Raw genomic sequence first — 57,671 nt, forward strand, 5'->3', positions numbered from 1 at the left:
CGGCAACATTCACCGGAGGTTCACCCGGCGCCTTCCAAGGTTCGTTCTCGTACTTGCTGCAAGACGAAGACGGCCAGACCATCGAATCCCATTCGATCTCAGCGGGTTTAGATTACCCGGGCGTGGGCCCGGAACACGCGTGGCTCAAAGAGACCGGGCGTGTTGACTACCAGCCGATCACCGACTCCGAGGCGATGGAAGCGTTCGGCCTGCTGTGTCGTGCCGAAGGCATCATCCCCGCCATCGAATCCGCACATGCGGTGGCCGGAGCCCTCAAGCTGGGTGTCGAATTGGGGAGGGGCGCCATCATTGTGGTGAACTTGTCGGGTCGCGGTGACAAGGACGTCGAGACGGCCGCCAAGTGGTTCGGCCTGCTGAAGTCCGATTCGGATGATCGATGATGACCGTGGAACAGAGCGAAGCGAGCAAGCTGGCACCGGTTTTCGATTCGTGTCGGGCGGACCATCGCGCCGCGCTGATTGGTTATCTACCCACGGGTTACCCCGACGTGCGCACGTCCGTGGAAGCGATGCTGGTGTTGGTCGAATCCGGTTGCGACATAGTCGAAGTCGGCGTCCCGTATTCCGACCCAGGAATGGACGGTCCCACCATCCAGAGGGCTACCGAGGCTGCACTGAGCGGGGGAGTCCGGGTGCGGGATACGTTGGCCGCAGTCGAGTCGATCAGTCTGGCTGGCGGTCGTGCCGTGGTGATGACGTACTGGAATCCGGTGCTGCGTTATGGAATTGATGCGTTCGCGCGGGACTTGGCAGCGGCTGGCGGACACGGCTTGATTACCCCCGATCTCATTCCTGAAGAAGCGCAACAATGGCTGGCGGCTGCCGAGGAGCATCGACTAGATCGCATCTTTCTGGTGGCGCCGTCGTCGACACCCGAACGTTTGGTGACCACCGTCGAGGCGTCGCGCGGATTCGTTTACGCGGCGTCGACAATGGGGGTTACCGGGGCACGTGATGCGGTGTCGCAGGCCGCACCCGAGTTGGTGGCCAGGGTGAAGGCAGTTTCTGATATAGCCGTTGGCGTAGGCCTGGGTGTGCGGTCGGGAGAGCAGGCCGCGCAGATCGGTAGCTATGCCGACGGCGTCATCGTCGGTTCCGCGTTGGTATCAGCGTTGGGCGACGGTTTACCTAGGTTGCGCGCACTCACCGAGGAGCTTGCTGCCGGCGTGCGCCGGAGGATGTCTTTATGACGACGACTTGGCTTGCGTATTTTCCCAGCCCGCCCCGGGGGGTCTGGCACCTCGGGCCGCTGCCCATTCGCGCCTATGCGTTTTTCATCATCACCGGCATCGTGGTTGCTCTGCTGATCGGTGATCGACGCTTTGCCGCCCGAGGCGGTGAGCGGGGAGTGACCTATGACATTGCGTTGTGGGCGGTGCCGTTCGGTTTGGTCGGTGGCAGGCTCTATCACCTGGCCACCGATTGGCCCACCTATTTCGGCCAGGGTGGCGCCGGGTTGGGCGCCGCCCTGCGAATCTGGGACGGGGGCTTGGGTATCTGGGGCGCGGTAGCCCTCGGAGTCGTCGGAGCGTGGATCGCCTGCCGACGACGCGACATCCCGCTACCGGCCTTTCTGGATGCGATGGCGCCTGGGATCGTGTTGGCACAGGCTATCGGCCGGCTCGGAAACTACTTCAACCAGGAGCTTTACGGCCGGGAGACCACGCTGCCGTGGGGCCTGGAAATCTTCTACCGGCGAGATCCCGCGGGATTCGTCGACGTGCATTCGCTTGACGGCGTCTCCACGGGGCAGGTCGCGCTCGTCGTGCAGCCGACATTCCTCTACGAATTGCTGTGGAATGTCCTGGTATTCGCCGCATTGCTCTACATCGATCGCCGCTTCACGATCGGTCACGGCAGGCTGTTCGGGCTCTACGTGGCCCTCTACTGCGTCGGCCGATTCTGTGTCGAGTTGCTACGTGACGACACCGCAACACACATCGCCGGCATCCGGATCAACTCGTTCACATCGACTTTCGTGTTCATCGGCGCCGTGGTCTATGTCATCTTGGCGCCGAAGGGCCGCGAGGACCCGGCAACCGTGCGCGGTCGTGTTGGTGTTGTCGTCGAATCGGCGGAGCCCGAGCCGACGCCAGAACTCGCAGATGTTGCGACGGCTTCCGCCGCGACCGCCGCGGCGCCCGTTATCCCGGGCGAAGACGGCGAATCAGTCGATTCGGCTGAGACCGTGCAAGCGGCCGAAGTGGCCGAGGCCGAAACCGCCAAGGCCGAAGTTACCGAGCCTGAAGCCGAGTCGGAGGCCGAGGAGGCCGAGGAGCCCGAAGTCACCGAGCCTGAAGCCGAGTCGGAGCCCGAGGAGGCTGAGGAGCCCGAGGAGCCCGAAGTCACCGAGCCTGAAGCCGAGTCGGAGCCCGAGGAGCCCGAGGAGCCCGAGGAGGCCGAGGAGGCCGAGGAGCCCGAGGAGGCCGAGGAGCCCGAAGTCACCGAGCCTGAAGCCGAGTCGGAGCCCGAGGAGGCTGAGGAGCCCGAGGAGGCCGAGGAGCCCGAGGAGCCCGAGGTCGAAGTTGAGGAGGCCGCGGACGAGCCCGAAACGGAAGAGCCCGAAGCGGAAGAGCCTGACGCGCTAGACACGGACGTCGTCGAGGAAGCTGAGCTAGAGCCCGAGGCAGATACCGAGCAGGCCGCGGCAGCCCCTGACGACACCAAGCCGACGTCGAGCGCGCCTGCGGAGGAGCCTGCTGGCTCAACGCGACAGGGTTGGAGAGCCCGGCTGAGGAACTTCAGGCAGCGGTCGGGCAGGTAGCGGCTTCGGCGGTTGCCCGGCAAATCTGGCATGCTGAAATCGTGACTGACCAGCCGTGGGGCAATGCTGCAGATTCCGGCTCGCCATCACCGCCGCCATTTCCCCCGCAGTATCCGTCATATCCGCAATATGCGGCGCCCGGCAATTACTTCGACCCGTCGGCACCGTTTGGTCGCCATCCCGTCACCGGCCAACCGTATTCGGACAAATCCAAGATCATCGCCGGCCTCTTGCAGCTGCTCGGTCTGATTGGCATCGTCGGCATCGGCCGCATCTACACTGGGCACACCGGACTGGGCATCGCGCAATTGCTCGTGGGCTGGCTAACGTGCGGAGTGGGTGCCGTCATCTGGGGCATCATCGACGCGCTGCTGATACTGACCGACCGGGTGAGCGACCCGTGGGGCCGCCCGTTGCGCGATGGAACCTAAGCGGGCTTCCCGGATGTCGGGGGATTGTGGTCGCGACGGCCATCGTCACGCTCGGTACGTCACCGCTGGGTCGGCCGTGCTGCTGGCCGGCGGGCTCGGCTACGTCGGCCTCGTCGATCCCCATGACACGAGTTCGATTTATCCGCAATGTCCGTTCAGGTTGCTCACCGGCTGGAACTGCCCCGCTTGCGGTGGCCTAAGGATGATGCACGATCTGCTGCACGGCGACCTAGCGGCCAGCATCAATGACAATGTCTTCTTGCTCGTCGGCATCCCCGTGCTGGCCGCCTGGGTTTTGCTGCGCCGCCACCGCGGCCAACCCGTGCTGCGGATGCCGGCAATTATCACGGTCGCGGTGTCGATGGTCGCCTGGACGGTGCTGCGTAACCTGCCCGGATTCCCGTTGGTACCGACCGTTCTGACCGGGTAGCCGCTCCAAGCTCAGTTGCCGAAGCCCCCGAGCGGAGACGGCGCCGGGCCTGGCCCCCGCGGAGTTCCACCCAGGCTGTTGGCGGCAAAAGCTGCGCCTTGGTCGATCATCGCCCCGTCGTCTGCGTACGCGTTGTGCGCGGCAAAATTCATCCCTTGAGAGCACACCGGGTCCTCGGCGGCACACACCTTGATGGTCTTCGCCTGATACATGGGACCAATAGCGACTGGCGGCTGGCCGAGGAATTCCATCGCCCGGACATTGGGCATTCCGAAAAGAACGACCGAGGACACGTGTTCAGCCACCTCGGGCGCCAGCGGTTTGGGTACGGTCGCGGGATCGACCCCGTCCGGAACGGCAGCGGAAGTGACGAAGCCCATGACGGCCGCACCCTGCGAATAGCCGCCGAGCACCATCTGCGTCTTGGGACAACTGCCGGCCATGGAAACCACGTGAGCGCCCGCGTCCCTAATACCGTCGACGCCAGTGGCCCACTCCTCGCTGGCTGGGTAGTTGACCGGATACACCCCCAACGACCTTGCACCAATGCGCGGGCGCAGGGAGTCGATGAATGCCTGCCCGGTCGGGCCAACGCCAGGAGGCTCACCCGTCCCGCGGGCAAACACCACCTCCACATCGGGGCACGGCTCGGCGGATGCGGACGGGATTGCGGGGACCGGAAGAACCGAAGCGCTGAGGCCCCACGCTGCGGCTGCTGCAGGACCAAATAAGGGAGCAAGCTGACGTGCGATCATGTCGCACTATGTAACCATGCAAGTGCTGGCCCAAACCAGGAGATTTGCACATCTGCTGTGGTTTGCGTCGCATGGAGGCTCTCGTTGGTGGAACCGAGCACGTCCATACGGGGCATATTCCCGGATGCGTTCGCAGCGCAAGCTTTTCGTCGATCTTGAGTTCGTGTACACGAACGCTAATTGCGCCGGTACGGGCGAGGCGCACCGCAGGCAGATAAGCCCGACTATGCTTTGTCGTCGTGACTAGACGCGGAAAGATCGTCTGCACTCTCGGGCCGGCCACCCGAAAGGATGACCTGGTCAGGGCGCTCGTCGAAGCCGGAATGGACGTCGCCCGAATGAACTTCAGCCACGGCAACTACGAGGACCACAAGGCCGCCTACGAGCGCGTCCGCACAGCATCAGATGCCACCGGGCGCGCGGTCGGTGTGCTCGCCGATTTGCAGGGCCCGAAAATCAGGCTGGGCCGCTTCGCCACCGGGCCTACCTATTGGGCTGACGGTGAAACGGTTCGAATCACCGTTTGCGACTGCCCAGGCAGCCACGACCGCGTGTCCACCACCTATAAGAGGCTAGCCAGCGACGCGGTTGCCGGTGACCGAGTTCTGGTCGACGACGGAAAGATCGGATTGGTGGTCGACGCCGTCGACGGCGACGACGTGGTGTGCACCGTCGTAGAAGGGGGCCCGGTCAGTGACAATAAGGGCATTTCGTTGCCGGGGATGAACGTCACTGCCCCGGCCTTGTCGGACAAGGATGTTGAGGACCTCACGTTCGCGCTGAACCTTGGTGTCGACATGGTGGCGCTTTCGTTCGTGCGCTCGCCGTCGGATGTCGAGCTGGTTCACGAGGTGATGGATCGGATCGGGCGACGGGTACCGGTGATTGCCAAGCTGGAGAAGCCGGAAGCCATCGACAACCTCGAAGCCATCGTGCTGGCGTTTGACGCCGTCATGGTGGCTCGCGGCGACCTGGGTGTTGAACTGCCGCTGGAAGAGGTTCCTCTGGTGCAGAAGCGAGCCATCCAGATGGCCCGGGAAAACGCCAAGCCGGTCATCGTGGCGACCCAGATGCTCGACTCGATGATCGAAAACTCGCGGCCGACCCGGGCCGAAGCCTCCGACGTTGCCAACGCCGTGCTCGACGGCGCCGACGCGCTGATGTTGTCGGGCGAAACCTCGGTGGGCAAATACCCGCTGTTGGCGGTAAAGACAATGTCGCGGATCGTGTGCGCGGTTGAGGAGAATTCGACGGCCGCTCCGCCGTTGACACACGTGCCGCGCACCAAGCGGGGCGTGATCTCCTATGCCGCGCGTGACATCGGCGAGCGGCTCGACGCCAAGGCTCTGGTCGCGTTCACGCAATCCGGCGATACGGTGCGGCGCCTAGCCCGCCTGCATACTCCGCTACCGCTGCTCGCATTCACCGATCTGCCTGAAGTGCGCAGTCAGCTTGCCATGACGTGGGGAACGGAAACCTTCATCGTCCCGCACATGAATACCACCGACGGCATGATCCGCCAGGTCGACAAGTCGCTGCTCGAGCTCGGCCGCTACAAGCGCGGTGACCTGGTGGTAATCGTGGCGGGTGCCCCACCGGGCACAGTGGGCTCGACCAACCTGATCCACGTGCACCGGATCGGGGAGGACGACGTCTAGTTGTCCGATTTTGACGAACTGCTCAAGGTACTAGACCTCAGCCGCGTCGCCGACGATCGGTTTATCGGTTCCCATCCCAGCAAGAACCCGATGCGGACGTTCGGCGGACTGCTCATAGCGCAATCGTTCGTTGCGAGCAGTCGCACGCTGACTCGCCAGGAGCTGCCTCCCAGCGCACTGTCGGTGCATTTCATCAACGGCGGAGATACCGCAAAGGACATCGAGTTCCACGTGGTGCGGCTGCGCGATGAGCGGCGCTTCGCCAATCGGCGCGTCGACGCGATGCAAGACGGCACGCTGTTGTCCTCAGCGATGATCTCGTACATGTCCGGGGGGCCCGGTCTCGAGCATGCTGTCGATCCGCCGGAGGTGGCCGAGCCGCACACCCTGCCGCCGATTGGCGAGTTGTTGCGCGGCTACGAGCAGACCGTCCCGCATTTCGTCAACGCGCTGCAGCCCATCGAATGGCGCTACACCAATGACCCATCGTGGGTAATGCGGGACAAGGGCGATCGGCTTGTCTACAACCGGGTCTGGCTCAAGGCTTTGGGCGCGATGCCCGACGATCCGGTGCTGCATACCGCGACGATGTTGTACTCCTCGGATACCACCGTGCTGGACTCGGTGATCACCACCCACGGGCTTTCGTGGGGCTTCGACCGCATCTTTGCGGCGTCGGCCAACCACTCGGTGTGGTTTCACCGGCAGGTCAATTTCGACGACTGGGTGCTGTATTCGACGTCGTCGCCGGCGGCAGCGGATTCACGCGGACTGGGCACCGGGCACTTCTTCGATCGGTGCGGGCAACTCATCGCCACGGTTGTGCAAGAAGGCGTGCTGAAATATTTCCCTGCGTCTTCCCGATAGAAACCGCGGGACCGTCTTATTTCGGCTCAGCACAGCTGTGATTAGGCGTACCGTTTTTGGGTAGTGGCAAGCTCATCGGGAGGTGAGTGTGAAACAGCCATCGGTCGGCGTCGCGCGAAAGCTTCGCCCGGTTCGTGCGCGCGAACGCGTTGTGGTTCATGTGGATTCGCTCCGTGCGCGCTGCATCGGTGCGCTCGCTGTGTTCTGCGCGGCGTGCTGGCTCATCGTGCTGTTCACCCGCGACTACCGGCATGGTGATTGGCAGGCCGACGGCCGATTAGGTTGGTCGCTCACGGTTTTGGCGGCGGTCGCTTTGATCGCACGCGGCATCTTCCTTGGCCGGCCGGTAACGGCGATGCATGCGACGACGGCCGGCGCATTCCTCATTGTGGGTTTGGGTGCGCACGTGCTGTTCTTCGATTTGCTTGGTGAGGTTCTGATTGCGGGCTCGGGACTGGTGTTGATGTGGCCGACGGCTGCGCATCCGCGGCCCGAAGATCTGCCCCGAGTGTGGGCGTTGATCAACGCCACCAAGGCGGATCCGTTAGCGCCGTTCGCTATGCAAGCGGGCAAGTGCTACCACTTCAGCGCGGACGGCGGCGCTGCCCTGGCGTACCGAACCCGGATGGGGTTCGCGGTGGTCGGTGGGGACCCGATCGGTGCGGAGGCGCAGTTTCGTGAGCTGGTCGCCGACTTCGCCGGCCTGTGCCACATCCACGGCTGGCGCATGGTGGTGGTGGGCTGCAGTGAACGCCGGCTTGGGTTGTGGCTCGACCCGGCGATCGTCGGCCAATCGTTACGAGCGATCCCCATCGGCCGCGACGTCGTTGTTGACGTGGGCAGTTTTGAATTGGTGGGGCGTAAGTTTCGCAATCTGCGTCAGGCAGTGAAGCGTACTCACAACTTCGGCATCACCACCGAGATCGTGGCCGAGCAGGAACTTGACGCTCAGCAGCGGGCGGAGCTGAAAGCAGTGCTGTTGGCATCACCCAAAGGGGCCCGTACCGATCGCGGCTTTTGTATGAACCTGGACGGTGTGCTGGAGGGCCGATATCCCGGGGTGCAGCTGATTATCGCCAGGGATGCATCGGGGCGGGTACAGGGCTTCGACCGATTCACTACGGCAGGCGGCGGCAGCGACTTCTCCCTTGATGTGCCGTGGCGTCGTCGCGGGGCTCCCAACGGGATCGACGAACGGCTCAGCGTCGACATGATCGCTGCGGCTAGAGACCAGGGAGCACAACGGGTATCGCTAGCGTTCGCGGCGTTTCCCGAAATCTTCGACGGAAACCAGCGTGGCCGGCTGCAGCGCGTGTGCTACGTATTGATCCATGTCCTCGACCCGTTGATCGCCCTCGAGTCGTTGTACCGATATGTGCGCAAGTTTCACGCGATGGATGCACGCCGTTACGCGTTGGTTTCGTTGACCCAGGTCGTTCCGTTGGTGTTCGTGTTGCTGTCGCTGGAGTTCATGCCGCGCCGCCGACATCTGTGATCTTTAGTTCGGCGCAGCGAATGTCTTTGGGCAAGTGGTGGGTAGCTACCACCACCGTTTTGGCGGCGGGTATCAAACCGGAATTCTCGGCCAACAGATGACGGAGCACGATGTCGGCGTCGGACGCGTCGAGGTGTTCGGTTGGTTCGTCAAGCAGCAGGATCTGGGCAGGTGAAAGCACCGCCCGCACCAGCAACAATCGCCTGCGCTGGCCGGCCGAGACCGCCTCGGCGCCACCGGTCAACACCGTCGATAGACCTTCGGACAGACTGGCCAGCCATTCGCCGAGGCCGACGGCGTCCAGGGCGGCCGTGAGCTCGTCATCTGCGCAATCGCCGCGGGCGACGAGCAAGTTGTCCCTGACGGTGGTAGCGAAAATATGGGCGTCCTCAGCGAAAAAGGTTACGGCGTTCCGCAATTCAGCTTCGTCGAAGTCGGTCAGGTCGGTTCCGTCCAGCGCCAGCTGCCCGTGTACCGGCGGTAACAAGCCGGCCAGCGTCATCAGCAGCGTTGTCTTTCCGGAGCCGCTGGCGCCGGTGACGGCCAACCGCGCGCCCGGCGCTAGATCGATAGTTGCGCGGTGTGACTGTGATGCCGAGTGACCGAAGCACACATCGGCGGATAACCGGCCCGTGACTGCAGGCCCTGAGGGTCCTTTCGCGGTTTCCGCATTGGCGTCCGGAGGAGCCAACTCCAGCAGGCGCCGGGCAGCGATCCGTGATCGGGTCAGTTGGACGGCCGCCGCCGGCAGATTGCTCGTCGCCTCAAAGGCGGAGAGCGGCAACAACATCAGGACCGCCAGCGTCGTTGGCGCGACCGTGGGCGCCATGGCGACCCCGGCCACCACCGCGCCGAGCACGCTAATCCCGATGGCCGCGGTGGGAACGGCTGCGGCGATAGCCGCGGGTTTCGCCGCAGCATCGAGCGCTTCACCCCAGGCACGTTGTCGACGTTGCGATTCGGCGATGACCTCGGGGAGGCGCCCAGCGACACGAAGTTCGGGTGCGTGTTCGAGTGCGAGTATCGCCGCAGTGTCGCGCTCGGAATGATGTTGGCTGGCAAGCGCTTCCTGCTTCGCGGCGGCGGAGGCGGCAAGGTGGGGCGCGATAACCCCAGCTATGAGTAGACAAATCGCCAGTACCCCGGCGGCCGGCGGCGAGATGATCCCGACAACCGCTGTCGCTGTCGCCGCGAGCACGGCAGCGACACCAATCGGAACCACGGCGCGCACCAGCACGTCAGCCAATGCATCAACGTCGGCGCCGACTCGTGCCACCAAGTCACCGCTGTGGAATCGGACAGCGGTGGCTGCCGGCCCGGTTGCCAGCCGGTGATAGATCCGCGAGCGGGCCGTGCTGGCCGCGAGCAATGCCGTGTCGTGGGTGGCCAATCGCTCGCAGTAGTGCAGCACCCCACGCGAAATCGCGAAGGTCCGCACCGCCACGACCGCGACCGTCAGGTCGAGTACCGGTGGCATCTGCCAGGCGCGGGTGATCAGCCACGCCGAAATGCCGGCCAGGGCCAGGGCGCTGCCCAGCGACAGCACGCCAAGTGCCATGGCGGCCAGTACCCGGGACAGCCGGGGACGTAGTAGTTGCAGGGCCGCGAGGGCCGCGGCGCGTTGGCGGCGACCCGCTGCGCCCGGCTTCGCCGCGCTTGCAATCGCCGCGGCGGGATCAGACCGGCGCATAGCCCACCTGGCTCTCGGCGGTGACGTCGATGACCTTGTCACCGATACTGACGACTCGTTCGCGATGGGCGACGACCACCACGGTCGCGCCGGCGCGGGCGCGCTCCACGATGGCGCGCAGCACTCGGTCCTCGGTGTGGCTGTCTAGGTGGGCGGTGGGTTCGTCGAGCAACAGCACCGCCGCGCGGGACCCGAACGCTCGGGCCAGGCCGAGCCGTTGTCGTTGCCCCAGCGACAGGCCGGTGCCACCGCGGCCGACCCTGGTATCCAACCCGTCCGGCAGGTCGGCCAGTACGCTGTCGAATCCGGCTGCCGCACAGGCGTCCTCAAGATCGTCAAGATCGCCGAGCAGGCGCAAGTTGTCGCGGACGGTTCCCGGGACCAGCACCGGACGTTGCGACAGCCAGAACAGTTGCGGCCACCAATCGGCGGGTGCCAGCTTGTCGATGTCGACGCCGGCCACGGTGACCCGGCCGGACGATGGAATGGTGAGCCCGGCGATCACCTGCAAGGTGGTGCTCTTGCCTGCGCCGTTTCGCCCGGTCAACACGGTCACCTGACCGGGTTCGATCATCGCGTTTAGATCATCCGGTGCACGGCCGTCTCGGCTTGCGACGCTGAGGTTTTCGAGGCAGATCTGCTCGCCACGCGCCTTGACTGCCCGGTGACCGGCCGTGGCGGTTTTCGGCTCGCCGATGAGCGCGAAGGCCGCCTCAGCCGCGGTTCGACCGTCTTGGGCGGCATGGAATTCCATACCGATGCGGCGCAGTGGCCAGTACACGTCCGGGGCCAGCAGCAGCACGGTCAAGCCAACGGCCAGACTCATCTGGCCGAACACCAGGCGAAGACCGATGCTGACCGCGACCAGTGCCACGCCGAGTGTGGCCAGCAATTCGAGCACCAAGGCCGACAGGAAGGCGATTCGCAGCGTGGCCATCGCCGAGCGTCGATGAGCGGCGCCGAGTTCCGCGATGCGGTGTTCCGGGCCGGAGGCGCGGCCGAGCGCCCGCAGCGTGGGTATGCCGGCGATCAAATCCAGCAGCCGGGCCTGCAGAGTGGTCATCGTGGCCAGCGCGGCCGCCGATCGCTGTGCTGTCGCCAATCCGATCAACACCATGAAGATCGGTACCAGTGGCAGCGTAATCACCACGATGAGAGTCGATTTCACGTCGTAGACAGCGATCACGCCGACGGTGGTCGGGGTCAGGATCGCGGCCAGCAGCAACGTCGGCAGGTAACCGGAGAAGTAGGGGCGTAGGCCGTCGAGGCCCCGGGTGACCACCACCGCGGTGGCGTCGCGCTGCGCCGCGAGCTCGCTGGGTTGCCGGGCGGTCACCGCCGCGAGCACCTGCCCGCTGAGCTCAGCGATTATCGCGCTGGCACCGCGATGCCCCAAACGTGCCTGCAGCCAGTGCGCCAGCGTGCGGATTACCCACAGCGTCAACAGGATTGACAAGGGCCCGGCCCAGCAGCGCGCGCACCGTGCCGAGGGATCGCTCACGACGCGCACGACGATGCCGGCCAGGACGATCGCCGAGCAGATTGCGCAGCCGGAGATCACCACTCCGCAAGCGACCGCGGCTACCAGATAGCGGCGTAACGCGGGCGACGCCCGAAACAGCCGGGGGTCCAGCGGAGCCCGCCTTGTCGAGTCTGTGGCGCTCAGAACGGACGCCTCGTCAGGCCGATCGAGGCCGGTATTCGATCAGCCGAGATTCGTTGCCGGAAAACCCAATACGTCCAGGCCTGATAAACCACCGTCAGAGGGGCGAATAGCGCGGTGACCCAGGTCATGATCTTGAGGGTGTACGGGGTCGACGAGGCGTTGTAAATCGTCACGTTCCATTGGCTGTTCAGCGTCGAAGGCACCAGGTTCGGATACAGCGAGCCGAACAACAGGACCACGACGGCGGCCACCACCATTGCGGTGCACACAAATGCCCAGCCATCGGACGCGCGCCACCACACCAATAGCACCGCCGCCAACTGTGCCACGACTGCGACGCCCAGCACCGCCCAGGTCCATTGCTTGCCGTACACCAATTGCGTCCAAACTCCAAACCCCGCAACCAGTCCCGTCACCGGAAGCGACAGCCACCTGGCGAATCGGTATGCGTTGTCCCGGATTGGCCCGGCGGTTTTCAAGGCGATGAACACCACGCCGTAGAGCAAGAACAATCCGGCCGTGGCCAAACCGCCAAGCAAGGTATAGGCATTGAGCACGTCTCCGATCGACAGGTGTACGTGGCCATCGGCAGCTATCGGAAGCCCGCGCACCAAAATGGCGAACGCGACGCCCCACAGCACCGCGGGCAACCAGGACCCGGCCGCGATACCAAAGTCGGCCAACGCTCGCCAGTTCGAGTCGTCGATCTTGCCGCGCCATTCGATCGCCACGGCGCGCACGATCATCCCGAACAGGATCGCCAGGAGCGGCAGATACAGGGTGGAGAACACCGTGGCGTACCAGCCCGGAAACGCCGCGAACATCGCAGCACCACCGGTGATTAGCCAGACCTCGTTGCCGTCCCACACCGGGCCGATGGTGTTCAGCGCTGCGCGCCGGGTTGATTCCTTATCGCCCGTGCTAACCCGAGCGAGGGGCTCCATCAACATGCCCACGCCAAAGTCGAAGCCTTCGAGGACGAAGAAACCGAGGAACAGCGCCCCGATGACACCGAACCACAACTCTTGGAGTCCCATGGTCAGCTCCTTCCGGCTAGTAAGCGAACGACAGCGGCGCCACCTCGTCGTCGCTGGCTGCACGAGGCGCCGTGGGTTCGGCGTCGTGCTCCTGCGGTCCTTCGACGATGTAACGCTTGAGCAGCCAGAACCAAACGACCGCCAGCACCCCGTAGACCACCGTGAACGTCGCCAAGGAGGTGATGACCATGCCGGAGGCGTGGTGGGAGACGCCGGCCGCGACGGTGAGTCGAAGCTGTTGATCGCCGGTCGGGTTGGGGACCACCAGCCAGGGCTGGCGGCCCATTTCGGTGAACACCCAGCCGGCGCTGTTGGCCAGGAACGGAGTTGGAATGGTGAGTAGCGCAAACCAGGCGAACCAGCGCTGATTCGGGATCCGGCCGCCGCGGGTGAGCCATAGCGCAAGCAACGCGAACAGCACCGGAATGGCCAACAACCCGATCATCACGCGGAACGACCAATAGGTGACAAACAGGTTGGGCCGGTAGTCATTTGGCCCGAATCGCTGTTGATAATCCTGCTGGATGTTGCGTACGCCTTGCAGCGTGACGTCATTGATTCGGCTTTCAGCAAGGAATGGCAGGACGTAGGGCACCTCGATGACGCGGGTGAGGCTGTCGCAGTTGTTCTGCCTGCCGACGGTCAGGATGGAGAAGTCCGGATCGGTCTGGGTGTCGCACAACGATTCCGCCGATGCCATTTTCATCGGCTGCTGCCGGAACATCAGCTTGCCTTGCATGTCACCGGTGAAGAACAAGCCGACGGTGGCCGCCAGCGCGACCCAACAGCCCAGAACGGTCGCGGGGCGATACATGGCGCGGGTACCGGGGTCGACGGTGGAGGTCCTGGAACGGACCAGCCACCACGCGCTGACCGCCGCGACGAATGTTCCCGCCGTCAGCAACGATCCGGTGATCGCGTGCAAAAAGGCCCACTGCGCAGTGTTATTGGTGAGCAACGCCAGGATGCTGTCCAATTCGGCGCGTCCGGTCGCCGGGTTGTAGTGTGCCCCGACCGGGTGTTGCATGAACGAATTCGCCGCGATGATGAAGAACGCGGATACGTTGACCCCGATCGCGACTATCCAGATGCAGGCTAGGTGCACGGGTCGGGGCAGCCTGCTCCAGCCGAAGATCCACAGACCGATAAACGTGGATTCGAAGAAGAAGGCGGCCAGGCCTTCCATGGCTAGCGGGGCGCCGAACACGTCGCCTACGAAGCGGGAATACTCGCTCCAGTTCATGCCGAATTGAAATTCCTGCACGATCCCGGTTGCAACGCCAATGGCGAAGTTGATCAGGAACAACTTGCCGAAGAATTTGGTCAGGCGATACCAGGCGACGTTGTCGGTGACCACCCACGCCGTTTGCATAACGGCGAGCAGGGGAGCCAGGCCGATGGTGAGTGGCACGAAGATGAAGTGGTAGACGGTGGTGATACCGAACTGCCACCGCGATATGTCGACGACATTCATCTGTCATCTCCCGGGGCTGCGGGGGCCTTGTCAGATAGCTACGACGAAGTGTAGTAGACGGAGCTGTCCGAGGCTAGCGTTCCAGCGACCGCGAGGCCTTGCGGATGCCGAACGCTGAAACGATCTCGAACACGCCGATCACCACAAACCAGACGCCGACCACGATGGCCAGGGTGATGATCGACTCGAACGGCGATGCCATTACCACCATGCCAGCGACCAAACTGATCACGCCGATGAAGATTGACCAGCCCCGCCCGGGCAGTGTCGGATCGCTGATGGCCGAAACGGTGGTGGCGACGCCGCGGAAGATGAAGCCGATGCCGATCCAGATGGCCAGCAACAGAACTGCGTCACCGAAATGCCGAAAGGCCAGCACGGCCAAGATCAGCGAGGCGGCCCCGCTGATGAACAACAGGATCCGGCTACCCGCCGAAACGTGCAACGCGAACGCGAACGCAACCTGCGCGATACCGGTCAGCACCAGATAGAGGCCGAACGCGATGGCGGCGGCCAGGACCGATATTTGCGGCCAGGCCAGTATCAAGACACCGAGGATCACCGACAGAATCCCCGAGGCGCACGTGGATTTCCATAGATGGGGCAACAAACTCGGGATAGGCAGCGGGGCAGGGCTCGTTTCCATCGCACCAGTGTGACGCATGTGGCGTTTCTGGTATAGGGGCTTTTGGTTCAGACGTGAGCCGTGCGCGGTTCCCCGGTGGGCACGTCACCGGGCACTTCGACTGCCTTGCGGCCGATCAGGTACCAGGTGCGCATGATGCCTTTGCCCTTGACGTTGATGTGGCCGCGCTCATGCAGCACGAAGTCGTCCTTCAGACGCTCGTACACATCGTCCGGCACTTGGATCTGCCCTACCGAATCGGTGGATTCCATTCGCGACGCGACGTTGACCGCGTCGCCCCACACGTCATAGAAGAACCGCCGAGAACCCACGACACCGGCGACCACGGGCCCCGTGGCCAAGCCCACTCGCAGTGGGACCGAGCGGTCGTGCGGATCCTCCATCTCGGCGGCAACGGCGGCCATGTCGAGCGCACAGTCCGCCAGCGCGTGCACATGATCTGGTCGTGGCCGCGGAACCCCGCTGACCACCATGTAGGAATCGCCACTGACTTTGATTTTTTCCAGCTCATGCTTGTCCACCAGCGCGTCGAAAGCGCTGTAGAGGCGATTCAGGAAGCGCACCAGGTCAGCCGGTGCGGTGCTACTGGCACGCTCGGTGAAGCCGACAATGTCGGCGAATAGCACCGAGGCCTCGTCGTATCTGTCTGCGATGATGGTGCGCTCGGGCTCCTTGAGCCGGTCTGCGATGCTCGCCGGCAATATGTTCGCGAGCAGTGCCTCTGAGCGCTCGTATTGCGCTTCCATAGCCGACTCGGCGCGGGCGGTGTCACGCAGCGCAAACCACACGGTCACAACCACCACCACGCAGGCGGACACAGTGGTGATGACGAAGCCCATCGACTGAGCCCATACCGGCCGCAGCCCGGTGCTGCGTGGAATCAGGAACTCGGACGCGATGATCAGGCCCGCGGCGATGGCCGCCAGGCCGCTGGCCAATACAATGTGTTCAATGCCGAGCAACAGCACCACCAGGCAGGCCCCTACCAGAAAGAAGAGCTGAGCGCCTGAAGCTGTCCCCAAGGCCCAGCAGCTGGCGAAGATCGCGACATAGGCGGCGCCGATGAACGTCATTGCCGCTGCCAATTCTCCGAAGCGGTGCAGCATCGGGACGGCGGCGAAGACCAGCGCGGCCGCGGCGTCGATCGAGATGACCTGCCAGAACCACTCGTCGATAAACAATTGTGCGGCCACAAAGCTCACACTGACCGTCGCGGCCATCCATGCGGCAATATTGAGCACCCGAGTGCGGCGTGCCGCACTGGCTGCGTAGTGCTGAATGGGAGCGCGGATTTGAGCCCGCGCCGCCGCCACGCAGTCGGGGCGTTGTGTCGGGCCGTCCGCCGTTATCGGTGGGGCTTTGCTTTTCTTGGCCGCCACGAATCACAGCCTAACCGTTGAGCTCGGTGTTTACCGAGCGCTGCGACGATTTTCTGGCGGCTTTTGCTGGTGCCCTCGGTGAGATTCGAACTCACACTGTACGGGTTTTGAATCCGTTTCCTCTGCCAGTTGGGATACGAGGGCTTATCGCTAGTCGTGGTCCGAGTTTCTACCTTAGAGGAGCCCGATCCCGACTCACCGCCCCCCAAGGTTCCCAGTTGGAGACGCCCACGACACAATGTCCGTCATGACGGGTACCACCAGCGACACCGATGCCGCTAAGCCGCGCCGGGTTCTCATCGCTGAAGACGAAGCGCTCATCCGGATGGACCTCGCCGAAATGTTGCGAGAGGAGGGGTACGAGATCGTCGGGGAAGCCGGCGATGGCCAGGAAGCCGTGGAACTGGCCGAGCGTCATAAGCCCGATCTTGTGATCATGGATGTCAAGATGCCGCGTCGCGACGGGATTGACGCTGCGTCGGAGATCGCCAGTAAACGCATCGCGCCGATCGTCGTGCTGACCGCCTTCAGTCAGCGTGATCTGGTTGAACGCGCTCGTGATGCGGGGGCGATGGCCTACCTGGTCAAACCCTTCACCATCAGCGATCTCATCCCGGCGATTGAATTGGCGGTTAGCCGGTTCAGCGAGATCGCCGCGCTGGAACACGAAGTGGCGACCCTATCGGATCGGCTGGAAACCCGCAAACTCGTCGAACGCGCCAAGGGTCTGCTGCAGGTCAAGCAGGGGATGACAGAGCCCGAGGCGTTCAAGTGGATTCAGCGTGCCGCGATGGACCGGCGCACCACGATGAAACGGGTGGCTGAGGTGGTCCTGGAAACCCTCGACACGCCTAAGGACGCCGCCGAGTAGCTCGCGCGAGCAGACGCATAAGCCCCCGAAAACGGCCGTTTTCGGGGGCTTATGCGTCTGCTCGGCCGCCTTAACGCGCCACGAGCACCGACGAGCCGTGGCCGAACAGGCCCTGATTGGCGGTGACGCCGACGCGCGCGTTCTCCACCTGCCGGCCGGTGGCCTGACCGCGCAGTTGCCAGGTCAGCTCGCAAACCTGAGCGATCGCCTGGGCGGGGATGGCCTCGCCGAAGCACGCCAGCCCACCTGAGGGGTTGACCGGTACCTTGCCGCCGATCGTGGTCGCGCCGCTGCGCAGCAGCGCCTCCGCCTCGCCCTTGGCGCACAGCCCCAAGTGTTCGTACCAGTCGAGTTCCAGCGCCGTGGACAGGTCATACACCTCGGCGAGGCTCAGGTCTTGCGGCCCAATGCCGGCCTCCGCGTAAGCCGCATCGAGAATCTGATCCTTGAACACCCGATCCGGTGCCGGCACCGCCGCGGTGGAATCCGTTGCGATATCCGGCAATTCGGGCAAATGCTGCGGGTATCGCGGAGTAACGATGCTGATCGCCCGCACCGACGGCACGCCCGCCGCCGAGCCAAGGTGCTTCTCGGTGAAGGACTTGCTCGCCACGATTAAGGCGGCCGCACCGTCAGAGGTGGCGCAGATGTCAAGCAGCCGAAGCGGATCCGAGACCACCGGGCTCGCCAGCACGTCCTCGATCGAGCTCTCCTTGCGGTAGCGGGCATTCGGGTTGTTGAGGCCGTGCTTGGAGTTCTTGACCTTTACTTGAGCGAAATCCTCGAGCGTGGCCCCATACAGGTCCATTCGGCGCCGCGCCAGCAGCGCGAAATACACCGTGTTCGTCGCGCCGATCAGATGAAAGCGTTGCCAGTCAGGGTCGTTCTTCCGCTCTCCGCCGACTGGGGCGAAGAAGCCCTTCGGGGTGGTGTCGGCGCCAATGACCAGGGCCACGTCGCAAAAGCCGGCCAGAATCTGGGCCCGAGCACTCTGCAGCGCTTGGGAACCGCTGGCACACGCGGCGTAGCTCGAGCTAACCGGCACACCGTTCCAGCCGAGTTTCTGCGCGAACGTGGCGCCGGCGACGAAGCCCGGATAGCCGTTGCGGATGGTATCCGCGCCGGCCACCAACTGGACCTGCCGCCAGTCCAAGCCGGCGTCGCGTAGCGCGGCGCGGGCGGCGACCACGCCATACTCGGTGAAGTCGCGACCCCACTTACCCCACGGGTGCATCCCGGCGCCAAGGATGTAAACGGGTTCGGGCGTGCTCATGCTGAGATCCGCCACGCGTACACGATGCGCTCGATGCCCTCGTCGTCGGTGAGCAGCGGCATCGTCGTCAGCTCCATCTCCATGCCGACCTTCAAGTCGGCCGCCAGCGTGCCATCGACGACTTTGCCCAGCACGATCAGCCCCTCGTCGGCCAACTCCACCGCCGCGACGGCGAACGGCTCAAACGGGTCGGGCGCTGGGTACGGGGGCGGCGGGGCGTACCGGTTTTCGGTGTAACTCCAGAGCTTGCCGCGGCGCGACAGCGCGACGGACTCTAGTGTGTCGCCGTCGCAGGCCGGATTAGGGCAGTTGTTCTCGCGGGGCGGAAAGACGTAAGTGCCACACTGGGGACACTTGCTGCCGATCAGGTGCGGATTGCCGGTGTCGTCGGTGGCGAACCATCCGTCGATCGCCGGTTCTTGGCTGGTGAGCTGGGGCACCTGGCCAGCGTACCCAGCGCAAGCTCAGAACTGAAACGTGTTCCAGTTCTGGCCGCGCACGCTGCGTCAGACCGGGTGCCTAAAGTGTGAGCTGTGAGCGCTCCGCCTATTGAGGCCACCGAGGCCGCGCCCAAGCCGACGCTGATGTTGCTAGATGGCAATTCGCTGGCGTTTCGCGCGTTCTACGCGCTACCCGCGGAGAACTTCAAGACCCGGGGCGGGCTGACCACCAATGCGGTCTACGGGTTCACCGCCATGCTGATCAACCTGCTGCGCGACGAGGGCCCGACGCACATCGCGGCTGCGTTCGACGTGTCGCGGCAGACGTTCCGTTCCGAGCGCTATCCCGAGTACAAGGCCAACCGGTCGTCGACCCCCGACGAGTTTCACGGCCAAATCGACATCACCAAGGAAGTCCTTGGCGCACTGGGCATCACGGTGCTTTCCGAGCCGGGATTCGAAGCCGACGACCTCATCGCGACATTGGCCACGCAGGCCCGCGATGATGGCTATCGCGTGCTGGTGGTCACCGGCGACCGCGACTCGCTGCAGCTGGTCAGCGACGACGTGACCGTGCTCTACCCGCGAAAAGGCGTCAGTGAACTCACCCGTTTCACACCCGCGGCCGTCGTCGAGAAATACGGGCTGACCCCCGAGCAATACCCGGACTTTGCTGCGCTGCGCGGCGACCCGAGCGACAACTTGCCGGGCATTCCCGGGGTGGGGGAGAAGACGGCGGCGAAGTGGATCGTCGAGTACGGCTCGCTGCAATCGCTGGTCGACAACGTCGATTCGGTGCGCGGCAAGGTCGGCGATGCGTTGCGCGCGCACCTGGCCAGTGTGGTGCGCAACCGGGAGCTCACCGAACTGGTCCGCGATGTGCCGTTGGCGCAGACCCCGGACACATTGCGGCTGCAACCCTGGGATCGCGACCAGATCCACCGGCTTTTCGACGACCTGGAGTTCCGGGTGTTGCGCGACCGGCTGTTCGACACGTTGGCCGCCGTTGAGCCCGAGGTCGACGAGGGGTTCGACGTGCGCGGCGGCGCCCTGCAGCCCGGGACGGTAGGGCAGTGGTTGGCCGAGCACGCCGGCGACGGGCGCCGGTCGGGCCTGACCGTTGTCGGTACCCACCTGCCGCACGGCGGGGACGCCACCGCACTGGCGATCGCCGCCGCCGACGGGGAGGGCGCCTACGTCGACACCGCCACGTTGACTCCTGGCGACGACGCCGCCCTGGCGGCCTGGCTGTCCGATCCCGCCAAGCCCAAAGCCCTGCACGAGGCCAAGCTGGCCATCCACGATCTGGCCGGCCGCGGTTGGACGCTGAACGGCGTCACCTCCGACACAGCGCTGGCGGCCTACCTGGTGCGGCCGGGGCAGCGCAGTTTCACCCTCGACGACCTCTCGCTGCGCTACCTGCGTCGCGAGCTGCGCGCGGAAACGCCTGAGCAGCAACAGCTTTCGCTTCTCGATGACTTGGACGCGTCGGGCGGGGTGGACGAGCAGGCCGTGCAGACGACGATCCTGCGGGCCAGGGCCGTGATCGACCTCGCCGACGCATTGGACGCCGAGCTGGCCCGCATCGACTCCACCGCGCTGCTGGGTGAGATGGAGCTGCCGGTCCAGCACGTGCTGGCCAACATGGAGCGCGCCGGTATCGCCGTCGACATGGAAATGCTGACCGAGCTGCAAAGCCAGTTCGGCAACCAGATCCGCGACGCCGCCGAGGCCGCATACGCCGTGATCGGCAAACAAATCAATTTGGGCTCGCCCAAGCAGCTGCAGGTCGTGTTGTTCGACGAACTGGGCATGCCGAAGACCAAGCGGACCAAGACCGGCTACACCACCGACGCGGACGCCCTGCAGTCGCTGTTCGACAAGACCGGGCACCCGTTTCTGCAGCACCTGCTCACCCATCGCGACGTCACCCGGCTCAAGGTCACCGTCGACGGCTTGCTGAACTCGGTGGCCGCCGACGGCCGGATCCACACCACGTTCAACCAGACGATCGCAGCGACTGGCCGGCTCTCGTCGACCGAACCCAACTTGCAGAACATCCCGATCCGCACCGACGCCGGCAGGCAAATCCGGGACGCATTCGTCGTGGGGTCCGGTGATTACGCCGAGCTGATGACCGCCGACTACAGCCAGATCGAGATGCGCATCATGGCGCATCTGTCGGCCGATGATGGCCTCATCGAAGCGTTCAACACCGGAGAGGACCTGCACTCGTTCGTCGCGTCCCGGGCGTTCGGCGTGCCGATCGAGGAGGTCACCGCGGAGTTGCGCCGCCGGGTCAAGGCGATGTCGTACGGGCTGGCATACGGCTTGAGCGCCTACGGCCTGGCCGCCCAGCTGAAGATCTCCACCGAAGAGGCGAAGATCCAGATGGACCAATACTTCGCCCGATTCGGCGGGGTGCGCGACTACCTGATGGACGTCGTCGAGCAGGCCCGCAAGGACGGCTACACCTCGACCGTGCTGGGCCGCCGGCGCTATCTTCCCGAGCTGGACAGCAGCAATCGCCAGGTGCGGGAGGCCGCCGAGCGCGCTGCACTCAACGCGCCGATCCAGGGCAGCGCGGCCGACATCATCAAGGTGGCGATGATCGAGGTCGACAAGGCGCTGCGGGAGGCCGGGCTGGCGTCGCGCATGCTGCTGCAGGTCCACGACGAGCTGCTGTTTGAGATCGCCCCCGGAGAACGGGAACGGGTGGAGGCGCTGGTGCGCGACAAAATGGGCGGCGCCTACCCACTCGACGTCCCGCTGGAAGTCTCGGTGGGCTACGGACGCAGCTGGGACAGTGCGGCGCACTGACGGGGTGTCGCCCCGGTGTGGCGTGGCGTGGCTCGCGAGCGTAACGCTGCGGCGAAAAATCGGCGCAGAATTCGCCGCTGCGTTACGCTCGTGACGCTCGTGGCAGATGGTGCGGTTTGTCCAGCTTGTGCCCTGTCGAGTAGCCTCAACAGGTAAACCCCAATTTGTCCCTACGATGAACCCTGTCCGGAGCAACCCAACAATATGCCGAGTCCCACCGTCACCTCGCCGCAAGTAGCCGTCAACGACATAGGCTCCAGCGAGGACTTTCTCGCCGCAATAGACAAAACGATCAAGTACTTCAACGATGGCGACATCGTCGAAGGCACCATCGTCAAAGTGGACCGGGACGAGGTGCTCCTCGACATCGGCTACAAAACCGAAGGGGTCATCCCCGCCCGCGAGCTCTCCATCAAACACGATGTTGACCCCAACGAGGTCGTTTCGGTGGGCGATGAGGTCGAGGCCCTGGTGCTCACCAAGGAGGACAAAGAGGGCCGGCTGATCCTTTCCAAGAAGCGTGCGCAGTATGAGCGCGCGTGGGGCACCATCGAGGCGCTCAAGGAGAAGGACGAGGCCGTCAAGGGCACCGTCATCGAGGTGGTCAAGGGTGGCCTGATCCTCGACATCGGCTTGCGCGGCTTCCTGCCCGCCTCGCTGGTGGAGATGCGACGGGTGCGCGATCTGCAGCCGTACATCGGCAAGGAGATCGAGGCCAAGATCATCGAGCTGGACAAGAACCGCAACAACGTGGTGCTGAGCCGCCGCGCCTGGCTGGAGCAGACCCAGTCCGAGGTGCGCAGCGAGTTCCTCAACCAGCTGCAGAAGGGCACCATCCGCAAGGGTGTGGTCTCCTCGATCGTCAACTTCGGCGCGTTCGTCGATCTGGGCGGTGTTGACGGTCTGGTGCACGTGTCCGAGTTGTCCTGGAAGCACATCGACCACCCGTCCGAGGTGGTCCAGGTGGGCGACGAAGTCACCGTCGAGGTGCTCGACGTCGACATGGACCGCGAGCGGGTTTCGTTGTCGCTCAAGGCAACTCAGGAAGACCCCTGGCGGCACTTCGCCCGCACGCACGCCATCGGCCAGATCGTGCCGGGCAAGGTCACCAAACTGGTTCCGTTCGGTGCGTTCGTGCGCGTCGAGGAAGGCATCGAAGGCTTGGTGCACATCTCCGAGCTGGCCGAGCGCCACGTCGAGGTGCCCGACCAGGTGGTCGCCGTGGGCGACGACGCGATGGTCAAGGTCATCGACATCGACCTGGAGCGGCGCCGGATTTCGTTGTCGCTCAAGCAGGCCAACGAGGACTACACCGAGGAATTCGACCCGGCGAAGTACGGCATGGCCGACAGCTACGACGAGCAGGGCAATTACATCTTCCCGGAGGGCTTCGACCCTGAAACCAACGAGTGGCTCGAAGGATTCGACGCCCAGCGCGCCGAATGGGAAGCCCGCTACGCCGAGGCCGAACGCCGGCACAAGATGCACACCACGCAGATGGAGAAGTTTGCCGCGGCCGAGGCGGCCGGCCGCGCCGCCGGCGACCAAGCGCCGTCCAGCAGCGGGTCCTCGGAGAAGTCCGCGGGTGGATCGCTGGCCAGCGACGCCCAATTGGCCGCCTTGCGGGAAAAGCTCGCCGGCAACGCTTAACCTGTCAGCTGATCGCAATCGGGTAATGCTGCGCATCGGGTTGACCGGTGGCATCGGTGCCGGGAAATCTGCGCTGTCCACGGCCTTCTCGCGGTGCGGGGCCATCATCGTCGACGGGGATGTCCTGGCACGGGAGGTAGTCGAACCGGGCACCGAAGGGCTGGCTTCGCTGGTCGAAGCCTTTGGCCCTGACATCCTGCAACCAGACGGCTCCCTCGACCGGCCAGCGTTGGCTGCCAAAGCATTTCGGGACGACGAGACGCGTGGAAAACTCAACGGGATCGTTCACCCCCTGGTCGCCAAGCGCCGCGCGGAGATCCTTGCGGCGGTGACTGGGGATGCCGTTGTGGTGGAAGACATTCCGCTGCTGGTCGAATCCGGGATGGCGCCACTGTTCCCGTTGGTTGTCATCGTGCATGCCGACGTGGAACTGCGGGTGCGACGGTTGGTCGAGCAACGCGGCATGTCTGAAGACGACGCCCGCGCCAGGATCGCCGCCCAAGCCGACGACGAGCAACGCCGTGCCGTCGCCGATATCTGGCTCGACAACTCAGGCGAGCCAGGGGACTTGGTCGAGCGGGCTAATGACGTGTGGCACAACCGGATAGTGCCGTTCGCGCACAACCTGAGCAGCCGTCAGGTCGCCCGCGCACCCGCGCGCCTGATGCCGGCCGACCCGAGTTGGCCTGCGCAGGCACGCCGTATCATTGCCCGGCTGAAGACCGCATGCGGCCACCGGGCACTGCGAGTCGACCACATCGGATCAACGGCCGTACCGGATCTCGACGCCAAGGACGTGATCGACATCCAGGTCACCGTCGAATCATTAGAGGTGGCCGATGAACTCGTCGAGCCGTTACTGGCCGTGGGATACCCGCGCCTGGAGCACATCACCGAGGACACCGCCAAAGCCGACGCCCGCAGCACCGTGGATCACTACGACCACAGCGATGATCTATCGTTGTGGCACAAGCGAATTCACGCATCAGCCGACCCTGGCCGGCCGACGCATGTGCACATCCGGGTAGACGGTCGACCCAATCAGCAGTTCGCCCTGCTGTTTGTCGACTGGCTGGCAGCTAACCCCGGTGCGCGCGCCGACTACCTGAGAGTCAAGCGCAGAGCCGAAGCCAGCGGGAACGGAGATATGGCGCGCTACGTCACCGCCAAAGAACCGTGGTTCCTGGATGCCTACCGCCGGGCCTGGGAGTGGGCCGACACCACGGGCTGGCGGCCGTAGAACACCGCTCACTGTGGCTGGCGGCGACGTCAGCGTCGAACGTCGTAAGGCCGACCGGGGCAATGTCAGGAGGCGGTAGGTGGTCACGCTTCGCGTGGTCAAACGAACTGGTCATGGCGCCCTCCTCTGGCAAATATTTACTGCACTGCCGATGGCGGGGGCGGGCTTCAATCGGCTTGTTCAGCGTGGTTCGCTCCAGTTAGCTATTTGGTGGCGATTGCAGATTACTTTCGCAATCAGCGCGACGTTACAGGCCGTTGTCTGGACGTCGTCCGCGTTGAGTATGGAGGTTGTGGCAATGTCTGATCGATCAGTCGCCGGCACCACCGATCAAATCGCCGACGACACAGAGGATTGGATGCCGTTGCTCTCGATGCAGGCTCTGCCGGAGCCCCGGGTGATGGACGGTGAGATCTGGCAGGAGTTCGCCGACGCCGTGCGACGGATGAGCCACGTCGTGGACCGGGCGCCGAGTGATCCGTTGTCGCGTGCGGCGGGGTTCCGATATCTGGCCCGCTATATCGCCGCCGGTGTGCGGCTATGTATCGAGTACGGCGATCCCTACTATCCGGAGCTAGTGCGCATGGTCGACTGCACCATGCCGTGGGGGAACGACAACCCCGACTGCCTGTACCTGTACACCCAATTGCCCGGCGCAAACCCCGCGGGCGGCGGCCCCCGCTACCGCATCTCGGGTTACCTCGGCACCGCGACGGACTTCGATATCCAGATTGTTCGCGGGCACTACAGCGACGGCCGCCCACGCGGCTGGGAACTGGTGTCCGAGCTAAACACCGACAGCCTCAGCGTGGCCGCGAACGGCAACGTGGAGATCGTCATTTCGCCAGACGAGCAGCCCGGCAACTGGCTGCGCCTGGGCACCGGGCTGCAGTTCCTGCAGATCCGCCAGTACACCGGCGACTGGGAGCGCGAAAACCCGGCCGACCTGATTATCGAGCGCACCGACGCGCCCTACCCTCCACCAGCGACGGACTCCACAACCGTTGCTGACCAACTCGATCTGCTCAAGCAATGGATTTCAACTGGGCTGCGCCAATGGGAGACCATGGCCCGCAAGATCATGAACCTGCCCGCCAACACGACGATCCAACCCGCCGCACCGTCGGCAGGAGTGGGACACGTCGGCCAATCCTACGGCGACGGGCACTTCGTGTGTGAGCCGGAAAAGGCGGTGATCCTGGAAGTCCGCCCGCCGAAGTGCCGGTATTGGAGTGTCGTGCTGTGCGATCCGTTCTGGGAGAGCATCGATTTCGCCACTCGGCAGAGCTCGCTGAACCATACCCAGGCCCGTCCCGACACCGACGGCGTCGTCCGCATGATCCTCGCCCACGTCGACCCCGGTGTGCCGAACTGGCTCGACGTTGGCGGCCATCGCGAGGGCACCATCGCCGTGCGCTACTTCGCGGCTGAAAGCCGCCCGCCGGTCGAGGCCAAGGCCGTCAAACTGGCTGAGCTGCGCAACCACCTCCCGGCCGACACCCCAGAGGTGAGTCCGGCCGAGCGGGCCGAGCGGCTAGCCGCCCGCCGGCGTGCGGCGTGGCGACGCTATCGCCGCTAACAGACGGTAGCGCAAGCGGATTCACGCAATGGGGGACAGCGCCGTGCGAAACGTCGGCAAGTGAAACCCTTCCACGTCAGGCAGTTCAGGCACGTAGCTTCGCCAGGCGCTGCAGAGGTCCGGATAGCGAGCGAGCGTGCCGAGACATGTCTTCCCACGGATCACGTTGGCCGGCAAGCCGTTTGGGAATGTCGCGGATCGTGAAGCGATCGGCACGCAAATCCGGGCTGTCTAGTTCGTCCCATTCCAGCGGAGTTGCCACCGGAGCACCGGGACGGGCCCGGACCGAATATGGCGCTACCGCCGTCTGCGCGTACGCGTTTCGTGCGACGTCCAGATACACCCGGCCGCCCCGTTTGTCCTTGCGAACTTCCACGGTGCGGTGTGCCGCATCGTCCGCAGCGACCACCTCGGCGACCTCGCGGGCGAATCGCCGGGCGGCGTCGAACTCTGCGTCGCCGCGCAGCGGGACCACGACGTGCAGCCCGCGCGACCCGGTCGTCTGCACGTAGCACGCGAGTCCAAGGTCACCCAGCGCCCCGGCCACCGCGCGGGCGGTGCTTCGCAGCACCGCGAAGGTGCCGTCGGACGGGTCGAGGTCGAAGACCAGTCGATCGGGGCTGTCGAGCTGGCCCTGCCGACACTGCCACGCGTGCAGCGTTACGCAGTTCTGGTTGGCCAGCCAGGCCAGTGCCTCCCGCCGTTCGGCCAGCGGATGGACCACGGTGCCGCCTTCCTTGGCGACCTTGGCGCGGCTCATCCAGTCCGGCAGCGAGTCAGCGAAATCTTGTTGAAGAAAGCCTTGTTGGTCGATCCCGCGGGGAAACCGCTGCACTGTGAGCGGCCGGCCCTTGAGGTGCGACAGCATTGTGTCGGCCACTTCGCAGTAGTAGTCCACCAGGTCGCGCTTGCTGATTCTTTGTTGTGAGGACCGGCCGGGAAACAACACCCGGTCGGGGTGAGTCACTTCAACTTCAACACCGGACATCAACGGCTCTTCCTCACGATGTCTTTGGGGTCGTTGGGTTCGTTGTCGGTGCGCAGATCGGCGGGATCGGTCACGCCAAGTCGTCCAGCGTGCGACCCGACAGCACCGACTCGGGCTGACTGTGCACCGGTTTGCGCCGCGCGTCGGCATCGGCGTCCTTTCGCTTGATCAGCAGCCATGTCTCGTCATTCCCCTCGCGGATCCGGGTCAGCGCGTAACCGCCGCGCAGCTTTTCACCGTGTAAGCGAAACGAGAGGTGGCCGCGTTCCAGGCCCTCGGTCATTTCATGCTGGGTCGCGTTGGCGTAGGTGCCGTGGTCCCAAACGATGACGCCACCCGCGCCGTACTCCCCTTCGGGGATCACTCCCTCGAAGGTCGCGTACTCCAACGGGTGATCCTCGGTGCGACGGGCCATCCGTCTGTGCTTCGGGTTTATCGACGGTCCTCTGGGGATAGCCCAGGACACCAGCACGCCATCGATCTCGAGGCGAAAATCGTAGTGGTCGTTGCGTGCCGCGTGGTGCTGGACGACGAACCGTGGCTCTTCCTGGGTTTCCGGGTTCTTCCGCCGGTGTCGCCCCCGTGGCTCGGGACTGCGGCCGAATTGCCGTTTGCGGCGATATTCGCTCAAGGGCATACGACTGAGGTACCCGTCTGGCGGCACTGAAAACTGCTACGCCTCGCTCCAGGTCAACTCCATGCCCTTGGAAGCCAGCCAGCGCGTGAGGTCATAGTCGTTGCGGGCCAGGCCGTCGATTGCGTTGATGGCGCATCGCACGGCCCGCTCGGCGACCTCCGGGGTCAACAGGCCGTGGCGGACGGCGTCCAGCAGCTCGTCCACGTCAGCCACTGCGGCGTCACTGCCAGTGCGAACTTCGATGTCGAGGTAATGGTCTTCGGAGCGCCACACGGTCGGGCCAGGTGTGTATTCGCCAATGTCGAGGTAGTAGTCTTGGTTGCGTTCATGGCCCGGGTTGAAATGAAAGACCGTGGCGCGCAAGCCCAACGACGGTAGTAGCCACGACTCGAGGTAATGGAATTGCGCCCGCCCCGGGGTCGGACGGGCCAGATAAAGCCCCCACGGGCGCACCGCGTACTCATCGACGGCCCGCACCACGCCCTTCGGATCGGTGTTGGTGCGGGCCAGCAGATCGAATGTTTCGTGCTTGGGCGGATGGATGCTTTCACCTTAGCGACCCTAACGACGCAAACGGATCCTCCACCGCACAAAGCAGGCATAGAACACCGACAACGCGGCCAGCATCGCCATGTCGAACAACCAGATCTTGGACGTGTGCTGCCAGAACCGGTCCTCGGAGACCAGCGAACCAGGTACCAAGTGGCGGACATCGACCGTCGACGCGGCCGCCGCATAACCCCAACGCGCGGGCGTCGCAAACGAGAGCTGGTCGAGCACGATCCGGCCGGTCACCGGGACCATCCCGCCGCACAGCACCAGCTGCGCCATGATCGACACCACGAAGAGCGGCATGATCTGCTCACTGGAGCGGACCAGCGCCGAAATGGCCAGGCCGAGCAGCGCCGACGCCACACACGTCCCGGCGACGGCGACGAACAGCTCGGCGGTCGCCGCGACGTTGCCGTGCCCCAGTACCAGGCCGCCCCGGGTTGGCGCGCCCTTGCCGACCACCACGATCACGGTGGTGATCGCCGACTGCAGGATGGCGAACAAGCAGAACACACCGGTCTTGGCCAACAGATAGGCGGTTGTCGACAGACCGACGGCTTGTTCCCGTTGAAAGATCGCACGTTCGCCAACCAAGTCGCGGATCGTCAAAGCGGTACCCATGAAAGCTCCGGCGAGCACGAGCAGGTTCAGGATCTGCGCGGATTCGTCAGGCGTACCTCCGTGCTCGCCGACAATCCGGAATCCGCATGAGCCGGGAACCGTCAGCGACAGCGCGCCCAGAACGAACGGCAACAGGGCCAGGAATGCGAAGTAGGCGTGGTCGGCGACGACCAGGCGAACCTGCCGGCGAGCGACCGTCGAAATCTGGCGCCGCACGCTGGTATGCACCGGCTCGCCCAGTTCCGCGGGTTCGTCCGCTTGGGCCGGCGGCTTCGACGCCTGGTGTTGGGAGCGGAAGCGTCGATTGGCTTCTTCGGGGTCGGCGCCCACCTGGCCGAAGATCTTGGCCCAGTTGGTGGTTCCCATCGCGTCACCGATCCGGTCCGGCGGACCGCAATAGGCCGTCTTGCCACCCGGCGCCACCAACAGCAGCTGGTCGCAAGTGTCCAGGTAGGACAACATGTGCGTCACCAAGATCACCACGCGGCCGGCGTCGGCGAGCTGGCGCAGCATCGTCATCACCTGGTGGTCCAGTGCGGGGTCCAGCCCTGACGTCGGCTCATCGAGGATGAGCAGCGACGGGCCGGTCAACAACTCCAGCGCCACCGAGGCACGTTTGCGCTGGCCGCCCGACAGCTTGTCCACCCGGGTGTCAGCGTGCCTGGTCAGGTCGAGCTCCGCGAGGACCCGGGTGACCACTCTGGCACGGTCCGCCTTGCTGGTGTCGGGCGGCAGGCGCAACTCGGCGGCGTAACCCAACGCCTGGTTCACGGTGAGCTGGTGGTGCACCACATCGTCTTGCGGGACCATCCCGATTCTGCTTCGCAGCGAGGCATATTCGGCATGGATGTCGTGGCCCGCGAAGCTGACCGAGCCCGAACTGGGGCGTGCGTAGCCGGCAATCAGCCTGGCCAGTGTGCTCTTTCCCGCGCCCGATCCACCGATGACCGCGGTCAGCGTGCCGGGTCTGGCGACCAGCGAGATGTCATCCAGCAGTTGTTTGCCGTTGTCGACGACGTACTTGACGTTGCGCACCTTCAGACCACCGGTGCGCGTCGTGGCCTCGTCGCGGTGGATCAGGGCCCCGTCCTTGAATACCAGGTCAGCGTTGCCGATCGTGACAACGTCGCCTTCGGTCAAGATCGCCGACCCGACTCGGGTGCCGTTGACGAATGTTCCGTTGCTGCTGCGGTCCCTGATTTCGGTGCCCAGCGGTGTCGGCTGCAGCGTCGCATGCTGCCGCGACGCCAAGACGTCGGCGACGACGATGTCGTTGGTGGTGGCGCGACCGATCGTGGTGATACCACAGGTCTTGGCGGCCGGCGCGGACCGCAGCGACAAGGACTTCACCGTCCGTGTCGCGAGGTTCGACACGTCGGCCGATTTGGCATTGACCACGGTGAGCTCGGCCGGTGGTGGGCCGACGTCGACCGCGGTGAGTTCGTCGAGCGGTGCTGGGATTGGACGCTGGGGCGGGCGCTTCGCGATCGGTGCTGGCGGTGTGGGGACCGGAGGTAGCGACCATGCAAGGGTGGGCGGCCCGCTGTCGCGGACCGATCTGGTCTGCGCTGGCCGACTGGTCAGCCCATGGTGAGGGCCGATCTGGAAGGTCAGCCGCGGGCCCGCGGGATTGCCGACGTTGATGCTTTGACCGTCATGGACGTCGACTACCGGCATTCGGTAGCCGTTGACGTAGGTTCCGTTCAGCGACCCGTTGTCGATGGCCAGCCATCGGCCCTGATCGAAGCGCAGGATCAGGTGCGCGCGTGAGATGCGTGGATCCGGGATGCGTAGGTCGGCGTACAGGTCACGTCCGACGATCACCTCGTAGCCTGGTGCGAAGGAACATTGAGACCCGTCATGCCGAATTGTCAGCGCAGGCAAGGCTAGTCGGCTCACCTCATCAGTATCGGCCGGCTACTGGGTCAGCTTATTTGTGCCAGCTGTGAGTTGGCTTTGTTTTGGGTTTGCGGTCATACATAGCTCTTTCATAGCGAGCAGCGGCATCATTACGCACTAATGATCTGGCCTACCAAACCGCTATCTTCGGCGACTGTGGCGCACGTACTGCGCCGCGCTCGATCGGTCCGCCCGACTCCAAGCGCGCAGCCGGGCTCAGCCGAGAATGGCCCCGCACGCCGGTCGCCGGCCTGCGGTGCGTCCTTTGCCGGGTACACCATCCTGCGGCCCCTGGGTGCCGGCGGAATGGCCGAGGTCTATCTAGCCCTGCATCCCAGGCTGCCGCGCCGCGACGTCATCAAAGTTCTCGCCGCTGCGATCACGGCGGACCGCGAGTTCCGTGAAAGGTTCAACCGGGAAGCAGATCTCGCCGCAACGCTTTGGCACCCGCACATCGTCGGAGTACACGATCGCGGCGAATTCGACGGTCAGCTTTGGATTTCCATGGACTACGTCCAAGGCACGGATGCGTCCCGACTGGCGAAAGAGCGTTACCCGAACGGGATGCCGGCCGATGAGGTGTGCGACATCCTCGACGCCGTTGCGGGCGCTTTGGATTACGCTCACGACCGCGGTCTGCTGCACCGCGACGTCAAGCCGGCCAACATCCTGCTCACCCATCCCGATGACCCGGAACGCCGAATCCTGTTGGCGGACTTCGGTGTAGCACGCCATCTTGGTGATATCAGCGGAATCACCGAGACCAATGTCGCCGTGGGGACGGTCGCCTATGCCGCGCCAGAGCAGTTGACGGGTTCCAACATCGACGGGCGGGCAGACCAATATGCGTTGGCGGCAACGGCATTTCACCTCCTTACCGGCGTGCCACCGTTCCGGCAGTCCAACCCGGTCGCGGTGATCAGCCAGCATCTGCACGACGATCCGCCCCGGCTGAGCGACTACCGTCCGGATCTGGCACACCTCGATGACGTGTTCTGCAAAGCCCTCGCCAAGCAACCCGAAGCCAGATTCGAGCGGTGTCGTGCGTTCTCCGCGGCGGTCAGCGAGCGGCTAGCCGCTGCTTCGGTCAGTGACGTTGCGCCCCAACCTGTTGTGGCGTCGAGCCGCAAGTTTTCGCCACGGACGCGGTGGGCGGCGGCGTTGGTGGGCGCGGTGCTTATCGTTGTGGCCGCTACCTGGTCGACCCTGTACACCTTCCAGACCGAGAGTCCGACGCCACCCAAGCCCGCGCTCGCCGCGAGACCAGGTGTGCCTGCGGCCAGCCCGACTGCATCGGCGAACCCGGCCAAGGTCCTCACCGGCACCTACCAGTTGGACTACGACCGCTCGAAACGAACCACCAACGGCATCTCGATCCGCCACGATGGCGTCAAGACCGACTGGTGGGCCTTCCGTTCCGCGTGCACCGCCAACGGGTGTGCGGCCACCGGAATCCGGTTGGACGATGCCAACCACCAAATTGCCAGTACCACTGACGGCGGCCAGTCTGACGTTTTGCGTTTTGTGTCGGGATATTGGCAAGGCGCGCCTCAGCAAGATCGGGTGGGCTGTCGTCAGCCGAACGGGCCAGTGCGAGCCACTCAACAGGAAACGGTCTCCCTGTCGTTGGCGCCGCAAGCCGACGGCACGCTGCGCGGCGTTGAGACCGAGACCGTCGGCAGCGATGAGTGTGGCGCGCAAGGAGCGGTGTTGCGGGTCCCGGTGGTGGCCACCCGGATTGGTGAGGTGCCGCCCAGCGTGGCTTTGGGTGATCCCGCTGAAGTGGTCGTCGCACCCGCTGTGTCGGCCGCCAAGCCCGTCCTCGGGGGGACGTGCAACGACGTCGACAAACTCGGCTACGACCAAACCAGCAATGAGCAGGTCGTGTGCGAGGGCAACACCTGGTCGAAGGCGCCGATCACGACCGGCGTCCATGCCGCGGGTACCTCGTGCGACCGGCCCGACATCCCGGTCTTCGCCATTTCCGTGTCCAACGATGGCTATCTGATCGAATGCGATCCGGTGACCCGGATGTGGAGCCGTCACGGCTAGTTTCTGGTCGCGAACGTGCGTGTTGGTTCCGCGACACGCCGCTGAGTCCGGCATTCTGTGCACGCTCGCGGTGAGAGTGTGTCAGTCGCTGGTTCTACTCTGGTTGGCATGGCCTTTGCCACCGAACACCCCGTAGTCGCGCATTCGGAATACCGCCCAGCCGCGGCGGACGTGGAAGGGTTGGTGCGCACCGGAGCCCGCTTCGAAGTGGTCAGCCCGCACGCCCCCGCCGGCGACCAGCCGACCGCCATCGACGAGCTACAACGGCGGATCCTGGCCGGGGAGCGCGACGTGGTGCTGCTCGGCGCCACCGGCACCGGAAAGTCGGCCACCACCGCGTGGCTCATCGAGCGGGTGCAGCGGCCCACCCTGGTGATGGAGCCGAACAAGACACTGGCCGCGCAAATGGCCAACGAACTGCGAGAGATGTTGCCGCACAATGCAGTCGAGTACTTCGTGTCGTACTACGACTACTACCAGCCCGAGGCGTATATCGCGCAGACCGACACCTACATCGAAAAGGACAGCTCGATCAACGACGACGTGGAACGGCTGCGCCACTCCGCAACATCGTCACTGTTGTCCCGCCGCGACGTGGTGGTGGTCGCCTCGGTTTCCTGCATCTACGGCCTGGGCACGCCACAGTCCTACCTCGATCGTTCCGTCGAGCTGCGGGTTGGCACCGAGGTGCCGCGCGACGGCTTGCTACGGCTGCTGGTCGACGTGCAGTACACCCGCAACGACTTGTCCTTCACCCGCGGCTCGTTCCGGGTGCGCGGCGACACCGTGGAGATCATTCCGTCCTACGAAGAGCTGGCGGTTCGGATCGAGTTCTTCGGCGACGAGATCGAGGCGCTGTTCTACCTACACCCCCTGACCGGCGAGGTGATTCGACAGGTCGACTCGCTGCGGATCTTCCCGGCCACCCACTACGTCGCCGGTCCGGAGCGAATGGCGCACGCGATCTCCACCATCGAGGAGGAACTCGCCGAGCGGCTCTCCGAATTCGAAAGGCAGGGCAAGCTTTTGGAGGCGCAGCGGCTCCGGATGCGCACCAACTACGACATTGAAATGATGCGGCAGGTCGGGTTCTGCTCCGGTATCGAGAACTACTCCCGCCACATCGACGGCCGGGGGCCGGGCTCGCCGCCGGCGACCCTGCTCGACTACTTCCCGGAGGACTTCCTGCTCGTCATCGACGAGTCGCATGTGACGGTGCCGCAGATCGGCGGCATGTATGAGGGCGACATGTCGCGCAAACGCAACCTGGTCGAGTACGGTTTCCGGTTGCCGTCGGCGTGCGACAACCGCCCATTGACCTGGGAAGAGTTCGCCGACCGGATCGGGCAAACGGTGTACCTGTCGGCCACCCCGGGCCCCTACGAGCTGAGTCAGACCGGTGGCGAGTTCGTCGAGCAGGTGATTCGGCCGACCGGGCTGGTGGACCCGAAAGTGGTGGTCAAGCCGACCAAAGGGCAGATCGACGACCTGATCGGCGAGATCCGCAAACGTGCCGAGGCCGACGAGCGGGTGCTGGTGACGACGCTGACCAAGAAGATGGCCGAGGACCTCACCGACTACCTGTTGGAGATGGGCATCCGGGTGCGCTACCTGCATTCGGAGGTCGACACGTTGCGGCGGGTGGAGTTGCTGCGCCAGCTTCGGCTCGGTGACTACGACGTGCTGGTCGGCATCAACCTGCTCCGCGAGGGATTGGACTTGCCTGAGGTATCGCTGGTGGCGATCCTCGATGCCGATAAGGAAGGGTTCCTGCGGTCGTCGCGCAGCCTGATTCAGACTATCGGCCGCGCCGCCCGCAACGTGTCCGGCGAAGTGCACATGTACGCCGACAAAATCACCGACTCGATGGCCGAGGCCGTTGACGAGACCGAACGGCGACGGGTCAAGCAGATCGCCTACAACGAGGCCAATGGAATTGACCCGCAGCCGCTGCGCAAGAAGATCGCCGACATCCTCGACCAGGTTTATCGCGAGGCGGACGACACCGACGCCAGCCAAGCCGTAGCAATCGGGGGCTCCGGACGCAATGCGTCCCGTGGCCGGCGCGCCCAGGGCGAACCCGGCCGGGCCGTCAGCGCCGGCGTGCTTGAGGGCCGCGACACCTCCAACATGCCGCGCGCCGAGCTGGCTGACCTCATCAAAGACCTCACCGCACAGATGATGGCCGCCGCGCGTGATCTGCAATTCGAGCTGGCCGCCAGGTTCCGAGACGAGATCGCTGATCTCAAGAAGGAACTGCGCGGGATGGACGCCGCCGGCCTGAAGTGACCGAAGCCGCAAGCGAAACCGGCAGCTGGCCTGAGCTGCTGCGCGGTTATCTGGGCGCCGCCACCGTGCTGGCCGGCGGTGTTGCGCTGTACGCCACCAACGAATTCCTGACCATCAGCCTGCTCCCGAGCACCATCGCCGAAATCGGCGGCGCCAGGCTATATGCCTGGGTGACGACGCTGTATCTGGTGGGGTCAGTGGTCGCGGCGACCACCGTAAATCCGATGCTGCTGCGCGTCGGGGCGCGCTCGTCGTACCTGATGGGGCTGACCGTGTTCGGTGTTGCCAGCGTGGTGTGCGCGGTGGCGCCGAGCATGGAGGTGCTGGTCGCGGGACGCACTTTGCAGGGCGTGGCCGGTGGCCTACTGGCCGGGCTGGGCTATGCGCTCATCAATTCCGCGCTGCCGAAGTCGCTGTGGACCCGCGGCTCAGCGCTGGTCTCGGCGATGTGGGGGGTCGCGACGCTGGTCGGGCCCGCGACCGGTGGCCTGTTCGCCCAGTTCGGGTTGTGGCGGTGGGCGTTTGGTGCGATGGCGATGCTGACCGCGTTGATGGCCACGCTGGTCCCGGCCGCGCTCGATCCGAAACGCGTCGATTGCAACGGCGAGCAACCAGTGCATAGGGTGCCGGTGTGGTCGCTGCTGCTGATCGGCGCCGCGGCGCTAGCCGTCAGCGTTGCAGAGCTCCCGCGCTACCTGGTGCAGACCGCCGGGCTCCTCGCCGCCGGCGCGCTGCTGGTCGGTGTGTTTATGGTCGTCGATTGGCGGATGCACGCAGCGGTGTTGCCGCCCAGTGTCTTTGGTCCCGGGCCGTTGAAATGGATCTACCTCACCATGTCGCTGCAGATGATCGCCGCCATGGTCGATACCTACGTGCCACTGTTTGGACAGCGGTTGGGCCATCTGACGCCGGTGGCCGCCGGATTTCTGGCTGCGGCGCTGGCGGTGGGGTGGACGCTCAGCGAGATCGTCAGCGCGTCTCTGAAAAGCCCGCGGGTCGTCGGAAATGTGGTTGCGGCAGCACCATTGGTGACGGCGTCGGGTTTGGCGCTGGCCGCACTAACGCAACGGGCCGACGCGTCGCTCGGGATTGTCGCGCTGTGGGCGCTGGCGTTGCTGATCACTGGAACCGGAATCGGGATTGCCTGGCCGCATCTCACGGTGCGAGCAATGGATTGTGTCGATGACCCGGCTGAGAGCAGCGCGGCGGCCGCGGCGATCAACACCGTGCAGTTAATGTCGGGCGCGTTCGGTGCCGGGTTGGCTGGGGTGGTGGTGAACACGGCCAAGGGCGGCGCGGTGGTGGAGGCTCGCTGGCTGTTTTCGGTGTTCACGGTGCTGGCCGCCGGTGCGGTGATCGCTTCATACAACGCGACCCATCGTGATCGCCGTTCAGCGCGTTGACTTGACCACCTGCGAATAGTGAAACTGCCAACGCTCCACGATGCGGAAGCCAAGGTAGCTGGGGAACGAGTAGACGGGCGTACGTTCGAAAGCCGTTCCTGGAGGCAATGATTGGCCAATTTGATGATCGGGTAGCGACTTGTCGCGGTTCGAGATGGTCCACAGCGTGGTGCACTTGTTGATCTTGGCCGTCGTCAGCCACACCGCGACGTGGCCATCCCACAGGGCCCCTACCTTCGGGCCGTAGAAACCGCGCTCGACGTCGATCAGCGATCGGAAGGCCGCCGGCCGGGTGGCGAGCAGCGCACGGATCGGCCCGGGCCTCCACGGCACGGTGTTGTCCACCAACAAGCAATCCCCGGGTGCGGCATGGGCGCTGATGACATCGGCGACCTGGCTGTAGTCCCAGCCCTCTTTCGCATACGGCCCGCGTTGGGTGAAGTAGTAATTCGGAAACGCGGCGACGGCAAAGAGCACGAGGACTCCGGCAATGGCCCACGGCATGCGGGCGATCGTGACGATGCAGATTGCCAGGACGACCGCCGCCGCAGGCGCGGTGAGGATCAAGTAGCGCGGGTAGTAGATGGGCTCCACCCTCGCCGAGTAGATCAGGACGACGACGGTGGGGACGAGGATCCATGCTGCGGATGCCAGCAGGAGTTGACCACCATCGGCGGCGGGTCCGGCCCCGCGGAGCAGCGCCACCGCGACGGCGGCGACGACCGTAACGCCCGCGAGGATGGCGAATGCAACACTGTGGTCGAAGTACTGCCGATGCACCACGTCGAGAAAGAGGTTGCGGGTCAGGCCCGAAATCCAGCCGACCTGCCACACCTGCTTATGGGCGAACATCACGAACGGTGTCATCGCCCCAAGTCCGGCCGCTGACGTGACCGCCCACCAGGTGACTGGAGATTTCCACGGTTTCCCGACGACCAGCAGCGGCAGCATCGCGGCGTAGACCAGCACCAACAAGCCCAAGTTGACGCTGACCAAGATCGACAGCATCAGTGTCAGCAGGTAGATCAGCCACAGCCACGGCCTGTCGCGCCGCACGGCGGCCACGAGAAGAACCGTCAGCCAGACGGCGGCTGCCACCGACAGCGCCGACGAGCGGGCTTCGATCCCCGCCCAGGTCACCCGCGGGAGCATGGCGAAGATCGCGCCCGCGCAGACCGCGATAGCGCGATTCTGCGGGGCAAGCTGCTTGGCGAAAACCACCACACCCGCGGCGGTGGCTCCAATCGCCAGACTGCTGGGAACCCGCGACCAGAATTCCGTCGGCGGGAACATCGCGAACCAGCCGTGCATGAGCAGGTAGTACAGCCCGTGCACGGCGTCGATGTGGCCCAACAGCTTCCACAGCTCCGGCAACGTCCGACTGGCCGACGCCGATATCGTCGCACCCTCGTCGAACCACAGCGATGGTCTGCTCGCCCACGCGGCGCTGATGGCGGTGGCCAGCACAGCAATCGCCACTGGGTCGAATCGCCTGCCTCGCGGACGCGGCGGCGCGTGCTCGTCAGCGAAGCGCGCTGGGCGCTCGCCAATGGTCGGCACGGACATGATGCTTGTCACTGTAGGGTTCCCGGGATGAGCCTGGTCACGAGCTGTCCCGCGGGTGAACAGCCGGTTGCCGGCCAGTCCGTCCGCACGGTGCGTCTTGGGCTGCCGCATCCGACGAAAGACGGTGCACAGCAAGGCTTTCCGTGATCAGCATGAGCGTTTGGCGGTGGTGTCATCGGCAATATTGTCCGTTGGCGCACGGTGACCGAGCAAATGCGGGTTGCGCCACGCCGTTGCGGTGTGGTTAATCTGACCCATCTGCATCCGGCAACGCGATACTGTCTTGGGTTGGCTGAGCAACCGACACTGGGAGGGTTAATGGGCGCCTATCAGACCGTGGTGGTAGGGACGGACGGCTCGGATTCGTCGATGCGCGCGGTGGACAGGGCGGCACAAATTGCCGGGACAGACGCCAAGCTGATCATCGCGTCGGCGTACCTGCCCCAGCACGAGGACGCCCGGGCCGCCGACATCCTCAAAGAGGAAAGCTACAAGGTCAAGGGCACCGCCCCGATTTACGAAATCCTCCACGACGCCAAGGAGCGGGCGCACAACGCCGGTGCCAAGAATGTCGAAGAGCGGCCCATCGTCGGCGCTCCGGTCGACGCGCTGGTGCACCTGGCCGAAGAGGAGAAAGCCGATCTGCTGGTTGTCGGCAACGTCGGTTTGAGCACGATCGCGGGCCGGCTGTTGGGATCGGTGCCGGCCAACGTGTCGCGGCGGGCGAAGGTCGACGTGCTGATCGTGCACACCACGTGACCGGGTCTACCAGCGGCGTTACCGCTCTTCGGCGAGGTTCAGGCTTGCGGCACCCGGCCACGGCACGGCCAGACACGACTCCCTAGTCCTTCGCTTCCCTGGCGAAGAGGGCAAGAGCGCGCATGAGCACATCGCGTTCCATTGCCAACTCGCCGATCTGCTTGCGCAATTCGTTGATCTCGTCGCGTATGTTTTCGCTCAACCAGGCATCGCCGCCTTGCGCACTTTGATCCGGCCGCGCGGCGTGGCCATGCGGGCCGTCATGCTGGCTCGCCTCGCGAGCCACCTGCGGTATCACCGTGGGAGGCGCGCCGTATCGGAGGCGCGTCCCGTCGCCAGGTTGCGCGACGCCGGTTCCGCGTTGCGCGGCTCCGCCGGCGCGTGTGCCGGCCCAGCTACCGCCCGCCGCGCCGCCGCCGCCCGCCGCGGCTGCCATGAGGCTCCCCAGCAGCATCGCGCCGTACCCGGATCCCAGTCCATCTACCTCGGGTTGCGGCAAACCGACAAGGGTAGGTTCCCGCAACGCCGTGGCCACGCGGGGGAACGCTGGCGCCGTCGCAGCCCAGGTCTGTGGTACCGACATCCCACCGATCGAGGCCGCGCGACCTAGTCCCGCCAGCACCGTGGTGCCACCCAGGCTCGCCGACGTTCCGGCACTGCCCAGGCCGGGTGTGGCTAGCGCGCCGCCACCCAGTCCGGCGGCCGCAGCAGACACGTCCGACATCGCCAGAGTTATCGGAGCCTTTAGCGACGAGTTCACCAGGTACAAGGACCCACTAGCGATGAACATCACTCCACTCGCGGCATCCGCGAAATTCGCAATATCGTCAAACAACGTGCCGAGGGAGCCAATCGGCAGGTTCGCCAGCCCGGCTATTGGGCCGAACGCTCCCGACGCGAGCTCTTGCAGCACCGTGGGCACCGTGGAGACCAGCTGCAACAAGGCGGTAGGGCTGACGGCCGCGGCCGAAGTGCTGGCCGCCTGAGCAACAGCAGCGGTCTGGGCTCCCACCCCGGCCGGATTGGCGTCGGGCGGCGGTGAGGTGAACGGCGTCAACATCGACGCAGCCGCCGACCCACTCGCATAGCCGTACATCGCCGTCGCGTCCTGCGCCCACATCTCGGCGTAAAGCGTCTCGGTTGCCGCGATCGCTGGGGTGTTCTGACCGAGAATGTTCGTCGCCACCAATGACATCAACAACGCCCGATTCTCCGCGACCACCGGCGGCGGTACGGTCGCCGCAAACGCCATCTCGTAGGCCGCCGCCGCCGACCTGGCCTGATTAGCGGCCTGCTTGACCTGCTCGGCGGTGGTGCTCAGCCACGCCACATAGGGCGCGGCCGCGGCCCCCATCGACGCCGATGCCGGACCTCGCCACAGCCCCGCAGTCAACTCGGATAGCACCGACCAATACGAAGCCGTCGCCGAACTTAACTCCGCCCCCAACCCGTCCCAGGCAGCGGCGGCCGCCAACATCGGCCCCGACCCCGGTCCCGCATACATCCTCGCGGAGTTGATCTCCGGCGGCAACGCTGCAAAATCCACGTTCCTTCGCCTCAATCCCTAGCTGGGTTTCACTTAATGAAAAGCCGTTTTGTGCGGGGTTGTGGGGGTTTTGCATGGATCAGCGTACTTCGAGTAGTCGTGGAAGTCGCCGTGCTGGCGGGTGTTGTTGAGGTTTTCCTCGGGTGGATCGACCTTGCGTGCCTGGCGTCCAGGAAAGTCTGGCAGGTTAATACGCTGCGCATTACCGCGCCGCGGTTGGCCGCCGCCGGCGTCACCAGCCTCGGTTGCGCCATTCGTCGAGATGCGGACGCTCCGTGCCCAGGGTTGTGTCGTCACCATGTCCGGGATAGACGACTGTGTCGTCACCGAAACGATCAAAGATCTTCGACTTCACGCCCGTGAAAAGCGCCTCGAAATCTGCCGATTTTGTGGTCCGCCCGACGCCCCCGGGGAACAGACAGTCGCCGGTGAACAACTGTGTGACCTCGTTGGTCGCGGGCCCGCCCAGTGCCAGCGCGATCGATCCGGGCGTGTGCCCGCGCAGGTGGATCACGTCGAAGGTCAGCTCGCCGATCTGCACGCGGTCGCCGTCGGCGAGCAACCGGTCAGGCTTGACCGGCAGCGGCTCCGCATCGATCTCATGGGCGGCCGTCGGCGCACCGGTGGCCACGGCGACCGCTTCCAGCGCCTGCCAGTGATCGAAGTGCTGGTGGCTGGTCACGATCAGTGTCAGCTTCGGAGCGTACCGTCGGACCAGGTCGACGAGGATGTCGGCGTCGTTGGCGGCGTCGATCAGCAGTGTTTCGCCCGTTGCGGAACATGTCACCAGATAGGCGTTGTTGTCCATGGGGCCCACCGATGCCTTGAGGATGGAGGCGCCGGGCAGGGTGCGACGAGCCGCGGTGCCCGGTTCGACGTGTCCGGTGTAGTTGTCGTCAACGGCAGTCATACGGGCCAGGCTACTTGGTAACGAGGCTGGGCAGCAGGCTTGTCGGTGTGGCCACATAGCATGAGGAACCAGTTCCGTCTATCAAGGGGAAGCCCCCGTTTGAAAGGGATGACGTGGCCGATCGCCTGATTGTCAAAGGTGCGCGCGAGCACAACCTGCGCGGCGTCGACCTCGACCTGCCCCGCGACGCCCTGATCGTGTTCACCGGGCTGTCCGGGTCGGGCAAGTCCTCGCTGGCCTTCGACACGATCTTCGCTGAAGGGCAGCGCCGGTACGTGGAATCGCTTTCGGCCTACGCCCGTCAGTTCCTGGGCCAGATGGACAAGCCGGACGTCGACTTTATCGAGGGGTTGTCCCCGGCGGTGTCCATCGATCAGAAGTCCACGAACCGCAATCCGCGGTCGACCGTCGGGACGATCACCGAGGTGTATGACTACCTGCGGCTGCTGTATGCGCGCGCGGGCACACCGCACTGTCCGATCTGCGGTGAGCGAATCGCGCGCCAGACGCCGCAGCAAATCGTCGATCAGGTATTGGCGATGCCTGAAGGCACCCGATTCCTGGTGCTGGCCCCGGTGGTGCGCACCCGCAAGGGCGAGTTCGCCGACCTGTTCGACAAGCTCAACGCCCAGGGCTACAGCCGGGTGCGGGTCGACGGTGTGGTGCACTCGCTGACCGACCCGCCGAAGCTGAAGAAGCAGGAAAAGCACGATATCGAGGTCGTGGTGGATCGCCTCACCGTCAAGGCCACCGCCAAGCAGCGGCTCACCGATTCGGTGGAGACCGCGCTGAATCTGGCCGACGGAATCGTCGTGCTGGAGTTTCCCGACGACCACGACGAGCATGGCCACCCCCGCGAGCAACGGTTCTCCGAGAAGTTGGCGTGTCCGAACGGACACTCCCTGGCCGTGGACGACCTGGAGCCGCGTTCGTTCTCGTTCAACTCGCCGTATGGCGCCTGCCCCGAGTGCGTTGGCTTGGGAATCCGCAAGGAGGTCGACCCAGACCTGGTGATACCCGACCCGGATCGCACCTTGGCCGAGGGCGCGGTGGCGCCATGGTCGAACGGCCACACCGCGGAGTACTTCACGCGGATGATGGCGGGGCTGGGTGACGCGCTCGGATTCGACGTCGACACGCCGTGGCGCAAGCTACCGGCAAAGGCCCGCAAGGCGATCCTGGAAGGCGCCGACGAGCAGGTGCACGTGCGTTACCGCAACCGATATGGGCGCACCCGTTCGTATTACGCCGATTTCGAAGGCGTGCTGGCATTCCTGCAACGCAAGATGGCGCAGACCGAGTCCGAGCAGATGAAGGAACGCTACGAGGGCTTCATGCGGGACGTGCCGTGCCCGGTGTGTGAGGGCACCCGGCTCAAGCCCGAGATTCTCGCGGTGACGCTTGCGGCGGGGGAGCAGGGCGCAAAGTCCATCGCCGAGGTCTGCGAACTGTCGATCTCGGACTGCGCAGATTTTCTCAACGCACTCACCCTGGGTGCCCGCGAGCAGGCGATTGCGGGTCAGGTGCTCAAGGAAATACAGTCGCGGCTTGGCTTTTTGCTCGATGTCGGGTTGGAGTACTTGTCGCTATCCCGCGCGGCGGCCACGCTGTCCGGCGGTGAGGCGCAACGCATCCGGCTGGCCACCCAGATCGGGTCCGGCTTGGTGGGTGTGCTCTACGTGCTGGACGAGCCATCCATCGGGCTGCACCAGCGCGACAATCGTCGTCTCATTGAAACCCTCACCCGCTTAAGGGATTTGGGTAACACGCTGATCGTCGTCGAGCACGACGAGGACACCATCGAGCACGCCGACTGGATTGTCGACATCGGCCCGGGCGCGGGCGAGCACGGCGGCCGCATCGTGCACAGCGGCCCGTACGCCGAACTGCTGCGCAATAAGGATTCGATCACCGGCGCCTACCTGTCCGGCCGACAGAGCATCGAAATCCCAGCCATCCGGCGTCCGGTCAGCCCGCGGCGTCAACTCACCGTCGTCGGCGCCCGCGAGCACAACCTGCGCGGGATCGACGTGTCCTTTCCGCTCGGTGTGCTGACCTCGGTGACCGGTGTATCCGGCTCGGGCAAGTCGACGTTGGTCAACGATATCCTGGCCGCGGTGCTGGCCAACCGGCTCAACGGCGCCCGGCAGGTTCCGGGCCGGCACACCCGGGTCACCGGGCTGGATCACCTGGACAAGCTGGTGCGGGTCGACCAGTCACCGATCGGGCGAACGCCGCGATCCAACCCGGCGACCTACACCGGGGTCTTCGACAAGATCCGCACCCTGTTCGCGGCCACCACCGAGGCCAAGGTTCGTGGCTATCAACCCGGCCGATTCTCCTTCAACGTCAAGGGCGGACGCTGCGAGGCGTGCACCGGCGACGGCACGATCAAGATCGAAATGAACTTCCTGCCCGATGTGTATGTGCCGTGTGAGGTGTGTCAGGGCGCTCGCTACAACCGCGAAACCCTTGAGGTGCATTACAAGGGCAAGACGATCTCCGAAGTGCTGGACATGTCGATCGAGGAAGCGGCCGAGTTCTTTGAGCCCATCACCGGCATTCACCGGTATCTGCGCACCCTGGTCGACGTCGGATTGGGTTACGTCCGGCTCGGCCAGCCCGCACCGACGCTGTCCGGCGGAGAGGCGCAGCGAGTCAAGCTTGCCTCCGAGTTGCAGAAGCGCTCGACCGGGCGCACCATCTACATCCTCGACGAGCCCACGACGGGGTTGCATTTCGACGACATCCGCAAGCTGTTGAACGTCATCAGCGGCCTTGTCGACAAAGGCAATACGGTGATCGTCATCGAACACAACCTGGACGTGATCAAGACGTCGGACTGGATCATCGACATGGGCCCCGAAGGTGGCGCCGGCGGCGGAACCGTTGTGGCCGAAGGCACTCCGGAGGATGTCGCAGCGGTTCCGGAAAGCTACACCGGGAAGTTTCTCGCCGACGTGGTTGGCGGCGCGCGCGCGCCCGAAAGCTCACCGCGGCGACGTCGGAAAGTCAGCGCCTGAATCTGCGCTCACGGCCTCGAGGATGCGATGAGCGCGAGCTCACGCATACCGCGTTACCGCGGCAGCTTCGCGGCCATCGCGTCGGCAATTTGGCTGGCTTGGTCGATGGTCTGGGGCGAACAGACGTTGACGTCGAAGACCAGATGGGACACCGCGCTGAGCACGTGCTGGCAAGTCACGTCCTTCACGGCGCCCGCCGGATCGCGCAGCAGTGAGATCTTTGGGGGATCACCACTGACTTCCCGGAATGTCCAGTGGAATTCCTTGCCGCTATTGACCTGAGTCACGGTTTTCCCGGCACAGTCCCGCCATTGGACCGCCTGAGCCGTCACAAATCCGAGGGCCTGATCGGCGGACGCAAAAATCACCGCGCCCTGAACCACCACGTAGCCAGGGTTGCTGTGTGGCTTCTGCATCAGCTGGGCGAGCATTGCGGTGTAGCCGCTGCTCTTGTACGGCCGAGTTTGGTAACCAATGAGCGCCCCGAGGCACCGTTCGTCCGACAACGAGTTTTCTGGGCCGGGGTCGGTCATCTCGGTTGTGTTGTGGTCGACGACGATGCCGGTGGTGCCGACGATGGTGTTGATCTGCTCCGGGCTGAGCAGGATCGAATCTAGTTGTGCGGGGGCAACTTTCGGGACGGCGCTAGTTGTGGTGGTCGCGGCGGTCGTGGTTGTGTTCTTGCCGACGGGCTGCCCGCCGCTGTTGTCGAGCGCCAGCCAGATGCCCGTGCCCGCGACGACGCAGACGACGAGCAGCGCCGCGGCGAGGATTAGCCACGGCCTGCGCTTGGGTGGCGCGCTAGGTGCCCACGGTGGCGGCGGTGGCGACGGCAACGTGCGCGGAATTGGGCCAGAGGGTGGGGGCACGTATTGGTGGGTGTGCGCGAGCAGGGTGGCGGCACGGTCCCGGTCGGGGGCGCTGAGCGCTTGTTGGGCGGCACGGGCCAGCTCGCCGGCGGTGGGGTAGCGCTCAGTGGGGTTCTTAGCCATGCCCCGGGCGATGACCTCATCGAAGGCGGTCGGGATCCCCTGACGTTGCAAGCTTGGTCGCGGGACGGGCTGCATGAGATGCGCACCCATGAGAGTGCTGAGGTTCTGCGTTTGGTACGGGGGTGCGCCGACGAGGCACTCATAAAGCACGCAGGCCAGTGCGTAGATGTCGGAACGGTAGGTGATGTCGTCGTCGCCGAATCGTTCGGGTGCCATGTAGCTCCAGCTACCCACCGCCGTCCCCGTTTTGGTGAGGTGTTGGTCGCTGGCCGCGGCGGCGATGCCGAAGTCGACAAGGTAAGCGAAGTCGTCGCCGGTGATCAGGATGTTTTCCGGCTTGATGTCGCGGTGGATGACGCCGGTGCGGTGGGCGGCATCCAGTGCGGCGGCGACTTGGCTGACGATGGCTACCGCGCGAGGTGGGGGCAGCGCGCCATCGCGGTGCAGCAGTGCCCCGAGGTCGGTGCCCTCGATGAGACGCATGTCGATGAAGAGTTGCCCGTCGACCTCACCGAAGTCGTGGATGGGTACGATGTGTGGTTCTTGGAGGCGTCCGGCGGTATGGGCTTCGCGCTGCATCCGTCGGCGAAAGACGTTGTCCGAGCTGTATTGCTGAGATAGCAGTTTGAGTGCGACCGTGCGGTCTTTGACGGTGTCGTGTGCCTCGTAGACTTCGCCCATCCCGCCGCGGCCCAGCAGTCGTCGTAGCCGGTAGGGCCCGAACTGCGTGCCCACCCGCGAAGTCGGCACGGTGTCACTCATTGGTGTGCATCGACTCCCGGATCTGTGCCAAGCGCTCAGCCGCCGCGCGTTGCCGCTTTTCGTACTGTTCCTCGACGCTGTGTCCCTCGGGTGTTTCGGCGTCGAGTTCTCGGGCGCCCTGCGCCGTCGCGAACCTGTTCTCAATTTTCTCGCGGACTGATTCGAAGGTAGGTACACCGGCGCTGTCATATCCGGGTTCGGACGGTGCGGCGTCGGGCGTTGTCGGTTCGTCGGGCATGCCGCAACGTTACTGCTGTGGGTGGCCGGGGCTAGTGCGGCTTGGCGAGGGGGAAGGGCAGCGTCTCGCGAATGCTGCGGCCGGTGACCAGCATGACCAACCGGTCAATGCCCATCCCGAGCCCCCCGGTGGGCGGCATCGCGTATTCCATGGCTTGTAGGAAGTCTTCGTCGAGCTGCATCGCCTCGGGATCTCCGCCGGTTGCCAGCAGGGACTGCTCGTGCAGACGGCGCCGTTGCTCGACCGGGTCGGTGAGTTCGCTGTAGGCCGTACCCAGCTCGACGCCCCACGCCACTAGGTCCCAACGTTCGGCGACTCCGCGCTTGCTGCGATGTGGTCGGGTCAAGGGTGACACCGATGTCGGGAAGTCGATGTAGAACGTCGGATACGCGGTGCGGTCCTCAACCAGGTGCTCGTACAGCTCCAGCACTACCGCGCCGGCGTCCCACTGCAACCGGTAGGGAATGTGGGCGGCCTCGGATAGCTTGCGCAGCGTCGTCAAGTCGGTGTCCGCGTCGATGCGCTCCCCGAGGGCTTCGGACACCGCCTCGTGCACCGTCTTGACCGGCCAGACGCCGGAGATGTCTACCGGCTCGAGGCGATCACCACTGCCCGGTCGCATCGCGGTGGGCGCACCATTCGCCGCTCGGGCAGCGTTTTGGATGAGCTCGCGGCACCCGTCGATCCACACCATGTAGTCGGCGTGCGCTTGATAGGCCTCCAGCAGGGTGAATTCCGGGTTATGGCTGAAGTCGACACCCTCGTTGCGAAACGCGCGGCCGAGCTCGAATACTCGTTCCACGCCACCGACGCACAGGCGCTTCAGATACAGCTCCGGCGCGATGCGCAAGAACAGGTCCATTGAGTAGGCGTTGATATGCGTGACGAACGGTCTTGCGGCGGCTCCGCCGTGCAGCTGCTGCAGGATCGGAGTTTCGACCTCGGTAAATCCCTTGGCGAACAGCGTCTCTCGGATCGACCGCAAGATGTCGCTGCGGGCCGTGATCAGCGTACGGGATTCGGCGTTGATCGCCAGGTCCACATAGCGGGTCCGTACCCGGGCCTCGGGATCGGTGAGCCCCTTCCATTTATTGGGCAGCGGTCGCAAGCACTTGCCGATCAAGCGCCAGCGGCTCACGATCAACGACTGGGTTCCGTTCTTGCTCGAGCCCATATGCCCGGTCATCTCCACTAGGTCGCCCAGATCGATCGCCGCGTTGAAATCCGCGGCGCGGCCCTGCTCTAGACGTGAATTATCCAGCAGCACTTGGACTTCACCGGACCAATCGCGCAGCTGGGCGAATAGCACCCCACCGAAATTGCGTACTCGCAATATGCGCCCGGACACCGAAACATCGGTCTGATCGTCCGCATCCAGCGCCTGTGCAACCGTGTGACTGGGCTGATATCCTACCGGGTAGACATCAATACCGCTGTCCTGCAACTTCTTTAACTTGGCGAGTCGCACGCGGACCTGCTCGGGCAGGCGACGCTGAACCTCGGTGCCGTTGCCGGTGTCCGGCTGTTGCAGCCCACTCACGTCCGGGGCCGTGCCGTCGTGATGCAATAGGCCGGTAGCCACCAGCGGCGGCGGCACCGCCGGATGATGGCCGGTGTGTACCCGATTGCGTCGGCTGAACGGCAATACCAGGAAGCCCTCGGCGATCACCGAGGCGACGCCGACCTTAGGAATCAATCGAGCGTCTTCGTAGCAGGAGTAGCGCGGTACCCATTCGGGTTGGTACTTCATGTTCGAGCGGTACAGCGTCTCGAGCTGCCACCAGCGCGAGAAGAACACCAACAGGGCGCGCCACAACCGTGCCACCGGTCCCGCGCCAAGTTGGGCGCCCTGTTCGAAGGCGGACCGGAACACCGCGAAGTTCAGCGAGATACGGGTGATACCAAGGCTTTCAGCGTGCAAGGCGAGCTCGCTGACCATCAGTTCGATGGTGCCGTTGGGGGATTGCGGAGAACGGCGCATCAGATCCAGGGAGACACCGGTGGTTCCCCATGGCACCAAAGACAACAGTGCCATTACCTCTTGGTCGGGGGTTATCGCCTCGACCAGCAGGCAGTTGGAGTCAGCCGGGTCACCGAGTCGGCCCAGCGCCATTGAGAAGCCACGCTCGGATTCGGTGTCGCGCCACGCGTCGGCGCGCTCAATTGTCTTGGCCATCTCGTCGTCGGAGACGTCGCGGTGCCGTCGGATGCGCACCGTCAGCCCCGACCGGCGCGCCCGAGTCACCGCCTGGCGGACGCCACGCATCTCCGGCCCGGTCAATTTGAATTCGGCCGGCCGCAGAATGGCCTCGTCACCCAACACCAGCGCATTCAGGCCCGCTTCGCGGTACACCTGTGCGCCTAGTGAACTGGCGCCCATGACGCCGGGGGACCAGCCGTAGGTCTGGCACAGCCGTAGCCACGCGGCGACGGCCTGTGGCCATGCGCGGGGGTCGCCCACCGGGTCGCCGCTGGCCAGGCAAACGCCGATCTCGACCCGATAGGTTATGGCGGCGCGGCCACTGGGTGCGAAGACCACCGACTTGTCACGACGGGTGGCGAAGTACGCGAGTGAGTCGTTCTGCCCGTACAACTGGACCAGCCCGCGTATGGCCGATTCGTCCTCCCCGGTCAGTGCATTGTCGGCCCGCTGGGACTGGAACAACACAATCGCCGCCGCAATCAACGCGAAGGCGCCGAACAATCCAAAGATCGCGTTGAGAAAGACATGCGGCTTGCCGCTGAACAGATCGGGGTCCGCGAGGCCGAAGCCGATCACCCGGTTCGCGACATAAGGCAACCGGTCTTGCGGCGCAAGCGATCCCGGGAACAACTCCACCAGACCCCAGGACACTAGGATTCCGATCGCTCCGCCGGCAAGCAGCACTCCGGCCGCCTTGAACAGTGCGCCCCTACGGACCTTGGCCCAGAACTGCCGATAGCCAAGCACCAAAAGAACGCTTGCGACGACGTGGAAAGCGAATCCGAGGTTCTCGCCGAAGTTCTCGGGAGCGGTGTTGCCGCCCGTGGCGATATCGGCGACATTCAGTACTGCGGCAAGGACCATGTTTCCCAGCAACAGCAACCAGGCAATACGTTTGCGCGCGGCCAGCGCACCGGCCAACAGGGCCAGCACGAAGGACCAGGCGAAGCTGGTGTCGGGGAAGTTGAACAGGTAGCTGTTGATGAATTCGCGTGGAGCGTGGATGAGCCAGCGGACCAACGGCGACACACTCGCCAGTAGCGACAGGGTCGCGATGACTCCGACGGTCCAGCCCGCCGCCGCGGGGACCCAGTGATACCGGGAAACCGGCCTGCTCTCCCCTGAGCGAGGCTTGATGAGTGTCACAGACCGCGAGGATATTCCCTAAAACTACGAAATTCTTGGCGATGTGATGGCCAGGTCGCACAAGCTTGCTGCGCTTGGGTTGCCGCTTGTGGCCAGTTCGTTGTCGGGATGTCGCGTCATGCCTGTTAAACTGGCTGCTGCGACCATCCCGGCGAAGGCCAGGGACAGTTAAGTGGAGTCCCACTCCCACCGCTTGCCGAGAAGGGCTTCGAGGCTTTTTCTAGGCAACGCGGTCCGGTCACAGGCATTTGGAATGCCTGTTCTGCGCGCGACGCAGGCGGCTTGAGTAGATCCAAGCCGCGATCGGTCGGCACTGGGCCCTGCTGCTGCAGGGCTTTTTTGCTGATGGCAGGTGTGTTCCCCGCACTGATCCCGGCCCGGCTCAGGCACAGGTCGCGATGGAACCACAAGCCTACGAGGAGGCCCCATCAGCACTGAGACCCGCGTCAACGAGCGCATTCGCGTACCTGAGGTCCGATTGATTGGCCCAGGGGGGGAGCAGGTAGGCATCGTGCGTATCGAAGACGCACTCCGCGTCGCCGCGGACGCCGATCTTGACCTTGTCGAAGTTGCTCCAAACGCCAGACCGCCGGTCTGCAAGATCATGGACTACGGCAAGTACAAGTATGAGGCGGCGCAGAAAGCGCGCGAATCCCGCCGGAACCAGCAGCAGACCGTTGTCAAAGAGCAAAAGCTGCGACCAAAGATCGACGACCACGACTACGAGACCAAGAAGGGCCACGTCGTGCGCTTCTTGGAAGCGGGATCGAAGGTCAAGGTCACCATCATGTTTCGCGGACGTGAGCAGTCGCGGCCCGAGTTGGGCTATCGGCTGCTGCAGCGACTGGGAGCCGACGTTGCCGACTACGGCTTCGTCGAAACCTCCGCAAAACAGGACGGGCGCAACATGACGATGGTGCTGGCACCCCACCGCGGCGCGAAGACTCGCGCCAGGGCGCGGCATCCCGGTGAACCTGCGGGTGGACCGGGCGATGCGGCTGGCGACAGCAAAACTTCATCGAACTGACCTGATAACCAGAACTGAGGAATTATGCCCAAGGCCAAGACCCACAGCGGGGCCTCGAAGCGGTTCCGGCGCACCGGCACCGGGAAGATTGTCCGGCAGAAAGCCAACCGACGGCATCTGCTCGAGCACAAGCCGACCAAGCGCACCCGGCGGCTGGATGGCCGTACCACGGTGGCGGCCAATGACACCAAGCGGGTCAAGTCGCTGCTGAACGGCTGATCGGCGCCCCGCATGACTCGGCCGCCGGCCCTGACCATTTCGCCCGAACGAGAATAGGAACAACCCATGGCACGCGTAAAGCGGGCAGTCAACGCCCACAAGAAGCGGCGCTCCGTCCTGAAGGCCTCGAAAGGTTATCGGGGTCAGCGATCCCGCCTTTACCGCAAGGCCAAAGAGCAGCAGCTGCATTCGCTGAACTACGCCTACCGTGACCGTCGGGCGCGTAAGGGCGAATTCCGCAAGCTGTGGATCTCGCGAATCAACGCGGCCGCGCGCGCCAACGACATCACCTACAACCGGCTGATCCAGGGTCTGAAGGCGGCGGGTGTCGAGGTGGACCGCAAGAATCTTGCCGACATCGCGATCACCGATCCGGCGGCATTCACCGCGCTCGTCGACGTAGCCCGGGCGGCCCTACCCGAAGACGTCAACGCCCCCTCGGGAGAAGCTGCCTAACCCTGGTGTTGACCGAACGCTCGGCCAGGGTGGCGGCGGCGGTCAAGCTGCATCGCCACGTCGGCCGTCGGCGCTCGGGCCGGTTCCTCGCCGAAGGGCCCAACCTGGTCGAGGCCGCCGGGGAGCGCGGCCTGATCCGGGATGTCTTCGTCACCGAGGCCGCGGCACGACGTCATGAGTCCTTGCTGGCCAGGCAGGAGTCGCCGGTGCATCTGGTGACAGAACGTGCCGCAAAGGCGCTGTCCGACACGGTTACTCCGACGGGCCTGGTCGCCGTATGTGACATGCCCGCGACCCGGTTAGCCGAGGTGGTGTCTGGCTCACCCCAGTTGATCGCGGTCGCCGTCGACATCAACGAGCCGGGCAACGCCGGGACGCTCATCCGCATCGCCGACGCCATGGGCGCGGCGGCGGTGATTGTCGCCGGGCACAGCGTCGACCCGTACAACGGCAAATGTCTGCGCGCGTCCACCGGCAGCATCTTCTCCATCCCCGTCGTGGTCGCACCCGATATCCGCGCCGTCGTCGAAGAGTTGCGCGTGGCCGGTCTACGGGTGCTGGCCACCACCGTGGACGGCGAGACGTCGCTCGACGATGTTGATCTTGCGGCGCCGACGGCTTGGCTGTTCGGGCCCGAATCACATGGATTATCAGCCGAAGTCGCGGGCGGGGCGGACCACCGGGTGCACATCCCGATGTCGGGTGGCGCGGAGAGCCTGAACGTCGCCGCGGCCGCAGCTATCTGTCTATATCAGAGCGCGCGGGCCCTCAACCGACATTAGGCGGCCCTCTTACGGCCCCGGGCCGGGCGCAGGCCGGCGATCGAGAGCGTGCCGTGCACCAGCGATCCGGCGCGCTCCATGATCAGCCTGGCCGGGTTGGTACGGGGTGGGAAGTAGTGCATCGGCAGGCCCCGACGGTCCCGTGGCGGCGCCACGAATGACGGCGCCTCGACCAAAGGCGCGTCGCTACGAATTCGTCCCTCCGCCCGGCGATAGGCGGCTAACGCGCGCGGATGCAAGCGGATTTCGTCGGGCACTGCCAAGAACAGCAGCTCGACCAGCTTGCCGAACACTCGCAGCAATACCTCATCGCCCGGTGTCCAGTGCATTCCCGCCTTCTCCCGGATCGCGGGCTCGAATAGGCCGGCGGCGATCCACCGCTGACCGGCCACCAACGGCTTGAACAATTGATCCCAGATTGGGGTGGGGATCAGAACGAATTTCGGCTTGGGGATTCGCATCTGGAAGATGTCCAGCGTCGCCTGGTTGATCTCCAGCTCGTCGCGACCTACCCGCTCCCAATACTCCTGAAACTCTTCCCACGATTTGGGCACCGGTCGCATGCTCATCCCGTACATCCGGTACCACTGCACGTGCTCGTCGAACAGCTGGCGCTTCTCGGCATCGGTCAGGCCGCCGCAGAAGTACTCGGCCACCTTGATGACCAGCATGAAGAAGGTCGCATGGGCCCAGTAGAACGTCTCGGGATTGAGCGCGTGATAGCGACGTCCCGCGACGTCGACTCCCTTGATCGTGCGGTGGTAGCCCTTGATCTGCTGACCGGTCTCGGCGGCCCGGTCACCGTCATACACGACGCCCATGATCGGGTAAACCGACCGCGCCACCCGTTGCAATGGTTCCCGCAGCAGGATCGAGTGCTCGGTGACACCAGCGCCCAGCTCCGGATACATGTTCTGGATAGCGCCGATCCACACGCCCATCATCCCCGTGCGCAGGTCACCGAAATATTTCCAGGTCAGTGAGTCGGGCCCGAGCGGCTCCGCGGATGTAGTCGACACGACAGTCATCACGGCCTCCATGCGCGTAACTTGCGCTCACGATAAACGTTGACAACGCACGTTGTCTATGAATTCGGCAGATGCCCGCACGTGGTGTTATCCACGGTCCACACCCGTGTAGCAGGGCCGTAATCAGGCCGCTTGTGGCCGCCGGCGAAGAGCTGCACGCGAGCGTAACCTGGCTGCGATTCTCGAGCCCGAGTTTCGCAGTGCGGTTACGCTGGCGGGCTTCACCTGGTCGATGTCACACGGGTGCGCAGTTGCGGCGACACATGTCTGTCAGATCGCCAGGAAGCTTTCAAACCAGGGCAGGCAGGTAAGCGCGGCATACACTGTCCGTCACCCTCAGCGAGGCCGCAGCGGCGGCGGCGCCCACGCTTGGGCTCGCGGCCCCGGCGGCTGATCAGGTATCGGCGGCGATCGCGGCAATGTTCGGGACGCATGCTCGAGAATTTCAATCCCTCAGCGCGCAAGCGGCGGCATTTCATGAGCAGTTAGACCAACCGTCATTCCATTGAGCGGTCCAAAGTTTGGTGGTCTCGTTCCCGCCCTATTCGGAGGGGTTTTGCCGGGCTTCTAGTCGTCGGCCGGCACTGCGCCGCGTTTGGATTTCGTTGGCGGTTGTCGGTCTGGTCGTTTGTTGCGAAGTGTGACGCAAACGGCGCGACCGTGATTGCCTGCGTCTGTGCATACCACCTACCCTTGCCTGGTGGAGGTCGGGCTTGGCGACTCGGAGTCCGGCGTGCCCGACAAGACTGTGACCGAGTCGGCGCGTGACGTCTCTCGGCGATTGTCTGTGGCGCGGTGGCTGCGTAGCACCAACCACAGTCCCGGAGTTGTGGCGTTCATCCGCCGCGCGCGACGGTTGTTGCCCGGCGATCCGGAGTTCGGCGACCCGCTGTCCACCGCAGGTGAGGGCGGTCCCCGCGCCGCGGCACGGGCCGCCGACCGGCTGCTGGGGGATCGCGACGCGGCGTCTCGCGAGGTCAGCCTGGGTGTGCTGCAAGTATGGCAAGCGTTGACCGAGTCCATTTCTCGGCGGCCGGCAAACCCGGAGGTAACACTGGTATTCACCGATCTGGTCGGTTTCTCGACGTGGTCGCTGCAGGCTGGTGATGACGCGGCCCTGGTGCTGCTGCGGCAGGTAGCCCGGGCTGTGGAGCCGCCACTCTTGGACGCCGGTGGACACATCGTCAAGCGGATGGGCGACGGGATCATGGCGGTGTTCCGCAGGCCGGACGTTGCCGTGCGGGCCGTAGTCGCCGCTCAGGATGCTGTGAAATCAGTTGAAGTACATGGATATACGCCACGGATGCGGGTCGGCATCCACACCGGCCGACCGCAGCGCCTGGGTGCAGACTGGCTCGGCGTCGACGTCAATATCGCCGCGCGGGTTATGGAAAGGGCCACCAAAGGTGGCATCATGATTTCCAGCCCAACCCTAGACCTGATCCCGCAAAGTGAGTTGGACGAGTTGGGTGTCGTCGCCAAGCGCGCACGCCGACCGATATTTTCCAGCAAACTCACCGGCATCCCACCGGACCTGGCGATCTATCGCCTGAGGACTGGTAGGGAGTTGACAGCCGCCGATAACCAAGATGAGACAGAACTCGATGCATAGTGGAACGCGATGATTTACGGCCTGTTGTCCCGGGTGGCCCGGGTCCGATTCACCGTGGGTTACCTGGCCGCTCTTGCGTGGGTCAGCACCGCGATCCTGACGCTTAATCCGCAGGCGCACGACCGTCTGGTCCGGCACGCCAGCACCAACCTGCACAACCTGGCGCATGGACGCTTGGGAACGCTATTGAGTAGCGCGTTCGTCGTCGAAGCGGGTCCGCTCTACTTCTGGATGCCCTTCCTGGCGTGTCTGCTCGCGCTCGCCGAGCTGCATTTGCACACCGTCCGGTTGATCGTGGCGTTTGTCGTCGGCCATGTCGGGGCCACACTCGTGGTGGCGGCAGCTCTGGCCGCGGCCGTGGAGTTTGGCTGGATGCCCTGGTCGATCACTCACGCTACCGATGTCGGGATGAGCTATGGGGCGCTGGCGGCGCTGGGAGCGCTGTCCGCGGCGATCCCGCGGCGCTGGCGGCCGGCGTGGATTGGCTGGTGGGTCTCGGTGAGCGTAGTAGCGGTGATCATCGATGGCGAATTCACCAACGCGGGCCATGCCGTCGCCGTGATCCTGGGCGTGCTGTTGGCCACCCGCTTTCGTCGGCCGATCCACTGGACGCCGTTGCGGTGCCTGATGCTTGCCCTGTCTTCGGGGTTCGGTTTCCTGGTGCTGGCTCATAGCTGGTGGGCGATGGCCGCCGGGCTGGCGCTTGGCCTGCCGGGTGCCGGACTGGCTCATCTGGTGGCCCGCAGGTTCGGCCGCCGCGACTCGATGGCCAACGCGCCGGTGTTAGCGGACGCGTCGACCGTCCGGCAGCCCGCGCTGAGCGTCTGATTGGGTGTCAAATTTCAAATTATTGACGTCATCGTCGAAGCCTTTGCCGCGGCTGGATGAATGGCCAAATTGAATTTAAATTGCGCGAAAGTCCAATGGCGGAGCATATTCACAATTCTTCCAATTGAAACTCTAATAATTTCGTGGGAATGTAGCCGGGTCAGCTGAGTCCGTCGGAGGATGTGGCATGTCTTTTCTGATCGCTGATCCGGAGATGGTGGTGGCCGCGGCGACGGATTTGGAGGGCATTGGCTCTGCGGTGAGCGCTGCCAACGCAGCGGGGCCGACGACGGGGATGGCCGCGGCCGCCGCCGATGAGGTGTCGGCGGCTATCGCGGCGTTGTTCGGCACCTACGCTCAGGAATACCGAGCCGTGAGCACCCAGGCGGCGGCGTTTCATGCCCAGTTTGTGCGGTCCTTGACCGCGGGTGCGGGGTGGTATGCGAACGCCGAGGCGGTCAACGCGACGCTATTTCAGCGCATTGAGCAAGAGGCGCTCAGCATTGTCAACGCGCCCACCCGGGCGCTGCTGGGCCGCCCGTTGATCGGCGACGGGGCCAACGCAACGATGCCGGGCGGGCGCGGCGAGGACGGCGGGCTGCTGTACGGAAACGGTGGCAACGGCGCCGCCGGCGGCACCGGGCAGGCCGGCGGTGCCGGCGGTAACGCAGGGTGGTTCGGAAACGGCGGGGCCGGAGGCGCCGGCGGGGCCGGTGCGGCCGGAGGTGCCGGCGGCACCGGTGGTCTGCTGGTGGGCAATGGTGGCGACGGCGGGCAGGGTGGGGCGGCCGCGGTGGGCATCAATGGCGGCAAGCCCGGACTGGGGGGTAGTGGGGGGCTGGCCGGGGCATTCGGCCAACCCGGAGCCCACGGGCAAGACGGTGCGGCCGCGGCGGGCGGCGGCGGAACCCCACCCGCTGGCGGTGGGGACACCCCACCCAGCGGAGGCGGCGACACACCGCCCGCTGGGGGTGGGGACACGCCGTCCAGCGGTGGTGGGGACACCCCACCCACGGGCGGCGGCTCCGGAGTAGCGGCGACGTTATCGACGACGCGCTGGGATGGCGGCTTCAGGGCCGATTACCACATCACCAACTCGGGCTCGACCGCTTCGACCTGGAAGGTCGAATTCGATTTGCCAAGCGGATCGATCGGGGACGTGTGGAATGCGGAACTTGCCCAGTCGGGCACGCATTACGTGCTGACCCCTAAGTATTCGCCCACGCTTGCGGCGGGCGGCGCGCTCGACGTTGGTTTTGTAGTCTCGCAGCCCGGCGCCTACGAGGCGCCGACCAACGTTGTGGTGAACGGTCAGCCGGTCCCCGGAGGCTCAACACCAACGACGCCACCCACAACACCGCCGACAACCCCGCCCACGACGCCACCCACCACTCCGCCGACGACGCCACCGACCATGCCCAATGGGCCATCGACCGGAGTGTTCTCTCCGTATGTCGACATGACGCTGTGGCCGCAGTTCGATTTCGCGGGTGCCGGCGGCCTCGGTGACGTCGACCATGTCGTGCTCGGCTTCATCACCGCCGATTCGCAGGGGCAGGCGGCCTGGGGCGGCTTTGACGCGTACGCGGTCAACGGCGGCAGCCTGCTGTATCAAATCAATGACCAGATCACCGCGATGCATAGCGCAGATATCGACGCCACCATCTCCTTTGGTGGTGCGGCGAATCAGGAACTGGCTCTGGTCACCCCGGACGTGAACGCTCTGGCCGCGAAGTACCAGTCGGTGATGGATGCCTACGGCTTCCACAAGCTCGATTTCGACATCGAGGGCGCGGCCCAGGGTGACGTCGCATCGCTGACACGTCGCGCGCAGGCGATCACCATGCTGCAGACGGCGGGGAATGCGAGCGGTACCCCGGTGGAGGTTTCGTTCACTCTTCCGGTGCTGCCGACGGGTTTGACCGCCGACGGGATGCGGGTGGTTACC

Annotated in this window: 45 protein-coding genes, 1 tRNA gene and 1 pseudogene (2 of these 47 cut by a window edge); 26 read left to right on the forward strand and 21 right to left on the reverse strand. The window is 64.8% G+C overall.

Annotation, left to right across the window (positions count from 1 at the left end; translation table 11 throughout):
- The 5 genes in view from trpB to AADZ78_RS12015 are tightly spaced (at most 38 nt apart) and all read left to right on the forward strand, a layout consistent with a single transcriptional unit that may run on beyond the window.
- Positions 1-401, forward strand: the end of a protein-coding gene (trpB, locus tag AADZ78_RS11995) for a tryptophan synthase subunit beta (protein WP_085251886.1). Its footprint begins 868 nt before the window's first position; only the last 401 of its 1,269 coding nucleotides appear in the window; the start codon falls outside the window, past its left edge; it ends in the stop codon at positions 399-401.
- Positions 398-1,210 (forward strand): tryptophan synthase subunit alpha, encoded by an 813-nt coding sequence (gene trpA / locus AADZ78_RS12000; RefSeq protein ID WP_085251885.1) that lies wholly within the window; start codon positions 398-400, stop codon positions 1,208-1,210. Before trpB ends, trpA begins: the two co-directional genes overlap by 4 nt.
- Positions 1,207-2,784, forward strand: a complete 1,578-nt coding sequence (locus AADZ78_RS12005; protein WP_204903413.1) for a prolipoprotein diacylglyceryl transferase — start codon at positions 1,207-1,209, stop codon at positions 2,782-2,784. Before trpA ends, AADZ78_RS12005 begins: the two co-directional genes overlap by 4 nt.
- A gap of 38 nt (positions 2,785-2,822) precedes the next feature.
- Positions 2,823-3,215 carry an NINE protein gene (locus AADZ78_RS12010; RefSeq protein ID WP_085249487.1) on the forward strand — a complete coding sequence of 131 codons (393 nt, stop codon included), beginning with the start codon at positions 2,823-2,825 and terminating at the stop codon, positions 3,213-3,215.
- 13 nt (positions 3,216-3,228) lie between these two features.
- Positions 3,229-3,645 (forward strand): DUF2752 domain-containing protein, encoded by a 417-nt coding sequence (locus AADZ78_RS12015; protein WP_085249482.1) that lies wholly within the window; start codon positions 3,229-3,231, stop codon positions 3,643-3,645.
- An 11-nt stretch (positions 3,646-3,656) separates the two neighbouring features.
- Here the strand turns inward: AADZ78_RS12015 and AADZ78_RS12020 are convergent, their stop codons facing one another.
- Positions 3,657-4,400 carry a cutinase family protein gene (locus AADZ78_RS12020; RefSeq protein WP_085249481.1) on the reverse strand — a complete coding sequence of 248 codons (744 nt, stop codon included), beginning with the start codon at positions 4,398-4,400 and terminating at the stop codon, positions 3,657-3,659.
- Positions 4,401-4,639: 239 nt separating this feature from the next.
- Here AADZ78_RS12020 and pyk point away from each other — a divergent pair, with 239 nt between their 5' ends.
- The 3 genes from pyk to AADZ78_RS12035 all read left to right on the forward strand — a co-directional run bounded on the left by pyk (position 4,640) and on the right by AADZ78_RS12035 (position 8,420).
- On the forward strand, positions 4,640-6,058 hold the full coding sequence (pyk, locus tag AADZ78_RS12025; RefSeq protein ID WP_085249480.1) for a pyruvate kinase: 1,419 nt from the start codon (positions 4,640-4,642) through the stop codon (positions 6,056-6,058).
- The gene (locus tag AADZ78_RS12030; RefSeq protein WP_085249479.1) at positions 6,059-6,925 is read left to right on the forward strand and encodes an acyl-CoA thioesterase II; all 867 of its coding nucleotides are present in this window, start codon (positions 6,059-6,061) and stop codon (positions 6,923-6,925) included.
- Positions 6,926-7,013: 88 nt separating this feature from the next.
- A complete protein-coding gene (locus tag AADZ78_RS12035) occupies positions 7,014-8,420 on the forward strand; it encodes a bifunctional lysylphosphatidylglycerol flippase/synthetase MprF (RefSeq protein ID WP_372510620.1) in 1,407 nt (468 codons plus the stop codon).
- Here the strand turns inward: AADZ78_RS12035 and cydC are convergent.
- The 7 genes and pseudogenes from cydC to AADZ78_RS12070 all read right to left on the reverse strand — a co-directional run bounded on the left by cydC (position 8,333) and on the right by AADZ78_RS12070 (position 16,456).
- A pseudogene (gene cydC / locus AADZ78_RS12040) lies at positions 8,333-10,110 on the reverse strand (thiol reductant ABC exporter subunit CydC). The gene AADZ78_RS12035 and the pseudogene cydC overlap by 88 nt on opposite strands.
- Positions 10,097-11,698: a thiol reductant ABC exporter subunit CydD gene (gene cydD / locus AADZ78_RS12045; RefSeq protein ID WP_169726247.1), complete on the reverse strand. Its 1,602-nt coding sequence runs from the start codon at positions 11,696-11,698 to the stop codon at positions 10,097-10,099. The pseudogene cydC and the gene cydD overlap by 14 nt, the downstream one beginning before the upstream one ends.
- 74 nt (positions 11,699-11,772) lie before the next feature.
- Complete coding sequence (gene cydB, locus AADZ78_RS12050) at positions 11,773-12,813, reverse strand: cytochrome d ubiquinol oxidase subunit II (RefSeq protein WP_085249475.1); 1,041 nt, start codon at positions 12,811-12,813, stop codon at positions 11,773-11,775.
- A 16-nt stretch (positions 12,814-12,829) separates the two neighbouring features.
- On the reverse strand, positions 12,830-14,287 hold the full coding sequence (locus AADZ78_RS12055) for a cytochrome ubiquinol oxidase subunit I (RefSeq protein ID WP_085249474.1): 1,458 nt from the start codon (positions 14,285-14,287) through the stop codon (positions 12,830-12,832).
- 73 nt (positions 14,288-14,360) lie between these two features.
- Positions 14,361-14,951 (reverse strand): HdeD family acid-resistance protein, encoded by a 591-nt coding sequence (locus tag AADZ78_RS12060; RefSeq protein WP_085249473.1) that lies wholly within the window; start codon positions 14,949-14,951, stop codon positions 14,361-14,363.
- Positions 14,952-14,980: 29 nt separating this feature from the next.
- Positions 14,981-16,312, reverse strand: coding sequence for an adenylate/guanylate cyclase domain-containing protein (locus tag AADZ78_RS12065; protein WP_085249472.1), 1,332 nt, complete (start codon positions 16,310-16,312; stop codon positions 14,981-14,983).
- A 67-nt stretch (positions 16,313-16,379) separates the two neighbouring features.
- Positions 16,380-16,456 (reverse strand) — tRNA-Leu (locus tag AADZ78_RS12070).
- Positions 16,457-16,559: 103 nt separating this feature from the next.
- On the opposite strand from AADZ78_RS12070, the gene AADZ78_RS12075 reads away from it, so the two are divergent.
- The gene (locus tag AADZ78_RS12075; RefSeq protein WP_085249486.1) at positions 16,560-17,183 is read left to right on the forward strand and encodes an ANTAR domain-containing response regulator; all 624 of its coding nucleotides are present in this window, start codon (positions 16,560-16,562) and stop codon (positions 17,181-17,183) included.
- A 70-nt stretch (positions 17,184-17,253) separates the two neighbouring features.
- On the opposite strand, the gene AADZ78_RS12080 is transcribed toward AADZ78_RS12075, so the two are convergent.
- Both AADZ78_RS12080 and AADZ78_RS12085 read right to left on the reverse strand, forming a co-directional pair.
- The gene (locus AADZ78_RS12080) at positions 17,254-18,456 is read right to left on the reverse strand and encodes a lipid-transfer protein (RefSeq protein ID WP_085249471.1); all 1,203 of its coding nucleotides are present in this window, start codon (positions 18,454-18,456) and stop codon (positions 17,254-17,256) included.
- A complete protein-coding gene (locus AADZ78_RS12085) occupies positions 18,453-18,896 on the reverse strand; it encodes a Zn-ribbon domain-containing OB-fold protein (RefSeq protein ID WP_085249470.1) in 444 nt (147 codons plus the stop codon). The genes AADZ78_RS12080 and AADZ78_RS12085 overlap by 4 nt, the downstream gene beginning before the upstream one ends.
- Positions 18,897-19,040: 144 nt before the next feature.
- On the opposite strand from AADZ78_RS12085, the gene polA reads away from it, so the two are divergent.
- The 4 genes from polA (at position 19,041) to AADZ78_RS12105 (ending at position 26,185) form a co-directional block, all read left to right on the forward strand.
- Positions 19,041-21,716 carry a DNA polymerase I gene (polA, locus tag AADZ78_RS12090; RefSeq protein WP_139828562.1) on the forward strand — a complete coding sequence of 892 codons (2,676 nt, stop codon included), beginning with the start codon at positions 19,041-19,043 and terminating at the stop codon, positions 21,714-21,716.
- A 204-nt stretch (positions 21,717-21,920) separates the two neighbouring features.
- The gene (gene rpsA, locus AADZ78_RS12095) at positions 21,921-23,366 is read left to right on the forward strand and encodes a 30S ribosomal protein S1 (protein WP_204080848.1); all 1,446 of its coding nucleotides are present in this window, start codon (positions 21,921-21,923) and stop codon (positions 23,364-23,366) included.
- 25 nt (positions 23,367-23,391) lie between these two features.
- On the forward strand, positions 23,392-24,606 hold the full coding sequence (gene coaE / locus AADZ78_RS12100; RefSeq protein ID WP_085249467.1) for a dephospho-CoA kinase: 1,215 nt from the start codon (positions 23,392-23,394) through the stop codon (positions 24,604-24,606).
- Between the two features lie 298 nt (positions 24,607-24,904).
- Positions 24,905-26,185: a DUF1214 domain-containing protein gene (locus AADZ78_RS12105; protein ID WP_169726245.1), complete on the forward strand. Its 1,281-nt coding sequence runs from the start codon at positions 24,905-24,907 to the stop codon at positions 26,183-26,185.
- An 85-nt stretch (positions 26,186-26,270) separates the two neighbouring features.
- Here the strand turns inward: AADZ78_RS12105 and ligD are convergent, their stop codons facing one another.
- The 4 genes from ligD to AADZ78_RS12125 form a co-directional block, all read right to left on the reverse strand.
- A complete protein-coding gene (gene ligD, locus AADZ78_RS12110; protein WP_085249465.1) occupies positions 26,271-27,173 on the reverse strand; it encodes a non-homologous end-joining DNA ligase in 903 nt (300 codons plus the stop codon).
- A gap of 70 nt (positions 27,174-27,243) precedes the next feature.
- The gene (locus AADZ78_RS12115; RefSeq protein ID WP_085249464.1) at positions 27,244-27,810 is read right to left on the reverse strand and encodes a DNA polymerase ligase N-terminal domain-containing protein; all 567 of its coding nucleotides are present in this window, start codon (positions 27,808-27,810) and stop codon (positions 27,244-27,246) included.
- Between the two features lie 36 nt (positions 27,811-27,846).
- Positions 27,847-28,287, reverse strand: a complete 441-nt coding sequence (locus AADZ78_RS12120; protein WP_085249485.1) for a DUF402 domain-containing protein — start codon at positions 28,285-28,287, stop codon at positions 27,847-27,849.
- Between the two features lie 84 nt (positions 28,288-28,371).
- The gene (locus tag AADZ78_RS12125) at positions 28,372-30,882 is read right to left on the reverse strand and encodes an FHA domain-containing protein (RefSeq protein ID WP_085249463.1); all 2,511 of its coding nucleotides are present in this window, start codon (positions 30,880-30,882) and stop codon (positions 28,372-28,374) included.
- Positions 30,883-31,002: 120 nt separating this feature from the next.
- On the opposite strand from AADZ78_RS12125, the gene AADZ78_RS12130 reads away from it, so the two are divergent.
- The 3 genes from AADZ78_RS12130 (at position 31,003) to AADZ78_RS12140 (ending at position 36,626) form a co-directional block, all read left to right on the forward strand.
- The gene (locus tag AADZ78_RS12130; RefSeq protein WP_085249462.1) at positions 31,003-32,934 is read left to right on the forward strand and encodes a serine/threonine-protein kinase; all 1,932 of its coding nucleotides are present in this window, start codon (positions 31,003-31,005) and stop codon (positions 32,932-32,934) included.
- A gap of 108 nt (positions 32,935-33,042) precedes the next feature.
- Positions 33,043-35,223 carry an excinuclease ABC subunit UvrB gene (uvrB, locus tag AADZ78_RS12135; RefSeq protein ID WP_085249461.1) on the forward strand — a complete coding sequence of 727 codons (2,181 nt, stop codon included), beginning with the start codon at positions 33,043-33,045 and terminating at the stop codon, positions 35,221-35,223.
- On the forward strand, positions 35,220-36,626 hold the full coding sequence (locus tag AADZ78_RS12140; RefSeq protein WP_085249460.1) for an MFS transporter: 1,407 nt from the start codon (positions 35,220-35,222) through the stop codon (positions 36,624-36,626). The genes uvrB and AADZ78_RS12140 overlap by 4 nt, the downstream gene beginning before the upstream one ends.
- Here AADZ78_RS12140 and AADZ78_RS12145 read toward each other — a convergent pair.
- Entirely contained in the window at positions 36,615-38,192 is a 1,578-nt protein-coding gene (locus AADZ78_RS12145; protein ID WP_085249484.1) for a glycosyltransferase family 39 protein, read from the reverse strand. The two genes, AADZ78_RS12140 and AADZ78_RS12145, sit on opposite strands and share 12 nt — an antisense overlap.
- 318 nt (positions 38,193-38,510) lie before the next feature.
- Between AADZ78_RS12145 and AADZ78_RS12150 the strand changes: the two genes are divergently transcribed.
- Positions 38,511-38,951 (forward strand): universal stress protein, encoded by a 441-nt coding sequence (locus AADZ78_RS12150; RefSeq protein WP_085249459.1) that lies wholly within the window; start codon positions 38,511-38,513, stop codon positions 38,949-38,951.
- Positions 38,952-39,033: 82 nt separating this feature from the next.
- On the opposite strand, the gene AADZ78_RS12155 is transcribed toward AADZ78_RS12150, so the two are convergent.
- Positions 39,034-40,497: a PPE family protein gene (locus AADZ78_RS12155; protein WP_085249458.1), complete on the reverse strand. Its 1,464-nt coding sequence runs from the start codon at positions 40,495-40,497 to the stop codon at positions 39,034-39,036.
- Positions 40,498-40,729: 232 nt separating this feature from the next.
- A complete protein-coding gene (locus tag AADZ78_RS12160; protein ID WP_085249457.1) occupies positions 40,730-41,407 on the reverse strand; it encodes an MBL fold metallo-hydrolase in 678 nt (225 codons plus the stop codon).
- A gap of 113 nt (positions 41,408-41,520) precedes the next feature.
- Here AADZ78_RS12160 and uvrA point away from each other — a divergent pair, with 113 nt between their 5' ends.
- A complete protein-coding gene (gene uvrA, locus AADZ78_RS12165; protein ID WP_085249456.1) occupies positions 41,521-44,430 on the forward strand; it encodes an excinuclease ABC subunit UvrA in 2,910 nt (969 codons plus the stop codon).
- A gap of 53 nt (positions 44,431-44,483) precedes the next feature.
- Here the strand turns inward: uvrA and AADZ78_RS12170 are convergent, their stop codons facing one another.
- Genes AADZ78_RS12170 through lysX form a run of 3 tightly spaced genes read right to left on the reverse strand, consistent with a single transcriptional unit; the run spans position 44,484 to position 49,771 of the window.
- Positions 44,484-46,184, reverse strand: a complete 1,701-nt coding sequence (locus AADZ78_RS12170) for a serine/threonine-protein kinase PknH/PknJ (protein ID WP_085249455.1) — start codon at positions 46,182-46,184, stop codon at positions 44,484-44,486.
- On the reverse strand, positions 46,177-46,422 hold the full coding sequence (locus AADZ78_RS12175) for a hypothetical protein (protein WP_085249454.1): 246 nt from the start codon (positions 46,420-46,422) through the stop codon (positions 46,177-46,179). The genes AADZ78_RS12170 and AADZ78_RS12175 overlap by 8 nt, the downstream gene beginning before the upstream one ends.
- Positions 46,423-46,453: 31 nt before the next feature.
- A complete protein-coding gene (lysX, locus tag AADZ78_RS12180) occupies positions 46,454-49,771 on the reverse strand; it encodes a bifunctional lysylphosphatidylglycerol synthetase/lysine--tRNA ligase LysX (protein WP_085249453.1) in 3,318 nt (1,105 codons plus the stop codon).
- A gap of 427 nt (positions 49,772-50,198) precedes the next feature.
- On the opposite strand from lysX, the gene infC reads away from it, so the two are divergent.
- From infC to AADZ78_RS12200, 4 genes are all read left to right on the forward strand, one after another.
- Entirely contained in the window at positions 50,199-50,798 is a 600-nt protein-coding gene (infC, locus tag AADZ78_RS12185) for a translation initiation factor IF-3 (protein ID WP_085249452.1), read from the forward strand.
- Positions 50,799-50,822: 24 nt separating this feature from the next.
- On the forward strand, positions 50,823-51,017 hold the full coding sequence (rpmI, locus tag AADZ78_RS12190) for a 50S ribosomal protein L35 (RefSeq protein WP_085249451.1): 195 nt from the start codon (positions 50,823-50,825) through the stop codon (positions 51,015-51,017).
- Between the two features lie 66 nt (positions 51,018-51,083).
- Entirely contained in the window at positions 51,084-51,473 is a 390-nt protein-coding gene (gene rplT / locus AADZ78_RS12195) for a 50S ribosomal protein L20 (RefSeq protein WP_012394192.1), read from the forward strand.
- Positions 51,474-51,478: 5 nt separating this feature from the next.
- Entirely contained in the window at positions 51,479-52,255 is a 777-nt protein-coding gene (locus AADZ78_RS12200) for a TrmH family RNA methyltransferase (protein WP_085249450.1), read from the forward strand.
- On the opposite strand, the gene AADZ78_RS12205 is transcribed toward AADZ78_RS12200, so the two are convergent.
- Positions 52,252-53,283 (reverse strand): oxygenase MpaB family protein, encoded by a 1,032-nt coding sequence (locus AADZ78_RS12205; RefSeq protein WP_085249483.1) that lies wholly within the window; start codon positions 53,281-53,283, stop codon positions 52,252-52,254. The two genes, AADZ78_RS12200 and AADZ78_RS12205, sit on opposite strands and share 4 nt — an antisense overlap.
- Positions 53,284-53,606: 323 nt before the next feature.
- Here AADZ78_RS12205 and AADZ78_RS12210 point away from each other — a divergent pair, with 323 nt between their 5' ends.
- The 4 genes from AADZ78_RS12210 to AADZ78_RS12225 form a co-directional block, all read left to right on the forward strand.
- Positions 53,607-53,792, forward strand: coding sequence for a PE family protein (locus AADZ78_RS12210; protein ID WP_085249449.1), 186 nt, complete (start codon positions 53,607-53,609; stop codon positions 53,790-53,792).
- A gap of 191 nt (positions 53,793-53,983) precedes the next feature.
- Complete coding sequence (locus AADZ78_RS12215) at positions 53,984-54,895, forward strand: adenylate/guanylate cyclase domain-containing protein (RefSeq protein ID WP_204079814.1); 912 nt, start codon at positions 53,984-53,986, stop codon at positions 54,893-54,895.
- 9 nt (positions 54,896-54,904) lie between these two features.
- Positions 54,905-55,723 carry a rhomboid-like protein gene (locus AADZ78_RS12220; protein ID WP_085249447.1) on the forward strand — a complete coding sequence of 273 codons (819 nt, stop codon included), beginning with the start codon at positions 54,905-54,907 and terminating at the stop codon, positions 55,721-55,723.
- 187 nt (positions 55,724-55,910) lie between these two features.
- Positions 55,911-57,671: the 5' portion of a PE domain-containing protein gene (locus AADZ78_RS12225; protein ID WP_204803093.1), read on the forward strand. Its footprint extends 411 nt past the window's final position; only the first 1,761 of its 2,172 coding nucleotides appear in the window; its start codon is at positions 55,911-55,913; the stop codon falls past the right edge of the window.

The organism is Mycobacterium riyadhense (genome assembly GCF_963853645.1).
GTDB lineage: Bacteria > Actinomycetota > Actinomycetes > Mycobacteriales > Mycobacteriaceae > Mycobacterium > Mycobacterium riyadhense.

What these genes read in the sequence shown, in the direction of transcription:
- trpA (WP_085251885.1), top strand. Translation starts at nt 398, where the DNA reads ATGATGACCGTGGAACAGAGCGAAGCGAGCAAGCTGGCACCGGTTTTC.
- AADZ78_RS12005 (WP_204903413.1), top strand. Translation starts at nt 1,207, where the DNA reads ATGACGACGACTTGGCTTGCGTATTTTCCCAGCCCGCCCCGGGGGGTC.
- AADZ78_RS12015 (WP_085249482.1), top strand. Translation starts at nt 3,229, where the DNA reads ATGTCGGGGGATTGTGGTCGCGACGGCCATCGTCACGCTCGGTACGTC.
- AADZ78_RS12020 (WP_085249481.1), bottom strand. Translation starts at nt 4,400, where the DNA reads ATGATCGCACGTCAGCTTGCTCCCTTATTTGGTCCTGCAGCAGCCGCA.
- cydB (WP_085249475.1), bottom strand. Translation starts at nt 12,813, where the DNA reads ATGGGACTCCAAGAGTTGTGGTTCGGTGTCATCGGGGCGCTGTTCCTC.
- AADZ78_RS12055 (WP_085249474.1), bottom strand. Translation starts at nt 14,287, where the DNA reads ATGAATGTCGTCGACATATCGCGGTGGCAGTTCGGTATCACCACCGTC.
- AADZ78_RS12060 (WP_085249473.1), bottom strand. Translation starts at nt 14,951, where the DNA reads ATGCGTCACACTGGTGCGATGGAAACGAGCCCTGCCCCGCTGCCTATC.
- AADZ78_RS12075 (WP_085249486.1), top strand. Translation starts at nt 16,560, where the DNA reads ATGACGGGTACCACCAGCGACACCGATGCCGCTAAGCCGCGCCGGGTT.
- AADZ78_RS12080 (WP_085249471.1), bottom strand. Translation starts at nt 18,456, where the DNA reads ATGAGCACGCCCGAACCCGTTTACATCCTTGGCGCCGGGATGCACCCG.
- polA (WP_139828562.1), top strand. Translation starts at nt 19,041, where the DNA reads ATGTTGCTAGATGGCAATTCGCTGGCGTTTCGCGCGTTCTACGCGCTA.
- rpsA (WP_204080848.1), top strand. Translation starts at nt 21,921, where the DNA reads ATGCCGAGTCCCACCGTCACCTCGCCGCAAGTAGCCGTCAACGACATA.
- coaE (WP_085249467.1), top strand. Translation starts at nt 23,392, where the DNA reads ATGCTGCGCATCGGGTTGACCGGTGGCATCGGTGCCGGGAAATCTGCG.
- AADZ78_RS12105 (WP_169726245.1), top strand. Translation starts at nt 24,905, where the DNA reads ATGTCTGATCGATCAGTCGCCGGCACCACCGATCAAATCGCCGACGAC.
- ligD (WP_085249465.1), bottom strand. Translation starts at nt 27,173, where the DNA reads ATGTCCGGTGTTGAAGTTGAAGTGACTCACCCCGACCGGGTGTTGTTT.
- AADZ78_RS12115 (WP_085249464.1), bottom strand. Translation starts at nt 27,810, where the DNA reads ATGCCCTTGAGCGAATATCGCCGCAAACGGCAATTCGGCCGCAGTCCC.
- AADZ78_RS12130 (WP_085249462.1), top strand. Translation starts at nt 31,003, where the DNA reads ATGATCTGGCCTACCAAACCGCTATCTTCGGCGACTGTGGCGCACGTA.
- uvrB (WP_085249461.1), top strand. Translation starts at nt 33,043, where the DNA reads ATGGCCTTTGCCACCGAACACCCCGTAGTCGCGCATTCGGAATACCGC.
- AADZ78_RS12145 (WP_085249484.1), bottom strand. Translation starts at nt 38,192, where the DNA reads ATGTCCGTGCCGACCATTGGCGAGCGCCCAGCGCGCTTCGCTGACGAG.
- AADZ78_RS12150 (WP_085249459.1), top strand. Translation starts at nt 38,511, where the DNA reads ATGGGCGCCTATCAGACCGTGGTGGTAGGGACGGACGGCTCGGATTCG.
- AADZ78_RS12160 (WP_085249457.1), bottom strand. Translation starts at nt 41,407, where the DNA reads ATGACTGCCGTTGACGACAACTACACCGGACACGTCGAACCGGGCACC.
- AADZ78_RS12170 (WP_085249455.1), bottom strand. Translation starts at nt 46,184, where the DNA reads ATGAGTGACACCGTGCCGACTTCGCGGGTGGGCACGCAGTTCGGGCCC.
- AADZ78_RS12175 (WP_085249454.1), bottom strand. Translation starts at nt 46,422, where the DNA reads ATGCCCGACGAACCGACAACGCCCGACGCCGCACCGTCCGAACCCGGA.
- rpmI (WP_085249451.1), top strand. Translation starts at nt 50,823, where the DNA reads ATGCCCAAGGCCAAGACCCACAGCGGGGCCTCGAAGCGGTTCCGGCGC.
- rplT (WP_012394192.1), top strand. Translation starts at nt 51,084, where the DNA reads ATGGCACGCGTAAAGCGGGCAGTCAACGCCCACAAGAAGCGGCGCTCC.
- AADZ78_RS12205 (WP_085249483.1), bottom strand. Translation starts at nt 53,283, where the DNA reads ATGACTGTCGTGTCGACTACATCCGCGGAGCCGCTCGGGCCCGACTCA.
- AADZ78_RS12220 (WP_085249447.1), top strand. Translation starts at nt 54,905, where the DNA reads ATGATTTACGGCCTGTTGTCCCGGGTGGCCCGGGTCCGATTCACCGTG.